58 protein-coding genes and 3 pseudogenes (1 of these 61 running past the window's edge) are annotated in these 54293 nt (G+C 67.1%); 33 read left to right on the top strand and 28 right to left on the bottom strand.

What is annotated here, in order from left to right; genetic code table 11:
- Both ASE61_RS08875 and ASE61_RS08870 read right to left on the bottom strand, forming a co-directional pair.
- On the bottom strand, window positions 1-169 hold the 5' end (the start) of the coding sequence (locus tag ASE61_RS08875) for an HpcH/HpaI aldolase family protein (protein WP_061966536.1). Its footprint begins 611 nt before the window's first position; only the first 169 of its 780 coding nucleotides appear in the window; the start codon lies at window positions 167-169; its stop codon lies beyond the left edge, outside the window.
- Window positions 170-318: 149 nt separating this feature from the next.
- A complete protein-coding gene (locus tag ASE61_RS08870; RefSeq protein WP_061966535.1) occupies window positions 319-642 on the bottom strand; it encodes a DUF1476 domain-containing protein in 324 nt (107 codons plus the stop codon).
- 315 nt (window positions 643-957) lie between these two features.
- Between ASE61_RS08870 and purC the strand changes: the two genes are divergently transcribed.
- From purC to purQ, 4 genes are all read left to right on the top strand, one after another.
- Window positions 958-1752 (top strand): phosphoribosylaminoimidazolesuccinocarboxamide synthase, encoded by a 795-nt coding sequence (gene purC / locus ASE61_RS08865; RefSeq protein WP_061966534.1) that lies wholly within the window; start codon window positions 958-960, stop codon window positions 1750-1752.
- Window positions 1753-1793: 41 nt separating this feature from the next.
- Entirely contained in the window at window positions 1794-2381 is a 588-nt protein-coding gene (locus ASE61_RS08860) for a hypothetical protein (RefSeq protein ID WP_061966533.1), read from the top strand.
- Window positions 2382-2465: 84 nt separating this feature from the next.
- Entirely contained in the window at window positions 2466-2708 is a 243-nt protein-coding gene (gene purS / locus ASE61_RS08855) for a phosphoribosylformylglycinamidine synthase subunit PurS (RefSeq protein ID WP_061966532.1), read from the top strand.
- A gap of 3 nt (window positions 2709-2711) precedes the next feature.
- Entirely contained in the window at window positions 2712-3407 is a 696-nt protein-coding gene (gene purQ / locus ASE61_RS08850; RefSeq protein WP_061966531.1) for a phosphoribosylformylglycinamidine synthase subunit PurQ, read from the top strand.
- A 130-nt stretch (window positions 3408-3537) separates the two neighbouring features.
- On the opposite strand, the gene ASE61_RS08845 is transcribed toward purQ, so the two are convergent.
- The 4 genes from ASE61_RS08845 to ASE61_RS08830 form a co-directional block, all read right to left on the bottom strand.
- Window positions 3538-4131 carry a DsbE family thiol:disulfide interchange protein gene (locus tag ASE61_RS08845; RefSeq protein ID WP_061966530.1) on the bottom strand — a complete coding sequence of 198 codons (594 nt, stop codon included), beginning with the start codon at window positions 4129-4131 and terminating at the stop codon, window positions 3538-3540.
- Window positions 4128-4313 (bottom strand): heme exporter protein CcmD, encoded by a 186-nt coding sequence (gene ccmD / locus ASE61_RS08840; RefSeq protein ID WP_061966529.1) that lies wholly within the window; start codon window positions 4311-4313, stop codon window positions 4128-4130. The genes ASE61_RS08845 and ccmD overlap by 4 nt, the downstream gene beginning before the upstream one ends.
- Complete coding sequence (locus ASE61_RS08835; protein WP_061966528.1) at window positions 4310-5071, bottom strand: heme ABC transporter permease; 762 nt, start codon at window positions 5069-5071, stop codon at window positions 4310-4312. Before ASE61_RS08835 ends, ccmD begins: the two co-directional genes overlap by 4 nt.
- Window positions 5072-5180: 109 nt before the next feature.
- Window positions 5181-5420: a hypothetical protein gene (locus tag ASE61_RS08830; RefSeq protein ID WP_061966527.1), complete on the bottom strand. Its 240-nt coding sequence runs from the start codon at window positions 5418-5420 to the stop codon at window positions 5181-5183.
- A 201-nt stretch (window positions 5421-5621) separates the two neighbouring features.
- Here ASE61_RS08830 and ASE61_RS08825 point away from each other — a divergent pair, with 201 nt between their 5' ends.
- The gene (locus ASE61_RS08825; protein ID WP_061966526.1) at window positions 5622-5849 is read left to right on the top strand and encodes a hypothetical protein; all 228 of its coding nucleotides are present in this window, start codon (window positions 5622-5624) and stop codon (window positions 5847-5849) included.
- Window positions 5850-5854: 5 nt separating this feature from the next.
- Here the strand turns inward: ASE61_RS08825 and ccmB are convergent, their stop codons facing one another.
- Together ccmB and ccmA are read right to left on the bottom strand one after the other, a co-directional pair.
- Window positions 5855-6523 (bottom strand): heme exporter protein CcmB, encoded by a 669-nt coding sequence (ccmB, locus tag ASE61_RS08820; RefSeq protein WP_061966525.1) that lies wholly within the window; start codon window positions 6521-6523, stop codon window positions 5855-5857.
- Complete coding sequence (ccmA, locus tag ASE61_RS08815) at window positions 6520-7143, bottom strand: heme ABC exporter ATP-binding protein CcmA (protein ID WP_061966524.1); 624 nt, start codon at window positions 7141-7143, stop codon at window positions 6520-6522. The genes ccmB and ccmA overlap by 4 nt, the downstream gene beginning before the upstream one ends.
- A gap of 235 nt (window positions 7144-7378) precedes the next feature.
- On the opposite strand from ccmA, the gene acnA reads away from it, so the two are divergent.
- The 9 genes from acnA to ASE61_RS08770 all read left to right on the top strand — a co-directional run bounded on the left by acnA (window position 7379) and on the right by ASE61_RS08770 (window position 17299).
- Window positions 7379-10078, top strand: coding sequence for an aconitate hydratase AcnA (gene acnA, locus ASE61_RS08810; RefSeq protein ID WP_061966523.1), 2700 nt, complete (start codon window positions 7379-7381; stop codon window positions 10076-10078).
- Between the two features lie 205 nt (window positions 10079-10283).
- Window positions 10284-10565 carry an acyl carrier protein gene (locus tag ASE61_RS08805; protein WP_047580420.1) on the top strand — a complete coding sequence of 94 codons (282 nt, stop codon included), beginning with the start codon at window positions 10284-10286 and terminating at the stop codon, window positions 10563-10565.
- 128 nt (window positions 10566-10693) lie between these two features.
- On the top strand, window positions 10694-11158 hold the full coding sequence (locus ASE61_RS08800) for a 3-hydroxyacyl-ACP dehydratase FabZ family protein (RefSeq protein WP_061966522.1): 465 nt from the start codon (window positions 10694-10696) through the stop codon (window positions 11156-11158).
- Window positions 11155-12288 carry a beta-ketoacyl-ACP synthase gene (locus tag ASE61_RS08795; protein WP_061966521.1) on the top strand — a complete coding sequence of 378 codons (1134 nt, stop codon included), beginning with the start codon at window positions 11155-11157 and terminating at the stop codon, window positions 12286-12288. The genes ASE61_RS08800 and ASE61_RS08795 overlap by 4 nt, the downstream gene beginning before the upstream one ends.
- 11 nt (window positions 12289-12299) lie before the next feature.
- Complete coding sequence (locus ASE61_RS08790) at window positions 12300-13580, top strand: beta-ketoacyl-ACP synthase (RefSeq protein ID WP_061966520.1); 1281 nt, start codon at window positions 12300-12302, stop codon at window positions 13578-13580.
- A complete protein-coding gene (locus ASE61_RS08785; RefSeq protein WP_061966519.1) occupies window positions 13577-14323 on the top strand; it encodes an SDR family oxidoreductase in 747 nt (248 codons plus the stop codon). Before ASE61_RS08790 ends, ASE61_RS08785 begins: the two co-directional genes overlap by 4 nt.
- Window positions 14324-14351: 28 nt before the next feature.
- Complete coding sequence (locus ASE61_RS08780) at window positions 14352-15374, top strand: zinc-binding dehydrogenase (RefSeq protein WP_061966518.1); 1023 nt, start codon at window positions 14352-14354, stop codon at window positions 15372-15374.
- A 108-nt stretch (window positions 15375-15482) separates the two neighbouring features.
- Window positions 15483-16463 (top strand): lipid A biosynthesis lauroyl acyltransferase, encoded by a 981-nt coding sequence (locus ASE61_RS08775; protein ID WP_413813530.1) that lies wholly within the window; start codon window positions 15483-15485, stop codon window positions 16461-16463.
- 68 nt (window positions 16464-16531) lie between these two features.
- Entirely contained in the window at window positions 16532-17299 is a 768-nt protein-coding gene (locus ASE61_RS08770) for a DUF1223 domain-containing protein (protein ID WP_061966517.1), read from the top strand.
- Window positions 17300-17317: 18 nt separating this feature from the next.
- Here ASE61_RS08770 and ASE61_RS08765 read toward each other — a convergent pair whose 3' ends face one another.
- The 3 genes from ASE61_RS08765 to ASE61_RS08755 are packed head-to-tail and all read right to left on the bottom strand — an operon-like array spanning window position 17318 to window position 19354.
- Window positions 17318-17923 carry a TPM domain-containing protein gene (locus ASE61_RS08765; protein WP_061966516.1) on the bottom strand — a complete coding sequence of 202 codons (606 nt, stop codon included), beginning with the start codon at window positions 17921-17923 and terminating at the stop codon, window positions 17318-17320.
- Window positions 17923-18753, bottom strand: a complete 831-nt coding sequence (locus tag ASE61_RS08760) for a TPM domain-containing protein (protein WP_413813531.1) — start codon at window positions 18751-18753, stop codon at window positions 17923-17925. The genes ASE61_RS08765 and ASE61_RS08760 overlap by 1 nt, the downstream gene beginning before the upstream one ends.
- 49 nt (window positions 18754-18802) lie before the next feature.
- Window positions 18803-19354 carry a LemA family protein gene (locus ASE61_RS08755; protein WP_244492769.1) on the bottom strand — a complete coding sequence of 184 codons (552 nt, stop codon included), beginning with the start codon at window positions 19352-19354 and terminating at the stop codon, window positions 18803-18805.
- A gap of 175 nt (window positions 19355-19529) precedes the next feature.
- Here ASE61_RS08755 and ggt point away from each other — a divergent pair, with 175 nt between their 5' ends.
- Window positions 19530-21266 (top strand): gamma-glutamyltransferase, encoded by a 1737-nt coding sequence (gene ggt / locus ASE61_RS08750; protein ID WP_061966513.1) that lies wholly within the window; start codon window positions 19530-19532, stop codon window positions 21264-21266.
- Window positions 21267-21272: 6 nt separating this feature from the next.
- On the opposite strand, the gene ASE61_RS08745 is transcribed toward ggt, so the two are convergent.
- The 4 genes from ASE61_RS08745 to ASE61_RS08730 all read right to left on the bottom strand — a co-directional run bounded on the left by ASE61_RS08745 (window position 21273) and on the right by ASE61_RS08730 (window position 24117).
- Window positions 21273-21752, bottom strand: a complete 480-nt coding sequence (locus tag ASE61_RS08745) for a hypothetical protein (RefSeq protein WP_061966512.1) — start codon at window positions 21750-21752, stop codon at window positions 21273-21275.
- A gap of 3 nt (window positions 21753-21755) precedes the next feature.
- Window positions 21756-22982, bottom strand: a complete 1227-nt coding sequence (rlmN, locus tag ASE61_RS08740) for a 23S rRNA (adenine(2503)-C(2))-methyltransferase RlmN (protein WP_061966545.1) — start codon at window positions 22980-22982, stop codon at window positions 21756-21758.
- A gap of 102 nt (window positions 22983-23084) precedes the next feature.
- Window positions 23085-23507, bottom strand: a complete 423-nt coding sequence (locus ASE61_RS08735) for a GFA family protein (RefSeq protein WP_061966511.1) — start codon at window positions 23505-23507, stop codon at window positions 23085-23087.
- A 13-nt stretch (window positions 23508-23520) separates the two neighbouring features.
- Window positions 23521-24117, bottom strand: a complete 597-nt coding sequence (locus tag ASE61_RS08730; protein WP_061966510.1) for a hypothetical protein — start codon at window positions 24115-24117, stop codon at window positions 23521-23523.
- 183 nt (window positions 24118-24300) lie between these two features.
- Here ASE61_RS08730 and ASE61_RS08725 point away from each other — a divergent pair, with 183 nt between their 5' ends.
- The gene (locus ASE61_RS08725; protein WP_061966509.1) at window positions 24301-25275 is read left to right on the top strand and encodes an NADPH:quinone oxidoreductase family protein; all 975 of its coding nucleotides are present in this window, start codon (window positions 24301-24303) and stop codon (window positions 25273-25275) included.
- 7 nt (window positions 25276-25282) lie between these two features.
- On the opposite strand, the gene ASE61_RS08720 is transcribed toward ASE61_RS08725, so the two are convergent.
- Window positions 25283-25657 carry a YkvA family protein gene (locus ASE61_RS08720; RefSeq protein WP_061966508.1) on the bottom strand — a complete coding sequence of 125 codons (375 nt, stop codon included), beginning with the start codon at window positions 25655-25657 and terminating at the stop codon, window positions 25283-25285.
- A gap of 178 nt (window positions 25658-25835) precedes the next feature.
- On the opposite strand from ASE61_RS08720, the gene ASE61_RS08715 reads away from it, so the two are divergent.
- Entirely contained in the window at window positions 25836-26621 is a 786-nt protein-coding gene (locus ASE61_RS08715; protein WP_061966507.1) for an SDR family NAD(P)-dependent oxidoreductase, read from the top strand.
- Window positions 26622-26624: 3 nt separating this feature from the next.
- Here the strand turns inward: ASE61_RS08715 and ASE61_RS08710 are convergent, their stop codons facing one another.
- From ASE61_RS08710 to ftsY, 4 genes are all read right to left on the bottom strand, one after another.
- Window positions 26625-27338, bottom strand: coding sequence for an RES family NAD+ phosphorylase (locus tag ASE61_RS08710; protein ID WP_061966506.1), 714 nt, complete (start codon window positions 27336-27338; stop codon window positions 26625-26627).
- Window positions 27335-27748 carry an MbcA/ParS/Xre antitoxin family protein gene (locus tag ASE61_RS08705; protein WP_061966505.1) on the bottom strand — a complete coding sequence of 138 codons (414 nt, stop codon included), beginning with the start codon at window positions 27746-27748 and terminating at the stop codon, window positions 27335-27337. The genes ASE61_RS08710 and ASE61_RS08705 overlap by 4 nt, the downstream gene beginning before the upstream one ends.
- A gap of 69 nt (window positions 27749-27817) precedes the next feature.
- Entirely contained in the window at window positions 27818-28456 is a 639-nt protein-coding gene (locus tag ASE61_RS08700; RefSeq protein ID WP_061966504.1) for a septation protein A, read from the bottom strand.
- Window positions 28453-29721 carry a signal recognition particle-docking protein FtsY gene (ftsY, locus tag ASE61_RS08695; RefSeq protein ID WP_061966503.1) on the bottom strand — a complete coding sequence of 423 codons (1269 nt, stop codon included), beginning with the start codon at window positions 29719-29721 and terminating at the stop codon, window positions 28453-28455. Before ftsY ends, ASE61_RS08700 begins: the two co-directional genes overlap by 4 nt.
- A gap of 70 nt (window positions 29722-29791) precedes the next feature.
- Here ftsY and ASE61_RS08690 point away from each other — a divergent pair, with 70 nt between their 5' ends.
- The 3 genes from ASE61_RS08690 (at window position 29792) to ASE61_RS08680 (ending at window position 32436) form a co-directional block, all read left to right on the top strand.
- The gene (locus ASE61_RS08690; protein ID WP_061966502.1) at window positions 29792-30541 is read left to right on the top strand and encodes an RluA family pseudouridine synthase; all 750 of its coding nucleotides are present in this window, start codon (window positions 29792-29794) and stop codon (window positions 30539-30541) included.
- Window positions 30542-30640: 99 nt separating this feature from the next.
- Complete coding sequence (locus tag ASE61_RS08685) at window positions 30641-31276, top strand: DUF6875 domain-containing protein (RefSeq protein ID WP_061966501.1); 636 nt, start codon at window positions 30641-30643, stop codon at window positions 31274-31276.
- Window positions 31277-31290: 14 nt separating this feature from the next.
- Window positions 31291-32436 (top strand): GNAT family N-acetyltransferase, encoded by a 1146-nt coding sequence (locus ASE61_RS08680; protein ID WP_162260085.1) that lies wholly within the window; start codon window positions 31291-31293, stop codon window positions 32434-32436.
- Between the two features lie 8 nt (window positions 32437-32444).
- Here ASE61_RS08680 and ASE61_RS08675 read toward each other — a convergent pair whose 3' ends face one another.
- The 4 genes from ASE61_RS08675 to ASE61_RS08660 form a co-directional block, all read right to left on the bottom strand.
- Window positions 32445-32741: a 4a-hydroxytetrahydrobiopterin dehydratase gene (locus ASE61_RS08675; RefSeq protein ID WP_061966499.1), complete on the bottom strand. Its 297-nt coding sequence runs from the start codon at window positions 32739-32741 to the stop codon at window positions 32445-32447.
- Window positions 32738-33310, bottom strand: coding sequence for an RNA 2',3'-cyclic phosphodiesterase (gene thpR, locus ASE61_RS08670; protein ID WP_061966498.1), 573 nt, complete (start codon window positions 33308-33310; stop codon window positions 32738-32740). The genes ASE61_RS08675 and thpR overlap by 4 nt, the downstream gene beginning before the upstream one ends.
- A 222-nt stretch (window positions 33311-33532) precedes the next feature.
- Complete coding sequence (locus tag ASE61_RS08665; protein WP_061966497.1) at window positions 33533-34588, bottom strand: aldo/keto reductase; 1056 nt, start codon at window positions 34586-34588, stop codon at window positions 33533-33535.
- Between the two features lie 80 nt (window positions 34589-34668).
- Complete coding sequence (locus tag ASE61_RS08660; RefSeq protein WP_156407027.1) at window positions 34669-35277, bottom strand: arylesterase; 609 nt, start codon at window positions 35275-35277, stop codon at window positions 34669-34671.
- Between the two features lie 180 nt (window positions 35278-35457).
- On the opposite strand from ASE61_RS08660, the gene ASE61_RS08655 reads away from it, so the two are divergent.
- The 4 genes from ASE61_RS08655 to ASE61_RS08640 all read left to right on the top strand — a co-directional run bounded on the left by ASE61_RS08655 (window position 35458) and on the right by ASE61_RS08640 (window position 40393).
- Entirely contained in the window at window positions 35458-36159 is a 702-nt protein-coding gene (locus ASE61_RS08655; RefSeq protein WP_061966496.1) for an ABC transporter ATP-binding protein, read from the top strand.
- Window positions 36160-36161: 2 nt separating this feature from the next.
- Entirely contained in the window at window positions 36162-38747 is a 2586-nt protein-coding gene (locus tag ASE61_RS08650) for an ABC transporter permease (protein ID WP_061966495.1), read from the top strand.
- 219 nt (window positions 38748-38966) lie between these two features.
- Window positions 38967-39749, top strand: coding sequence for a Bax inhibitor-1/YccA family protein (locus ASE61_RS08645; RefSeq protein WP_061966494.1), 783 nt, complete (start codon window positions 38967-38969; stop codon window positions 39747-39749).
- Window positions 39750-39856: 107 nt separating this feature from the next.
- Window positions 39857-40393 carry a GNAT family N-acetyltransferase gene (locus ASE61_RS08640; protein ID WP_061966493.1) on the top strand — a complete coding sequence of 179 codons (537 nt, stop codon included), beginning with the start codon at window positions 39857-39859 and terminating at the stop codon, window positions 40391-40393.
- Between the two features lie 20 nt (window positions 40394-40413).
- Here ASE61_RS08640 and ASE61_RS08635 read toward each other — a convergent pair whose 3' ends face one another.
- Window positions 40414-40782, bottom strand: coding sequence for a DUF2794 domain-containing protein (locus ASE61_RS08635; protein ID WP_061966492.1), 369 nt, complete (start codon window positions 40780-40782; stop codon window positions 40414-40416).
- Between the two features lie 347 nt (window positions 40783-41129).
- Window positions 41130-41678: a peroxidase-related enzyme gene (locus tag ASE61_RS08630; protein WP_061966491.1), complete on the bottom strand. Its 549-nt coding sequence runs from the start codon at window positions 41676-41678 to the stop codon at window positions 41130-41132.
- Window positions 41679-41859: 181 nt separating this feature from the next.
- Between ASE61_RS08630 and ASE61_RS08625 the strand changes: the two genes are divergently transcribed.
- Complete coding sequence (locus ASE61_RS08625) at window positions 41860-46692, top strand: NAD-glutamate dehydrogenase (RefSeq protein WP_156407026.1); 4833 nt, start codon at window positions 41860-41862, stop codon at window positions 46690-46692.
- A 109-nt stretch (window positions 46693-46801) separates the two neighbouring features.
- Window positions 46802-46999 (top strand): Trm112 family protein, encoded by a 198-nt coding sequence (locus ASE61_RS08620; protein ID WP_061966490.1) that lies wholly within the window; start codon window positions 46802-46804, stop codon window positions 46997-46999.
- A gap of 32 nt (window positions 47000-47031) precedes the next feature.
- Here ASE61_RS08620 and ASE61_RS08615 read toward each other — a convergent pair whose 3' ends face one another.
- A complete protein-coding gene (locus tag ASE61_RS08615) occupies window positions 47032-48282 on the bottom strand; it encodes a ubiquinone biosynthesis hydroxylase (RefSeq protein ID WP_082617315.1) in 1251 nt (416 codons plus the stop codon).
- Between the two features lie 123 nt (window positions 48283-48405).
- Between ASE61_RS08615 and tesB the strand changes: the two genes are divergently transcribed.
- From tesB to ASE61_RS08600, 3 genes are all read left to right on the top strand, one after another.
- Entirely contained in the window at window positions 48406-49272 is an 867-nt protein-coding gene (gene tesB / locus ASE61_RS08610) for an acyl-CoA thioesterase II (protein WP_061966541.1), read from the top strand.
- A gap of 238 nt (window positions 49273-49510) precedes the next feature.
- Window positions 49511-49849 (top strand): P-II family nitrogen regulator, encoded by a 339-nt coding sequence (locus ASE61_RS08605; protein ID WP_061966489.1) that lies wholly within the window; start codon window positions 49511-49513, stop codon window positions 49847-49849.
- Window positions 49850-49877: 28 nt separating this feature from the next.
- Window positions 49878-51215 carry an ammonium transporter gene (locus ASE61_RS08600; RefSeq protein WP_061966540.1) on the top strand — a complete coding sequence of 446 codons (1338 nt, stop codon included), beginning with the start codon at window positions 49878-49880 and terminating at the stop codon, window positions 51213-51215.
- Window positions 51216-51277: 62 nt separating this feature from the next.
- Here the strand turns inward: ASE61_RS08600 and ASE61_RS08595 are convergent, their stop codons facing one another.
- Window positions 51278-51610: a hypothetical protein gene (locus tag ASE61_RS08595; protein WP_061966488.1), complete on the bottom strand. Its 333-nt coding sequence runs from the start codon at window positions 51608-51610 to the stop codon at window positions 51278-51280.
- Between the two features lie 147 nt (window positions 51611-51757).
- On the opposite strand from ASE61_RS08595, the pseudogene ASE61_RS26975 reads away from it, so the two are divergent.
- From ASE61_RS26975 to ASE61_RS27090, 4 genes and pseudogenes are all read left to right on the top strand, one after another.
- Window positions 51758-53311 (top strand): annotated as a pseudogene (locus ASE61_RS26975) (DNA translocase FtsK 4TM domain-containing protein); the annotation flags it as partial.
- 1 nt (window position 53312) lies between these two features.
- Window positions 53313-53710 (top strand): annotated as a pseudogene (locus ASE61_RS27100) (FtsK/SpoIIIE domain-containing protein); the annotation flags it as partial.
- A 1-nt stretch (window position 53711) separates the two neighbouring features.
- A pseudogene (locus ASE61_RS27095) lies at window positions 53712-53985 on the top strand (FtsK/SpoIIIE domain-containing protein); the annotation flags it as partial.
- A gap of 1 nt (window position 53986) precedes the next feature.
- Window positions 53987-54293 (top strand): FtsK/SpoIIIE domain-containing protein (locus ASE61_RS27090; protein WP_274532853.1); only part of this gene is annotated, 307 nt, incomplete at both ends.

Raw genomic sequence — 54293 nt, 5'->3', positions numbered from 1 at the left:
CGGCCAGCGTGATCGGCCCGTGCTGCATGTCGAGCGTGATCGTATCGAAATCCTCCTGCGCGAGCGTCGCCGAGACGGAGGGGTCCGGCAGGCCGCACCAGGCCGAGACGATGCTGTCCCCTTTGGCGAAGCGATCGGCAAGGGAGGACAGGACGGTGGGCTTGGCCATGGTGCGTTCATCCGGTTCGAAGCCGCGCTTCGGACGTCGCGGCCATCGACGCAAGGTTGACCAGTGCGGAGCCGGAAAAGCAAACGGGCGCCCATGCGCCCGTTTCAGAGACGTCCTGCGTCAACCGGGATGCGCCCGGCAGGTGTAACTTACCGACCGGCCTGGATGTCGTCGGCCGCCTTGATCAAGAGCTCGGTCATCACGGTGCGGATCTCGGTATCCGCGACGGTGATCCCGGCGAGCGCGAAGTCGTTCTTGACCTTGCGCACCACGTCCTCGTCGCCGGCCTCCTCGAAATCGGCCACGACGACCGACTTGGCATAGGCTTCGGCATCCGCGCCGCTCTTGGCGAGCTTCTCGGCAGCCCAGAGCCCGAGCAGCTTGTTGCGCCGGGCGGTCGCCTTGAAGCGCAGCTCCTCGTCATGGGCGAACTTGTTCTCGTAGGCGTCCTTGCGCTGGTCGAAGGTCGTCATGCGGCGTCCATGTCCTCGTCTGGGGAAATACCGTTCAATCATATAGGTCGCCGGTCGAGCGAGGGCCAGCCTCGATCCGTGTCTTCAGCGGTCTTTAAGCGTCCGCAGGCACGCAAATGCCGGTTTGTTGCGTTTGCGGCGCGGAGGCTCCATATAGCAGGCGCGGGGCCACCTCCGGTGTTTCCGCACGCAACCGGCACCGTTGCCGCCGCTGGATTCGCACCCGACGAGTCCGACAGGCCGACGGCGCCGGCAAGAACAGAACAGGGGCCAGATCCCGCCGCGACCCCATCGCGTCCAGAGAAGGGCCGACCTTTGGATTTCCTCAAGCCACGGTACATACCCATGAATCGCCGCCGTCGCATTTACGAAGGCAAGGCGAAGGTCCTCTATGAAGGACCCGAGCCCGGTACGCTGATCCAGCATTTCAAGGATGACGCCACCGCCTTCAATGCCAAGAAGCATGAAGTGATCGACGGCAAGGGCGTGCTCAACAACCGCATCTCCGAGCACATCTTCTCGAATCTCAACGATATCGGCGTGCCCACGCATTTCATCCGCCGGCTGAACATGCGCGAGCAGCTCATCCGCGAGGTCGAGATCATCCCGCTCGAGGTCGTCGTGCGCAACATCGCCGCCGGTTCGCTGGCGACGCGCCTCGGGCTCGAGGAAGGCACGCAGCTGCCGCGCTCGATCATCGAGTTCTACTACAAGAACGACGCGCTCAGCGACCCGATGGTCTCGGAAGAGCACATCACCGCCTTCGGCTGGGCGACGCCGCAGGAGATCGACGACATCATGGCGCTCGCCATCCGCGTCAACGACTTCCTCTCCGGCCTGTTCTTGGGCGCCGGCATCCGCCTCGTCGACTTCAAGATGGAGACGGGCCGCCTCTGGGAAGGCGAGATGATGCGCATCGTCGTCGCCGACGAGATCAGCCCCGATTCCTGCCGGCTCTGGGACATCAAGTCCAAGGACAAGATGGACAAGGACCGCTTCCGCCGCGACATGGGCGGCCTGATCGAGGCCTATTCCGAGGTCGCCCGCCGCCTCGGCATTCTCGGCGAGAACGAGAACCCCGGTCCGGCCGGCCCGCGCCTGGTGCAGTGAGCGCCATCGCACAGCCACGATTGCGAATGAAACGGGAGCGCATGCGCTCCCGTTTTCATGTCGTGGCTCTTGCCTTCGCCGGCAGCCTCCTGCTTGGCGCCTGCTCGCATCATTTCGGGCCGGGCATCGCCGATTTGCCGGCCTCGCAGGGCTGGGAGCCCCTGCCGATCGGCTCCTGGGTGCTGAACGACGGGCTCGAAGCCCGCTCGATGGTGTTCTGCCCGCGCGAGAGCTGCACGCGGCAAGGCTTCGCCGCGGTGATCGCCATCGGAGGCGACCAGGCCCGCGACATGGAAAAGGCCCTCTCGGAAAGCCCGGCGAGCCTCGGGCAGGCCTTCGCCCGCTTGGCGGCAGCAAAGGCGGCCGAGCGCCGCAAGGCGCAGCGCAAGCAGAAGAAGAAGCCGGACGCGAAACCGGAAGCCCGCAGCGCGACCGATGTCGCCCGCATCGATTCGACCGAAGCCAAGGGCGTTCTCGTCACGATCCGCTCGCTCGACAGGACGGATCGCCAGGCGGTGACCGCGATCATCTATGGCCGCGAAAGCGACCGTCTCGTCCTGGCCCTTGCGGTGAGCGAGACGGCCGAGGCCGCTCGTCGCGATGCCCAGGCCGCTTGGCGCAGCCGCTGATTCACGTGAAACCGCGGGAAACGGTTGAGCCCGCCCCGATTCGCCTCTAAAGCACCCCGATAAAGCCCGCGCCCGGAGAACCCCATGAAAGCCCGCGTCACCGTCACCCTGAAGAACGGCGTGCTCGATCCGCAGGGCAAGGCGATCGAGGGCGCGCTCAAGTCGCTCGACATCGCCGGCGTCGAGTCGGTGCGCCAGGGCAAGGTCTTCGACATCGAGCTCTCGGGCTCGGACAAGGCCGCAGCAGAAGCCGCCCTCAAGGCCGCCTGCGAAAAACTCCTCGCCAACACCGTGATCGAGAACTACCGCGTCGAGATCGGAGCCTGAGCGATGAAAGCCGCCGTCATCACCTTCCCCGGCTCCAACCGTGACGGCGACGTCGCCAAAGCGCTGAAGCAGGCCGGCGCCGAGGTCAATCATGTCTGGCACGGCGATACCGAACTGCCCGATGGGACCGACCTCGTCGTGCTGCCGGGCGGCTTCTCCTATGGCGACTATCTGCGCACCGGCGCCATCGCCGGCCGCGCCCATATCATGGACGCGACCCGCGCCCATGCCGCCCGCGGCGGCTATGTGCTGGGGATCTGCAACGGCTTCCAGATCGCCTGCGAAGCGGGGCTCCTGCCCGGCATCCTCGTGCGCAACGCCCATCTGAAATTCGTCTGCAAGCGCCAGCACCTCAGGGTCGAGCGCAACGACACGCCCTATACCAGCGCCTATGCCAAGGGCCAGGCGATCGATGTCTGCATCGCCCATGGCGAAGGCAACTACATCGCCGATGCCGAGACGCTCGCGCGCCTCGAAGGCGAGGGCCTCGTCGCCTTCCGCTATGCGGATGAGCAGGGCAACGTGACCCCGGCAGCGAACCCGAACGGCTCGCTCAACAACATCGCCGGCATCTACTCGCCCGGCTTCAACGTGCTCGGCCTGATGCCGCACCCGGAAAACCTGATCGATTCGCTGGTCGGCGGCACGGATGGGCGCGGCCTGTTCCAGAGCCTCGTCGGCAGCCGCAAAGCGGCCTGAAGAAAGCGGCGTGCGGGAACACGCACGTCATTCTCAGGCGAAGCGAAGCGCAGACCCGAGAATCTCTGTCAGGATAAATCGCCCTTTTCGGCATGAGATGCCCGGGCCAAGCCCGAGCTTGACGCACTGATCAGCGCGCCTTCAGCGCCCGCTGCAACAGCCGGCTCGCCGCCGCCTGGTCGAGCGGGCCGACATGCTTTTCCAGGATATGGCCGTCCGGCCCGATGACGAAGGTCTCGGGCACGCCGTAGACGCCCCATTCGATCGCGCCGCGCCCGGCCCGGTCTGCGCCGACCGCCGAGAACGGATTGCCGAGCGCGCCGAGGAAACGGCGCGCATTCTCGGCTTCGTCCTTGTAGTTCATTCCGACCAGCGCGACCTTGCCCTGCTTCACCGCATCGGTTTCGGCGAGGCCCATCAATACGGGATGCTCGACCCGGCAGGGCGCGCACCAGCTCGCCCAGACATTGACCAGCGTCGCCTTTCCCTCTGCGAGATCGGCATTGCCGAAGGCTGGCACGGGCTTGCCGTCCCGTTGGAGCCCCTCCAACGGCGCGAGCGCGATCGTCGGTGCGATGCGTCCGATCAGGGCGGAGGGCACCTTGCTCTTGTCGCCGGTGAACAGCCCGATGCCGAAGACGACGGCCAGAAGCCCGAAAATGATCAGCGGCGCGAGGAAGACCAGCGGCGAACGCCGCGGCGGCGCAGTTTCGATCTGGCTCATACCGCCTCCCGGCCCGAACGGCGGCCGGCGCCGCGACGCTCCAGCGCATCGAGCGCCCGCTTCTGGGCGGCGTGGTCGCGCAGGATCGCCAGCGTCAGCCCGGCGAGAACGAGCGCGGCCGCGCCATAGGACGCCAGGATGAAGCCGGCATGCGGCCCAATTCCGTCGAGAAAACCGCTCATGCCGGCACTCCCTGCGCCGCCAGCCGGTCGAGCCGCTCGGCCTCAAGGATCGTCAGCGTCCGCACGCGCCGGCGCATGATTTCGGCGCGCATCGCGACCATGTGCAGCGACAGCGCCATCAGCGTGAAGCCGACCGCCAGGATCAGGAGCGGCCAGAGCATCGCGGGATGGATCGTCGGCCCGCCCATGCGCAGCACCGAGGCCGGCTGGTGCAGCGTGTTCCACCAGTCGACGGAGAACTTGATGATCGGCACGTTGACGAAGCCGATCAGCGTCAGGATGGCGACAGCCCGCGCCGCCCGCGAAGGCTCGTCCAGCACCCGCCAGAGCGCGATCAGGCCGAGATAGATCAGCAACAGCACGAGCATCGATGTCAGCCGCGCATCCCAGACCCAGTAGGTGCCCCACATCGGCTTGCCCCAGAGCGCGCCGGTAACCAAGCAGACCAGCGCGAAGCAGGCCCCGATCGGCGCCGCCGCCTTCTGCGCGACATCGGCGAGGGGATGGCGCCAGACCAGCGTGCCGAGCGCCGAGAGCGCCATCATCGAATAGAACATCATCGCGAGCCAGGCGGCCGGCACATGGATGAACATGATGCGAATGGTCTCGCCCTGCTGGTAATCGGCAGGCGCCTTGAACCAAGCGAGATACAGGCCCGCGACGATCAGCAGCGTTGCGATGGCGGCAAGCCACGGCAGCACCACGGCCGAGAAACGCATGAAGCGCGTCGGATTGGCGAGGTCGATCAGGCTGGCCATGATGCCGGCGATGTCAATTGCGGGGGCTTGAGCGCCATGAGCGCAGCTTTAGCAATCTCGACGGGTTCCAAGCAATGCATGCTTGAGGGATGCGACAATCACGCTTCGGCTAGGCATCCTCGTCTGCCGAGGCATCCGCGCCGCCCTTGTCGACGATACCGAACTGCTTGGACCGGATGCCTTCGCCGGCCAGATCGAACCCCTCGGCCGCCAGACCCCGCCGCAGAAGCTCGCGCACGGCCGCCGCCCGACTCGGCATGCGCTTGTCGAATCGCCAGTTTTCCAGGGCCCGCAACTCGTCCTGGTTGAGCATGATCTGGAGGCGTTCGCCCCGTTCTTCGGATGGCATTTTGTTGCAACCACATCAAAATGAGTAAGTGACGATAACAGCGCCTGGGACTGGGATGCAAGAGCCTGCGCCGGTGCCGTCATCAGCGGCAGTTCCTGCAATTTATTATCTTGCTAAACTATTGAATTAATTCGCTTATTTATCGAATCCGCATTGCTTTCGGCAGCACGCCGCGCTAGCTTGCCTGCAGGAGGATCGACCATGTTGATCAAGCTGTCGGAGGACATGCAGCGCGCCGTCGAGACGAAGGTGCGCAGCAAAATCGACGAGGTGCTCGTCCTTGACGTCAACGCCACCGCCGAGGAAATCCGCCGCGCGTTTGTCGAGCGGAACGTCGCACTTGAGGATATCGCGGTATCCGTCGCCAAATTCGCGACCCAATGCGGCTACCCGATCGAGTTTGCGCCGCAGGCACCCCAGCGCGACTGAGCCGCCTATTCGGCCGATCTTAGAGCTGCCGCCGCAGCCACCGTGCCCACCACGATCGCCCCCAGCGAGATCGCGCACAGGATCAGGAACGGCGTCAGGAAGGGCACGGTGCCCCCCACAGCCGCATTGGCGGCGGAGACGCCGAAGATCAGGACCGGCACCGTCAAGGGCGCGACCAGCACAGGCACGATCAGCCCGCCTCGCCTGAGGCTCGCGGCAAGTGCCGCTCCGCCCGCCCCGATGAAACTCAAGGCCGGCGTGCCGACCAGCAGTGTTGCGACGAGCGGCAACACACCCTCGCCCGGCAACGCCACCAACAGACCGAGCAATGGTGAGACCAGCGCCAGAGGCAGGCCCGTCGTCAGCCAATGCGCCAGCCCCTTGGCCAGCACGGCGAGTTCGAGCGGCAGGGCGGAAGCCCGGATCAGGTCGAGCGAACCGTCCTCCTCGTCGCTCTGGAACAGCCGATCGAGCCCGATGAGGACAGACAAAAGCGCCCCCAGCCAAAGGATCGCCGGGCCGATGCGCGAGAGCAGGTTGAGATCGGGCCCGAGCGCGAACGGCACAAGCACGACCATTGTCAGGAAGAAGACGAGCGCCAGCTCGCCACCACCGCCGGCCCGGCTCGCAACGGCAAGATCGCGCTTCAGGATCGCCAGGAAAGCGCGCCTCATGGCCCGATCCTGACTTCGCGCGCACCCTCGATCCCGAGCGGACCATGGGTGGCCGCCAGGATCGCACCGCCCTCGGCGAGATGATCGCGCATCAGCCCGGCGACCATCGCCTGCGAAGCCGTGTCGAGCGCCGAAAGCGGCTCGTCGAGCAACCAATAGGGCCGGCGCGACACCAGAAGCCGCGCCAGCGCGACGCGCCGCCGCTGCCCGGCCGAGAGATAGCCGGCCGGCAATTCCGCCGCATGGCCCAGCCCAACCACCGCCAAGGCTTCGTCCGGCGTCGCCGCGGCGTCACCGAGCACATCCTGTGCGAAGGCGAGATTCTCGCGCGCCGTCAGCGCCGTCTTGAGCCCGTCGCGATGGCCGACGAGATGCGAAAGCTCGGCGAGATCGGCCTCATCCTCCGAGCCGGTCAATCGGATACGGCCGCCATCAGGCCTCAGCCGCCCGCAAAGCATGGCGATCAGGCTCGACTTGCCGGCGCCGTTGCGGCCGGTCAGCGCGATCGCCTCGCCGGGGCGAAGCACAAAGCTCAAGCCTTCGAAGATCAATCGGCCGCCGCGGCGGCAGGCGAGATCTTCGGCGTGAAGGCTGGTCGGTGGGAAGGAGGCGGGTTTCAAGCCAGCGCTGCCGCAGATGCGTTCGAGCTCATTTCGTTCATCTAGCGCGCTTCTTGGAATTGCTCTATAGAACCCGCGGCTACGCCGCACGCCGATCCGGCGCGGGGCTCGGGCACTCCCGAGGCGGCGCGCGCGTCATGCGCATTAGGCCTTCGAACGGCATCGTCCGCAAGGGCAGTATCCCTTGAAGACATGTCGGTCGCGACCGCAACCCCTTGATCAGGATCAAGCCCGAATGGCCTCGCTCGACTCATTCAAAGCCCGCAAGACGCTCACCGCCGGCGGCAAGACCTACACCTATTACTCCCTGCCCGATGCCGAGAAGAACGGCCTCGCCGGCATCTCGAAGCTGCCCTTCTCGATGAAGGTGCTGCTCGAGAACCTGCTGCGCTTCGAGGACGGCCGCTCGGTCACCAAGGCCGATATCGAAGGCTTCGTCGCCTGGCTCGACGACAAGGGCACCGCCGGCAAGGAAATCGGCTTTCGCCCGGCCCGCGTGCTGATGCAGGACTTCACCGGCGTTCCCGCCGTGGTCGACCTCGCCGCGATGCGCGACGGCGTCAAGGCGCTCGGCGGCGACGCCCAGAAGATCAACCCGCTCGTTCCCGTCGATCTCGTCATCGACCACTCGGTCATCGTCGACGAGTTCGGCACGCCGAAGGCCCTCGCGCAGAACGTCGAGCTCGAATACGAGCGCAACGCCGAGCGCTACAAGTTTCTCAAGTGGGGCCAGGGCGCCTTCGACAATTTCCGCGTCGTCCCGCCCGGCACCGGCATCTGCCACCAGGTCAATCTCGAATACCTCGCCCAGACCGTCTGGACGAGGGCTGAGACGATCGACGGCGCCGAGGTCGAGGTCGCCTATCCCGACACGGTCGTCGGCACCGACTCGCACACCACCATGGTCAACGGCCTGGCTGTCCTCGGCTGGGGCGTCGGCGGCATCGAGGCCGAGGCCGCCATGCTCGGCCAGCCGCAGTCGATGCTGCTGCCGGAAGTCATCGGCTTCAAGCTGACCGGCTCGCTCAAGGAAGGCATCACCGCGACCGACCTCGTGCTCACCGTCACGCAGATGCTGCGCAAGAAGGGCGTCGTCGGCAAGTTCGTCGAGTTCTTCGGCCCCGGCCTCTACAACCTGACGCTGGCCGACCGCGCCACCATCGCCAACATGGGCCCGGAATACGGCGCGACCTGCGGCTTCTTCCCGGTCGATGCCGAGACGCTGGATTATCTCACCACCACCGGCCGCAAGTCCGACCGCATCGCCCTGGTCGAGGCCTACAGCAAGGCGCAAGGCCTCTTTGCGACCCGCGAGACGCCGGATCCGGTCTTCACCGACACGTTGGAGCTTGATCTCTCCTCGGTCCAGCCCTCGATGGCCGGCCCGAAGCGTCCGGAAGGCCGCGTCGATCTCTCCGGCGTCAAGGCCGGCTTCGCTGCCGCGATGGACACCGAGTACAAGAAGGGCGCCGAGCTTTCGCGCCGCGTCGAGGTCGAGGGCGAGGATTTCGATCTCGGCCATGGTGACGTCGTCATCGCGGCGATCACCTCCTGCACCAACACCTCGAACCCCTCGGTGCTGATGGCGGCGGGCCTGCTCGCCCGCAACGCGGTCGCCAAGGGCCTCAAGGTCAAGCCCTGGGTGAAGACCTCGCTGGCGCCCGGTTCGCAGGTCGTCGCCGAATATCTCGCCAAGTCGGGCCTGCAGAGCGATCTCGACAAGCTCGGCTTCAACCTGGTCGGCTTCGGCTGCACCACCTGCATCGGCAATTCCGGCCCGCTGCCGGCACCGATCTCGAAGACGATCAACGAGAAGGGCCTGATCGCGGGCGCCGTCATTTCCGGCAACCGCAACTTCGAAGGCCGCGTCTCGCCGGACGTGCAGGCGAACTACCTGGCCTCGCCGCCGCTGGTCGTCGCCTATGCGCTCGCCGGCTCGGTCCAGATGGACCTGACGACGCAGCCGATCGGCACGGGCTCGGACGGCAAGGACGTCTACCTGAAGGACATCTGGCCCTCCAACAAGGAGATCCAGAGCTTCATCCAGCAGAACGTCACCCGCGCCATCTTCGAGGCCAAGTATGCCGACGTCTTCAAGGGCGATCAGCACTGGCAGGCGGTGAATGCACCGACCTCGGAGACCTATGCCTGGGACGACGATTCGACCTATGTGCAGAACCCGCCCTATTTCCAGGGGATGCACCGGAAGCCGGACGCGATCACCGACATCAAGGGCGCGCGCATCCTCGGCCTCTTCGGCGACAAGATCACCACCGACCACATCTCGCCGGCCGGTTCGATCAAGGCGGCCTCGCCGGCCGGCGCCTATCTCACCGAGCATGGCGTTGCGGTCGCCGACTTCAACCAGTACGGCACGCGCCGCGGCAACCATGAGGTGATGATGCGGGGCACCTTCGCCAATATCCGCATCCGCAACCACATGCTCGGCCCGAACGGCCGCGAGGGCGGCTACACCATCCATTATCCGACCAAGGAAGAGCTGCCGATCTACGACGCGGCGATGAAGTACCAGGCGGAGAAGGTGCCGCTGGTGATCTTCGCCGGCGTCGAATACGGCAACGGCTCCTCGCGCGACTGGGCGGCCAAGGGCACCAACCTGCTCGGCGTCAAGGCCGTGATCGCCCAGAGCTTCGAGCGCATCCACCGCTCGAACCTGGTCGGCATGGGCGTCGTTCCCTTCACCCTGCAGGAGGGCACGAGCTGGGCCTCGCTCGACCTGAAGGGCGACGAGATGGTCACCATCCACGGCCTCGCCAACGTCAAGCCGCGCCAGATGATGGAAGCCGAGATCACCTATGCCGACGGCTCGGTGAAGAAGGTGCCGATCCTCTGCCGCATCGATACGCTGGACGAGATCGACTACTACAAGAATGCCGGCATCCTGCATTACGTGCTGCGCGGCCTCGCCGCGTAAGTCGGAAACGCAGCAACGAGACAGGTCATGGCCGGCGCAAGCCGGCCATGATGCATGGGGGACGCCTCCTGGTTGTCCTCGCGCCCGCCGCAGTGTAAGGGGGCGGTTCAGTCATCCTCGGTGGCGACTTGGGGCAGGCGCAGGGCGATATCCCGCGCTCGGATGTCGTCCGCCATCACCGATACCAGACGGGAGCACCCGCAGCATGTCCGCCACGTTCGAGACGGTCGCCGGCATCATTTCCGAAACCTGCGATATTCCGCGGGAGAAGATCACGCCGCAGAGCCACGCGATCGAAGATCTCGGCATCGATTCGCTGGCCTTCCTCGACATCGCCTTCGCGATCGACAAGGCCTTCGGCATCAAGCTCCCGCTCGAGCAGTGGACGCAGGAAGTCAACGAGGGCAAGGCTCCGGCCGAGCAGTATTTCGTGCTCGAGAATCTCTGCAAGCGCATCGACGACCTCGTCGCCGCCAAGAAGGCGTGACGCCTGCGCCGAACCGCCGGACTTGAGCCGGCGCTTCGCTCCCGATAGAGCATAGGGGCCGTCGCGCGGATCACCCGATCCGTGCCGCGGCCTTGCGCCGTTCTGGCGCTCATCAGGCCAAGGATCGCATGCGCCTCGAATATTTCGACATGATCGACAGGGTCGTGACCTTCGATCCGTCGCAGAAGCGCATCGTGACGCGCTCCACCGTCCCCGCCGAGAGCCCGGTCTTCGAGGGTCATTTCCCCGGTCACCCGCTGGTGCCCGGCGTGCTCTTGACCGAGACCATGGCGCAGGCCTCGGGCTATCTCCTGCTCGGCCTCAACGGCCTCTCGCAGATGCCGTTCCTGATGACGGTCGACAAGGCGCGCTTCCGCACCTTCGTCGAGCCCCGTACCGAGCTGGAGACCAGCGCCGAGCTGGTGATCGAAGGTTCCGGCTACGCCGCGACCAAGGTGAAGCTGACCAGCGCAGGCAAGCCGATATGCGATGCCGAGCTGCGCTTCCGCCTGATGCCTTTCCCCGCCGATATGCGCGCGCTGATGCTCAGCCGCATCGAGACAATCGGCCTGACGCCGGAGCCTGCCCCATGAACCGCCGCGATGTGGTGATCACCGGCATCGGCATCGTCTCCAGCCTCGGCGAGGGCATCGAGACGCATGCCGCCGCGCTCGCGGCAGGCGGCCCGCCGGTCATCGATACCGAAGGCTTCAAGCCCTATCCGGTCCATCCGCTTGCTGCACTGGAGCTGGACAGGCAGATCCCGAAGAAATCCGACCAGCGCCAGATGGAGCCCTGGCAGCGGCTCGGCGTCTACGCGGCCGGCCTCGCTCTCGATTCCGCCGGACTGAAGGACGACACCGAGGCGAAGAGTGCCCTGCAGGTCATCGTCGCCGCCGGCGGCGGCGAGCGCGACCATGCCGTCGATGCGACCATCCTGGAAGGGTTGCGCGGTGCGGGCGAGCCGGGCGCCTTCCTCAACGAGCGCCTGATGAGCGATCTCCGGCCGACGCTCTTCCTGGCCCAGCTCTCCAACCTGCTCGCCGGCAATATCGGCATCGTCCACGGCATCACCGGTCCGTCCCGCACCTTCATGGGCGAGGAGCAGGCCGGCGTCGACGCGATCCGCACGGCCCATGCCCGCATCGCGTCGGGCCAGTCCGACCTGATGCTGGTCGGCGGCGCCTACAATGCCGAGCGCCGCGACATGCTGCTGCTCTTCGAGCTCGGCGGTTATCTGCACCGCGACGACTTCAAGCCGGTCTTCGAGCGCGAAAGCGCGCCAGGCCTGATCACCGGCAGCGCCGGCGCCTTCCTCGTTCTCGAATCGGCCGAGCGCGCCGCAGCGCGGAGCGCCAGGGCCTATGCGAAACTGAGCCATGCCGGCGCCGCCCGCAGCCGCCGTGCCGCCGGCACCGTCGAGACCGCCCTGAACGGCTTGCTGGCCGGCTTCGGCCCGATTGCCGGCGATGCGCTGGCCATCTCCGCCGCCACCGGCTGCGCCGGGATCACGGGCGAGGAAGCCGCGGCCATCGCCGCAGCCGCTCCAGCCGCGAAGCGCATCGCGGCCGGCGATCTGGTCGGACACGGCGTCGAGGCGGCCTTCCCGGTTTCGGTGGCGCTCGCCGCGATCGCGCTGTCAGTCGGGCAGGCCGGGGAGGCGATCGTCACCGGCGCCGGCCATTGGCGCGGCGAAGGCGCCGCGCATCTCGTTCAAGCGTGAGGGTTGAAGCCATGACCACGCATCGCGACGCCAAGGGCCGTCCGCTCGTCGCCGTCACCGGGCTGGGTGTCGTCACCTCGCTCGGCCAGGGCAAGGACACCAACTGGCAGGCTCTGACATCAGGAAAATCCGGCATTCACCGCATCGATCGCTTCCCGACCGAGGGGCTGAAGACCAGCATCGGCGGCACCGTGGATTTCCTGTTCGACGGCCCGTTCACAGCCCCCCAGCTCTCCGAGAAGCTCGCGACGCTGGCGGCCGAGGAAGCCGTCGGCCAGAGCGGCATCGGCACGGAAGGCGATTTCCCCGGCGAGCTCTTCATGGCGGTGCCGCCGGTCGAGATGGAGTGGCCGCAGAAGCAGGAGATGGCCCGGGCCACCTCGGGCGAAGCCGATTATGACGGCCTCCTGCGCACCGCCGCGACCGGCCAGTTCCGGGCGATGCACGAGCTCTTCGTCTTCGGCGGCGTCGCCGACCATATTGCCGACCGTTTCGGCACCAGGGGTTCGCCGATCTCGCTCTCGACCGCCTGCTCCTCGGGCGCGACCGCGATCCAGATGGGCGTCGAGGCGATCCGCCGGGGCGATACCCAGGCCGCCCTCTGCATCGGCACCGACGGCTCGATCCATGCCGAGGCGCTGATCCGCTTCTCGCTGCTCTCGGCGCTGTCGACCCAGAACGACCCGCCGGAAGGCGCTGCCAAGCCTTTCTCCAAGGGCCGCGACGGCTTCGTCATGGGCGAGGGCGCAGGCGCCCTGGTGCTGGAGGATTACGACCATGCGCTGGCGCGCGGCGCGACCATCCTCGGCATCGTCGCCGGCTGCGGCGAGCGTGGCGACGGCTTCCACCGCACCCGCTCGAGCCCGGACGGCAAGCCTGCGATCCTCGCCATGCAGGACGCGCTGGCCGATGCCGGGCTGACGCCCGACGATGTCGACTACATCAACGCCCACGGCACCTCGACGCCCGAGAACGACAAGATGGAGGCGATGAGCTGCGCCGCCGTCTTCGGCGAGCGCATGGCGAGCCTGCCGATCTCCTCGAACAAGTCGATGATCGGCCATACGCTGACGGCGGCCGGTGCGGTCGAGGCGGTGATCTCCTTCATGACCATCGCCAACGGCACGATCCCGCCGACGATCAACTACGTGAACCCGGACCCGGCCATCGCGCTCGACGTCGTGCCGAACGAGGCCCGCAAGGCGAAGGTGAGGACGATCATCTCGAACTCCTTCGGCTTCGGCGGCCAGAACACCTGCCTCGTGCTGACGGCGCCTCCGGAGGCTGCATGACAAAAATCCTCGTCACTGGCGGCGCCAAGGGCGTCGGCGCGGCGATCGTGCGTGCGCTGGCCGCGGCCGGCCATGATGTCGATTTCACCTTCCGCTCCTCTGCCGACCAGGCGAAGGCGCTGGCAGAGGAGATTGCTGCGAGCCATCCCGGCCGCAGCATCGTCGCGCTGCCGCTCGACCTCTCCGACAAGGAAGCACTCGACGCCTTCTGCGAGGCGCGCGAGGGCGAGAGCTATTTCGGCCTCGTCCACAATGCCGGCCAGCCCTACGATTCGCTTGCCGCGATGATGGTGCAGGACAAGGCCGAAGCCGCGATGCAGGTCAATTTCTGGGCCTTCACCCGCCTCGCCAAGAGCCTGATGCGTACCATGATCCGTGCCCGCACCGGGCGCATCGTCGCGATCGGCTCGGTCGCGGCCTTGCGCGGCAATCCCGGCAATGCGGCTTACGCAGCCTCCAAGGGCGCGCTGATCTCCTATGCCAAGACGCTCGCGATCGAGACCGGCAAGCGCGGCGTCACCGTCAACGTGATCGCGCCGGGCTTCGTCGATACCGACATGATGGCGCCCTACGCCGCCTATCGCGACAAGATGCAGGCGCAGATCCCGGCCGGCCGCTTCGCCAAACCCGAAGAAGTCGCCGGCCTCGCCGCCTTCCTGATGAGCGAGCCCGCCGCCTATATCACCGGCACCGTGCTGCCGATCGACGGCGGCGTGACGGCGCAGCTCGGCGTACACCGCTGACAAGATTGTTCCGAAAGGTCGAAAACCGATGCGTTCCCTCCAGCTCCACGGCGATCGCGACCTGCGCCTGGAAGAGATCGAGCCGCCGCCGCCGCCCGCTCCGGGCGAGGTGCAGATCCGCATCAAGGCGGTGGGCCTGAACTATCTCGACCTCTGGGGCTTCCGCGGCATGGCCTTCGCCAAGCGCAAGATGCCGCAGGCGGCAGGCGTCGAGGCAGCCGGAGAGATCGTCTGCGTCGGCGAGGGCGTGACCGGCTTCGCGCCCGGTGACACAGTCACCGCCTATGGCGCCGATACCTGCGGCCAGTGCAAGGCCTGCCGCGAAGGCCGCGACAATCTCTGCGAGAACGTCGCCGGCATCATGGGCTTCCATATCGACGGCTTCGCCCGCGAATTGCTGAACCGTCCCGCCCGCCTCACCATCAAGGCGCCGAAGGGCGTCTCCTTCGAGGACGCCGCCTGCGCGCCGATCGGCTTCGGCACGGTCCAGCACATGCTCTTCGACAATGCCAGGCTGGAACCCGGCGAGTCGGTTCTCGTCCATGCCGGCGGCTCCGGCATCGGCACCGCCGCGATCCTGATGGCCAAGGCGATCGGCTGCACCGTCTACACCACGGTCGGCGACGACGAGAAGGGCGCCAAGGCCAAGGCGCTCGGCGCCGATCACGTCATCAACTACCGCGAGGACCGCTTCGAAGGCGTCGTGCGCAAGCTCACCGGCCGCAAGGGCGTCGATGTCGTGTTCGAGCACGTTGGAGCCGACACCTGGAACGGCTCGCTGCTCTGCCTGAAGCGCGGCGGCCGGCTCGTCACCTGCGGTGCGACCTCAGGCCCCTCGGCATCGATCAACCTGATGCAGCTCTTCCAGCAGCAATACCGCATCACCGGCTCCTTCGGCTGCCGCATCGAGAACATCGCCCAGTCGCTGGAGAAGATGGCCGGCGGCATGAAGCCGGTGATCGACTCGGTCTTCCCGCTCGCCGAATTCGAGAAGGGCCTTGCCCGGATCGAGGGCCGCAAGGTCTTCGGCAAGGTCGTCATCGCCTTCTGACCGGGACCTGTTTCCCGCCAAGGACTTGACGCGGGCGGCTTCCTGCCCCAGATCGCCTTTTTAGGCCCGGTCTTGCTCTCGGCACGGGCGTTTCACGCAGGACCGACCTTGAGACGATTGAAGGCTATCGCCGCGCGCGCCGGCGCCGCGGTGATGATCGGCGTGATCCGCGCCCTGTTCGGCTTCCTGCGCCTGCTCGGGCCCGAGCGCGCCAGCGATCTCGGCGGCTGGCTTCTGCGCAGCGCAAGCCCGCTGATCCCAGTCAACCGCGTCGCACTCGCCAATATCCGCGCAGCCTTCCCCGAGAAGGACGAGGCCGAGGTCAGGCGCATCGCGCGCGGCGCCTGGGAGAATCTCGGCCGCGTCGCCGGCGAATACGCCCATCTGAAGACGCTCTTCGATTACGACTACCACAATCCCGACAAGCCCTCGCGCGTCGAGGTCAAGGGCATCGAGCACTTCATCACGCTCAAGGACGACGAGAAGCCGGGCCTGATCTTCTCGACCCATCTCGCCAACTGGGAGCTGCCGGCGATCTGCGCCCAGGCCTACGACCTCGAAACCACCGCCGTCTTCCGGGCTCCCAACGACCCGGCGATCGCCGCCGTCGTCCACGAGATCCGTTCGGGCGCGATGGGTGGGCTTGCCGCCGCGAAGCAGGGCGCCGCCTTTGCCATGCAGGGCGTGCTGGAGAATGGCGGCCATCTGGGCATGCTGATCGACCAGCATTTCACCCGTGGCGTGGTTGTTCCGTTCTTCGGCCGCCCGGCCCTGACCAACCCGATCATGGGCAAATTCGCCAAGCGCTTCGAATGCCCCGTCCATGGCGTGCGCGTCATCCGCCTGCCGAACCACCGTTTCCGGCTGGAGCTGACCCCGCCGCTCGACCTGCCGCGCGACGCCAATGGCGAGATCGACGTGCAGGGCGCGATGGCGATGATGACGGCCGTCGTCGAGGGCTGGGTGCGCGAATATCCCGAGCAATGGCTCTGGATGCACCGCCGCTGGCGGCCCAACATGATCTCGGCTGCCGCGCGCGAGGCCTTCGATCACGCTCACGCGACCGTGCCGGTTTTCAAGGCAACGTGATTTCCCTCGTGACGGGATTGCGGGCTTTGGTAACCTCCGGAAAAGAAGTCGTCCGCAGAGTCCTGATCATGTCCCCTCGCCCGCGCCATCTCGCAGCGACCGTTGCAGCCCTTGCCCTCGGCATGGCGGCGGCCCAGGCGCAGACGCCCGCGAAGCCTCCCAAGGCGGTGATCGAGCTTTTCACCAGCCAGGGCTGCTCATCCTGCCCGCCGGCCGATGCGCTCGTCGTCGAGCTGGCCAGGGACCCCGAGCTGATCGCGCTCACCCTGCCGGTGACCTATTGGGACTATCTCGGCTGGAAGGACACGCTCGGCAAGGATTCCTTCGCCAAGCGCCAGAAGTTCTACGCCAAGGCCCGTGGCGACGGGCAGGTCTACACCCCGCAGGTCGTCATCAACGGCGCTGCCCATGCCATCGGCTCGGAGCGGGCCGAGATCGAAAAGGCTGTGAGCCAGTTCGCGGCGACAGGGTTCGCTGCCCGGATCGCCCTGAAGGAAGAGAACGGCGCGCTCCAGATCCAGGTCGCTCCGATCGGAGGCGAGAGCGAGGCCACAGCCGGCATCTGGGTGTTGCCGACCACGCATCAGGCTGCCGTGCCGATTGCGCGCGGTGAGAACCAGGGCCGCACGCTGTCCTACGCCAATGTCGTGCGTGGCATGGTCCGCGTCGGCGACTGGACCGGCAAGGAGACGACCGTCACCGCGCCGCTCTCGGCGACCGAGGCACCCGAGGCCGACGGCTATGTCGTCATCGTCCAGGCCGAGCGCCTCAGCAAGTACGGCCATATGATGCCCGGCGCGATCCTCGGTGCCGCCAAGGGGCCGGCGGAGCGCTGAGCTTCTGCGCGCTGCGATCTAAAGCAGGATCACCTTGTTCGAGAGCTCGTCCGTATCGCCGGGCACGGGTGGCACATGCTGCCCCAATACCGTCCCGACCGAGCCGACAGCCGCGATCAGCCCTTCGGTCAATCGATCCTCCCGCGCCGCCGCGAGCAGGGGTTCGATGATGCCGCGCCAGGTATCCTTCTCAACCAGCCCGTCGATGCCGGTATCGGCGAGGATCTCCGCATAGCGCTCCTGCAAGGCGATATAGAGCAGCACGCCGGTGCGCCCCTTCGTCCGGGTCAGGCCACGCGCCGTGAACTCCCGTAGCGCCACATCATGCGCGCGCCCGCGCTTGACGAAGCCGGGCACGAAGCGCCCGCCGCGGCCATACCAGAGCAGGCTCGCCAGCAGGCCGACGGCGCAGAGCAACTGGATCAGGAAAATCCGCTGCGCGCTCATCACCGTCAGCGACAGGAGCGGCCACGGCACGACCAGCGCCAGCGTCAACGCCAGCATCACCGGGATATTGCGATAGCTGGACGCCGCCCGGTCGATCACTACGACGATCTCGCCGGCCGTCTGCAATTCGGCCCGGCGCACGGCCTCCGCGATCGCGTCCCTGTCGGCTGCGTCCATCACCAGTCTCCCGAAGCCCCGCCGCCGCCAGACGAGCCGCCGCCGCCCGAGCTCCAGCCGCCTCCGCCGCCGCTCCAGCCCGAGCTGGACCCCGAACCGGTGCTCCAGCCCGTGCTCTGTGGCAGCGTCACCCACTGCCCGTTGCGCAGACGGTGCCGGCGCGCGCCGCCCTGCCGGCTCAGGCCACGCAGGAAGGCGACGATGAACAGGAAGATCAGGATCATCGCGATGACCACCGCGATATCCTCGCCCAGCGTGCTCTCGTCCGAGCGCACCTCGGCGCGGCGCTGCCATTCCTCGGCATCTCCAGCGAGAATGGTCAGGATGGCGTCGACCCCGGCCTCGATTCCCCCGGCGAAATCACCGGTCTTGAATTTCGGCGCGATCGCCATGGTGATGATGACCTTCGAGAGCGCATCGGTCAGGGCCCCTTCCAGCCCGTAGCCGACCTCGATGCGGACCTTGCGTTCCTTCGGCGCGACGATCAGCAGCGCGCCGTTGTTCTTCGCCTTTTCCCCGAGCTGCCAGTGCCGGAAGAGGCCGTTGGCGAAATCCTCGATGGTGATGTCCTGCAGCGAGGGCACGGTCGCGACGACGACCTGGTCGGAGGTCTTGTCCTCATGCGCCTTGAGCTTGTCCTCGATTCGCTGCCGGACGTCCGGTGCCAGCAGGTTGGCGCCATCGACGACCCGCCCCGTCAGGGCGGGGTAGGTCGGCTCCGCGGCGAGCGCGAGGCTGCTCCAGAGCAGAAGCAGCAGGGCTGCAACGGCGCGCGCCGCCGTCATTCCCGGGCCGACCCGAGAATCCCTGGCAGGAGATGCCCGGGTCAGGCCCGGGCATGACGGTCTTGTCGACATCACGCCGGCCCGATCACCGCTCTCAGAACTTCACCGCGGGCGGCCGCTCCGCGCCGGCGGTCGCCGTGAAGGTCTCCATCGGCTTGGCGCCCCAGAACAGCTTCGCCCAGATCACGCCCGGGAAGGTGCGGATTTCGGTGTTGAAGGCCTGCACCGCCTGGATGTAGTCGCGCCGCGCCACCGCGACGCGGTTCTCGGTGCCTTCGAGCTGCGACTGCAAGGCCAGGAAGTTCTGGTTGGACTTCAGCTCGGGATAGCGCTCGACCGTGACGAGCAGCCGCCCGAGCGCGCCGGTGAGCTGGTTCTGCGCGTCCTGGTATTCCTTGAACTTCACGGGGTCGTTGATGGTCGAGGCATCGACCTTGACCTGGCTCGCCTTGGCGCGGGCCTCGACCACGGCGGTCAGCACCTCGCGCTCCTGCGCGGCATAACCCTTTACGGTCTCGACGAGATTCGGGATCAGGTCGGCGCGGCGCTGATACTGGTTCTGCACCTCCGACCAGGCGGCTTTCGCCTTTTCCTCCAGCGTCGGCACGTTGTTGTAGCCGCAGCCGGCGAGCACGAGGCCGAACATGCCGAGGACAAGCCAGGCGAGCGGGCGGCGAAGATGGGTCGCGAAAGACATGCCGAAAACCCCTTTTGGCAACGTCAGAACAATCGATTCGGACCTTACCCGCCAGCGCCCGCCCATCCAAGCTGTCAGGTCGCGGCGAATGGCCTATCCTGCGATTCCTCACCGGAGCTTCGCCATGCGCCTGTCTCTTTTCCTCTCCCTGCCCCCCGCCTTGCTGGCCGCCCAGATCGCCGTCGCCCAGCCACAGGCGCCCGCTCCCGAAGCCGCGACCGGGCGCACCGTCAAGACGTTGGGAACGGCCCAGCGCTTCATGGCCGCCGCCGCCAATCCGTTGGCCGCGACGGCCGGGCGCGACATCCTGCGCGCCGGCGGCAGCGCCACCGACGCCGCCATTGCCATCCAGCTCGTCCTCAATCTGGTCGAGCCGCAGAGCTCCGGCATCGGCGGCGGCGCCTTCTTCGTCCATTGGGACGAGGCCGGCCGCAAGGTGACGACGCTGGATGGCCGCGAGACCGCGCCGGCCGCCGCCAAGCCTGATCGCTTCATGAGGGACGGCAAGCCGATGCCGTTCCGCGAGGCCGTGGTCGGTGGCCGCTCGGTCGGCGTGCCCGGAACGCTGAAGCTGCTGGAAGAAGCCCATCGCCGCTGGGGCAAGCTGCCTTGGCCCGATGTCGTCGCACCCGCGCTGAAGCTGGCGGATGAAGGGTTTACGATCTCGCCGCGTCTCAACGGCCTGCTGGCCGGAGAAAAGGATCTGCCGAAGAACGCCTTGGCCGCCGCCTATTTCTACGAGCCGGACGGAAAGCCCAAGGCGGTCGGCACCGTCTTGAAGAATCCCGCCTTCGCCGCGACGCTGCGTGCCGTGGCGGCGCAAGGTGCGGAGACCTTCTACAAGGGGGCGATCGCCGCGGACATCGTCGCGACGGTCACCGACCATCCGACCAATCCCGGCGACATGACGCTGGCCGATCTCGCTGGCTACAAGGTCGAGGAACGCGAGGCCGTCTGTGGTACCTACCGGATCTGGCGCCTCTGCGGCATGGGCCCGCCCAGTTCTGGCGCCGTCGCGCTCCAGCAGATGCTCGGCATCCTCGAAGGGCAGGACCTGCGCCGCATGGGGCCAGGCGCCGAGGCTGCCCACTGGTTCAGCGAGGCCGGCCGGCTCGCCTTCGCCGACCGCGCGCTCTATCTCGCCGACCCCGCCTTCCTCAGCGTGCCCGTGCGCGGGCTGATCGACCGCGACTATATCCGCTCGCGCGCCGGTCTCGTCAGCCCGGATCGCTCCATGGGGCGCGCCAAGCCCGGCGATCCCCCGAACAAGCGCGCGCAATTGCTCGCCCCTTCCGACGGGATCGAGAACGGCACCAGCCATATCTCGGTCGTCGACGCCGACGGCAACGCCGTCGCCATGACCACCACAATCGAGGACGGGTTCGGCTCGCGCCTGATGACCAAGGGCGGCTTCCTGCTCAACAACGAATTGACCGATTTCAATTTCGCGCCGGAGGAGGATGGCAAGCCCGTCGCCAACCGCGTCGAGCCCGGCAAACGCCCGCGTTCGTCGATGGCGCCGACGCTGGTCTTCGATGCCTTCGGCAGGCTCTATGCCGTGGTCGGCTCGCCCGGCGGCAGCCAGATCATCGGCTATGTCGGAAAAACGCTGGTTGCCCTGCTCGACTGGAAGATGGATCCGCAGCAAGCCGTCGATTTCGGCAATTTCGGCAGCCGCAACGGCCCGACAGAGCTGGAGAAGGGCACCGAAGCGGAAGCCTGGAAGGCCGCACTCGAAGCAAAGGGCCACGAGGTTCGCCTGCTGGAGATGACCTCGGGCACGCAGGCCATCGTCAAGACGCCGGAAGGTTTTCTGGGCGGTGCCGATGGCCGCCGCGAAGGCGTCGCGATCGGGGATTGAGCAGAGCTAGGCTTGCGCCGGGCGCTCGCCACCAGCGCCACGCCCGGCGATCAGCCAGTAGACGAAGCCCGTCGCCGCACCGACCAGGAAGAGCCCGGAGATGATCTGGATCTCGGCCGTGCTCGGTGCGCGCGACAGCCTGAGCATGGCAAACGGCAGCAGCGCGGCGAGCAGGCCGGTAAAGCCGCTCTGGAGCAGGCCGCTGCGCAGGCGAAACAGTTCCGAACCGACGGCGACCAGCACGACCGGCGCGACGATGATCGCAAGCCCCAGCCGGGCGATCAGGGCGAAGGCCGCCTGCGCGGCCGGCGCCGGATCGACGCCGCTTTCGGCGAGCCCGAACAGGATGTCGACGAGCCGCTCGATACCGCCGCCGATCAGCATCGCCACGGCCGGCGAAGCGAAGCTCGCCACGCCCAGGAAGAACACGCCTGCCCCCATTGCAACGAGGCAGGCGAACGGAATCAGAACAATCCAGCGCAGCAAGGCTTATTCCGCCGCCACGGCCGGCGCGTCGGCCTGCGCCTCGTCCAGCATCAATCGGGCGCGGGCGGAGAGCTTCTCGGTCTCGCTCTTGAGCTGGCCGCAGGCGGCGAGGATGTCGCGCCCGCGCGGCGTGCGCACCGGCGAGGCATAGCCGGCGCGGAAGACGATCTCGGAGAAGCGTTCGATCCGGTCCCAGTCGGAGCACTCGTATTTCGTGCCGGGCCAGGGATTGAACGGGATCAGGTTGATCTTGGCCGGAATGCCCTTGAGCAGGCGGACGAGCTCACGCGCCTCGGCGTCGGAATCGTTCACGCCCTTGAGCATGACGTACTCGAAGGTGATCCGCTTCGCGTTCGACAGGCCGGGATAATTCCGGCAGGCCTCGAGCAGGTCCTTGATCGGGTATTTCTTGTTGAGCGGCACCAGCTCGTTGCGCAGGTCGTCGCGCACCGCATGCAGCGAGATCGCCAGCATCGTGCCCATCTCCTCGCCGAGCGGGCCGATCTGCGGCACCACGCCCGAGGTCGAGACGGTGATGCGCCGGCGCCCGATCGACAGGCCCTGATCGTCGGTGATCACACCGATCGCGTCGCGCACGCCGTCGAAATTATAGAGCGGCTCGCCCATGCCCATGAAGACGATGTTCGAGACGAAGCGCCCGCCATCATTCGGCACGAAGGCGCCGTCCGGTGCTTTCCGGTTCGGGAAATCGCCGAGACGGTCGCGCGCCACCATCACCTGCGCGACGATCTCCTCGGTGGTGAGGTTGCGCACCAGGCGTTGCGTGCCGGTATGGCAGAAGGTGCAGGTCAGCGTGCAGCCGACCTGGCTGGAGACGCAGAGCGTGCCGCGATCGACCTCCGGGATATAGACGCATTCGATCTCGGCGCCGCGGTCATGCGGGCCGGTCGAGGGCATGCGCATCAGCCATTTGCGGGTGCCGTCGGTCGAGACCTGCTCGGCCGTGACGCTCGGCAGATCGAGCGAGAAATGCGCGGCGAGTTCGCTGCGCAGACCCTTGCCGATCGTCGTCATCGCGTCGAAGTCGCGTACGCCGTAATGGTAGATCCAGTTCCAGAGCTGGCCGACGCGCATGCGCCGCTCCTTCTCGGGCACGCCGATCTCGGCCAGCGCCTCGGTCAGGCCGGCGCGGGTGCGCCCGACCAGCGAGGGGCGTCGCAAAACGGGTTCGGCCGCCGGAGCGGCGGTAGCGGGAACGGATGCGGTCATCGGAGCTCTGTCGTCGCCCATCGGGGAAGGCGCGGGATTTCGCGGCTCCCTAGCACAAATCGCAGAAAATCGGAAATTGCGCGATTCGAAGGCGGTATCCGCCTAATGCGCATGCCCCTCGAATTGCGGGAGGTCGTCGGTGATCTCGTACCAGGGCGCCTTCGAACCGACGAAGATGTGATGGTCGGGGCGAATACCCGGCGCATCGTCGAGCGTGCCCAGGGCGACATGGACATAAGCCCCGTCGCGAACCACCGAAAACAGCAGCGAGCCGCAGCGGCTGCAATGCGCGTTGTGATTGTCGGCTTCCCCGACGATCAGCAGGGCATCGGCGCCAGCTGTGACAGCGAGCTTGGCACGCTCGATGCCGGCGAAGGGCTTGAAGGCCGATCCGGTCGTGCGCCGGCATTGCGCGCAATGGCAATTGGCGGCGTAGCGGAAGGCATCTGCAACCTCGAATCGAGCCTGCCCGCAATAGCAGCGGCCCTTCAGCCGGCGCTCCAATGCGGTTTCACCCGGGGTCACAGCCGGAAACGCCTTACTTGCAGGCGTCCTCGGCCCGCTTCACGATCTGGCTGATGCCGGCGAGCGAATATTTGTCGCTGGTCGGGTTGCCGCGCTTGGAGGTGCCCTTGACCTCGAGCCCGGCGCCGCGGCGCAGCGCATCGAGCATGCGCGGCTCCTCGGCCGGATTCTTCAGCCACATGTTCTGGCCCTTGGCGACCAGCGCGAAGCGCTCGCTGCCGATGATCGCTTGATGCTCGACCCCTTCCTTGAGGTCGAAATTCATGACGAAGCTGATCTCGTTGCGCACGCCCTCGCCCGGCCGGCTCGAAACGAAAAGCAGGCCTTCGACATCCTTGAGATTGGCAGGCATGCGGGCCTCGGCCTTGGACAGGGCGTAGCAGACCTTGGAGCGTCCCTGCTGGGACGAGAACGCCTGCCATTTGCCCGCGGTCTCGAGCAGCATGGCCTGGCCCTGGCCCGAGCTGGCCGCAGCAGCGGCAGGCTTCGGTTTGGCAGGCGCGGCCTGCGCCGGAAGGGCGGCAGCGCCGAAGACGCCAGCCATCAGGCAGAGCGCGAGGGCGGAGCGGGAAGGAGCGGCGTCGCGGATGCGGAGGAACGAGCTGATCATGGACCGCCATCAGTCACTAAAAATCTTAATACCGCGTTTACCACCTGTTGATCGGGCGGATCGCGCGGACGGCGGCATAGAGTGTCACGATCCTGGCGAAAATACGAATGGCGGCAGGCCGGTTCCGTGCCGCTTGCAGTCATGCCAGAATCGGGACCGGTAACGGCGAATGGCGGATCGACGATGAAAGCCCTGCTTTGCGAACATCACGGCCCCGCCGAAGGCCTGGCGATCCGCGATCTGCCCGATCCGGAACCAGGCCCCGGCGAGGTCGTCGTCGCCGTGAAGGCCGCCGCCCTCAACTTCTTCGACACGCTGATCATCCAGGGCCGCTACCAGACCAGGCCGGCCTTCCCCTTCTCGCCAGCGGCCGAATGCGCCGGCACCATCGCCGCCGTCGGCGAAGGCGTGACCGGCTGGCAAATTGGCGAACGCGTCGCCGCCTGGCTCGGCTACGGCGCTGCACGCGAAAAGGTCGCGGTCTCCGCCGATCAGATCATCCGCATTCCCGAGCGGCTCGACGATGCGCAGGCGGCCGGCCTTTTTGTCACCTATGGCACCGCGATGCACGGCCTGATCCAGCGCGCCGGCCTCAAGCCCGGCGAGCGGCTCGCCGTTCTCGGTGCTTCCGGTGGAGCGGGGCTCGCCGCGGTCGAGATCGGCGCTTTGCTCGGCGCCCATGTCATCGCCTGCGCCTCGTCGCCCGACAAGCTTGCGCTCGCCCGCGAGCACGGCGCGCAGGAGGAGATCGACTATGCGCAGGGCGACATCCGCGCCGAGTTGAAGAGGATCACCGAAGGCCGCGGCGTCGACGTGCTCTACGACACCGTCGGTGGCGAGCTGGCCGAGCCGGCCCTGCGTTCGATGGCCTGGGAAGGGCGCTATCTCGTCGTCGGCTTCGCCGGTGGCGAGATCCCGAAGATTCCGCTCAACCTGCTTTTGCTGAAAGGCTGCGACCTGCGCGGCGTATTCTGGGGGCAGTTCGTCGCACGCGAGTCGGCCGCCCATCGCCGCAACATGGAACGCCTGCTGGACTGGGCGGCGAACGGCCATATCCGCGCCCATGTCCATGCCAGGATCCCGCTCGAACGCTGGACCGAGGCCTATGCGCTGATCGCCGACCGCAAGGCGAAGGGCAAGATCGTGCTGACGCTGTGACGGAGCCTCAGAACTCCGCCAGCGCCTGCTTCGCCCGCTCGCGATGCTCGGGTGTGATCGAGCCGGCGACGGCCGCGATGGCAGCCGCGATCACCGCTGCGTCATCGGTGAAGCCGAGCAGCGGCATGATGTCGGGAATGGCATCGACCGGCAGCACGAAATAGCCGAGCGCGGCGAGCAGCGTCATCCGCACGCGTCGCGGCGTCGCCGGATCGCGCGCGCAGAACCACGCCGCCAGCAGATCCCCGGCAAACGGAATGCGCTTCGCGACGCGCTTCAGCCGGGCCATGAAATCGGACCCGAACTTCGCCTCGTCGCGCAGGCTCTTGCGGATCGCCTCGATCTCCTCGCGGCTGAAGCTTGCGCTGAACCCCTCGCTCATCCCTGTCTCGCTCCTTTGCGTCCGATGACGCTCATCATCGCGCGCTCCCTCGTGAGCCGCCATGTCGAAAGATGGCCCCGCCGCAATCCTGCACAAGAGGCCACCCGTAAAACCCGCTTGGAGCGGCACGAAACGCCCTCTAAACCGTCTTCAGAACACGATTGACGGGAAACGCGCCATGAAACTCGACTCCTCCCTTGCTGCCGTCGTCACCGGCGGCGCCTCCGGCCTCGGCGAGGCGACCGCGCGCATGCTGGCGAGCGAGGGCGTCAAGGTCGCGCTGCTCGACCTCAACGCCGAGCGCGGCGAAGCGATCGCCAAGGAGATCGGCGGCGTCTTCGCCCATTGCGACGTCACCAGCGAGGCTTCGGTCGACGAGGCGCTCGCCAAGGCCCGCGCCGCCCATGGCGTCGCCCGCATCATCGTCAACTGCGCCGGCATCGCGCCCGGCCGCCGCGTCGTCTCGAAGAAGCGCGACACCGGCGAACTGATCGCGCATGACCTCGCAACCTTCGAGAAGGCGGTCGCGATCAATCTGACCGGCACCTTCCGGATCATCGCCAAATCGGCGGTCGCGCTGGCCGGGCTCGATCCGGTCACGGCCGATGGCGGCCGCGGCGTCATCATCTGCACAGCTTCGGTCGCGGCCGAGGACGGCCAGATCGGCCAGGCCGCCTACGGCGCCTCCAAGGCCGGCGTTGTCGGCCTGACGCTGCCGGTCGCGCGCGATCTCGCCGGCGTCGGCATCCGCATCGTCACGATCATGCCCGGCCTGTTCGAAACCCCGATGTTCGCCGGCCTGCCCGACGACGCCAAGGCCTCGCTCGCGGTCTCCGTGCCGCATCCCTCGCGCCTCGGCCGCCCGGCGGAATATGCGGCGCTCGCCCGCAGCATCATCGAGAACGACATGCTGAACGGCACCGCGATCCGCCTGGACGGCGCGATCCGGCTGGCACCGAAATAGGCTTCAGACGATCCGGAAAACCTCGCCGGCGCTGCGGTCCCGGTAGAGGTCCACCCGCTCGCCGTTCCAATGATAGTCGAGATGCCGCCCCTGTACCGGGTGGCCCGCCCCGTCGGGATAGAACAACCCGGCGCATTCGCCGCCGGGGCAGCGCACGCTGGGATAGACGATGCCGGCCGAGCCGATCGCCCGCAGAGCGATGCCGAGCGCCTGGCTCGCGGTATAGTCGGCGGGATCGAGCACCGCAGCGGCTTCGGCCTCGAGCGGCCTGATATCGTGAAGCTCCGCGTCGACCTCAAGCACGATCTCGCGGAATTGCGAGGTCCAGCCCGAGGGTTGCGTCGTCGCCAGCATGAAGCGGGCATGGTGGTGGATCGTCTCCAGCAGCGCCACCTCGAAGCGGTCGCCGACATAGAGCACGCCGAAGCTGCCATCGCTGAAACGGCTCGGCCGGTCCGGGCTGACATGGGTGAAGGGCGCCATCAGCCAGCTCGCGCCCGGCCCGGAGACGCGCCGCTCGGCCGGCACCAGATCGAGATTGCCGATGGTCTCCATCAGGCGCGGATTGGTCTTCTGCTCGGCCGCGATCAGCAGCGGCCAGTCGGCGGGGTCGGCGATATCCTCGAACAGGTCGATCGGCGGGAAGATGCTGCGGATGATCCGGACCGCCCCGCGCCATTCGATCTCCGCGATCGGCAGGCTCGCCGGATCGATCACCAGGCGCCCCGCTCGGCATCGAGCAGGCGGCGCACCCGCATCAGGTCGGTCAGTTCGCCGCCGAGCATGACATCAACAGCCGATTTGCCGCCGAAATCGGCATTGGCCCGCTTGATCCAGTCATAGCCGCGCTGCGGCTCGGCGAAGATCAGGCGCAGCGCCTTGTGGATGCCCATCAGGTTCGAGAGCCTAGCCTTGCCGTCGCGCGAAATCCGGCCGATCTCGCCGGCTTTCCAGCGCCGATAGCTCCTGACCGGCAGGTCGATCAGGACCGCCGCTTCCTCGTCGGTGATCCGCCAGAGCCTGAACAGGTTGACTGCGGCGCGGAACATCGCCGCCGCCTCGTCATCCGTGATCGGATCGGGGACGAAATCGCGCTGGGCCGTCTCGATGCGCAGCAGGCCAGTCATGGCATTACTCTCCATTTGGCATAAAATGGAGATAATATTGCCAATTGGCAAGAGCCGCCAGAAATCCGGCTATTCCTCGGTCTTCGCCGGCTTGAGCTCGTGCTTCAGAATCAACGGCGTCTGCGCCAGGGCGAAGATCATGGTCAGCGGCATCACGCCCCAGACCTTGAAGGCGACCCAAAAATCCTGGGTCTGGGTGCGCCAGACCACCTCGTTGATGGCCGCCAGCACAAAGAAGAACACGCCCCAGCGGAAGGTCAGCTTGCGCCAGCCCTCGGCATCGAGCTGCAGCACCGTCTCGAGCACCAGCGAAAGCAGCGAGCGCCCGAAGAACAGCCCGCCGAGCAGCACCGAGCCGAACAGCGCGTTGACGATGGTCGGCTTGACCTTGATGAAGAAGGCGTCGTCCAGCGCCAGCGTCAAACCGCCGAAGACGGTGACGACGATCGCGTTCACGATCGCCATGCGCGGCAGATAGCCCATCAGCACCCGCGACAGCACCAGCGCCACAAGCGAAGCGGCGATGAAGATGCCGGTCGCGACGAAGATGCGCCGGTCCTCAGCCACGTGGAACAGCCGGTCACCGTAGGAATTGGCGAAGAAGAAGATCGCCAGCGGTCCGAATTCCAGCGCCAGCTTGAGCAACGGGTTGACCGCCTTGCCCTTACCCGCCGCCTCGACTGGAACCTGCTGAGTCGTTTCGCTCACGCCGCTTCTCCCAATCCCGCCACGGCCCGCGCGAAATCGCGCGCCGAGAACGGCTCCAGGTCATCGACGCTTTCGCCGACGCCGATGAAATGCACGGGCAGGCCGAACTGCGCCGCCAGCGCCACCAGGATGCCGCCGCGCGCCGTGCCGTCGAGCTTGGTCATGACCAGCCCGGTCACGCCCGCCGTCTCGCGGAAGGCCTCGACCTGTGAAATCGCGTTCTGGCCGACGGTGGCGTCGAGCACGAGCAGGGCCGCATGCGGGGCGTTCGGGTCCTGCTTGCGAATGACGCGCACGACCTTGGCGAGCTCGTCCATCAGCCCTTGCTTGTTCTGCAAACGGCCGGCGGTGTCGATCAGCAGCACATCGGTGCCATTGGCCTTGGCCTTCTGCAGCGCCTCGAAGGCGAGGCCCGAGGCATCGGCACCCTGCTGGCCGTAGACGACCTCGGCCCCGGTGCGCTCGCCCCAGACCCGCAACTGCTCGATCGCCGCGGCGCGGAAGGTGTCGCCGGCCGCGAGCATCACGGATTTGCCCTCAGTGCGGAATTTCGCGGCGAGCTTGCCGATCGTCGTGGTCTTGCCGGAGCCATTGACCCCGACCATCAGCAGCACGAACGGCTTTTTCGTGGCGTCGATCACCAGGGGCTGGGCGACGGGCAGGAGGATCGTCTCGACCTCGCGCGCCAGGATCGCCTTCACCTCGGACGGCTCGATCTGCTTGTCGTAGCGCCCGTCGCCGACCGCTTTGGCGATCTTGGCTGAGGTCGCAAGGCCGAGATCGGCCTGGATCAGGATGTCTTCCAGGTCCTCCAGCGTGCCGGCATCGAGCTTTCGCTTGGTGAAGAGCTCGGTAATCCCCGTCGTCAGTGCCGAGGAGGTCCGCGACAGCCCCTCGGTCAATCGCCGCCACCAGCTCCGCTTCGGCTGCGGCGCAGGGACGGGAGCGGGCTCGGGAGCAACGATCGGCTCGGGCTGCGGAGCGACGGCAACGACAGGTTCCGGCTCGGGCTCCGCCGGAGGTGCAGCCTCCTCAACCGGAGCAGGCGGCGCAACCGGTTCAGGGGTCACCGCCTCGACGACGACCGCTTCCGTCTCGACAGCCGGGGCAGGAGCGATCTCTTCGACTTCCGGCTTCAGCTCCTCAACCGTCTCGACAACCTGCTCGGTCGCCGTCTCGGGCGCGGGCGCCGGTGTGGCCGCTTCCTCGTCGCGTCCGAACAGCCTCGAAAAGAAGCCGCGTTTCTTCGGTTCGGTCTCGCTCATCGTCGTCCTGTCTTCGGTTCGGCGGGCATCTTTGGTTGCGCCGCCGGGCCGGGTTGGGTAGCGCAATGCCATGGCAGCGCCGGACCGACCAGAAAATTCGCAATCACCCGGACAGATCGACGACGAGCTGCCGGTGCCGCTGCTCTATCGCGACGCCATGATGCTCGTCATCGACAAGCCTGCCGGCCTGCCCTCGCATCGCGGCCCGCAGGCCAAGCGCCGCGTCATCCCGGTCCTGACCGATTATCTCGATGCCCTGCGCTTCGGCCTGCCACGCAAGCCGGAAGCCGCGCATCGGCTCGACAAGGACACCTCCGGCTGCCTCGTGCTCGGCCGCCATCCCCGCGCCATGGCCGAGCTCAACCAGATGTTTCGCGACGGGCGCATCGACAAGACCTATTGGGCGGTCGTGCAGGGCAACCCTCCGCAGGACGAAGGATTGATCGACCTTCCGCTCGCCAAGCGCTCGCCCGAGCGCGGCTGGTGGATGAAGGTCGATCCCGCCGGCCTGCCCTCGCAGACCCGCTATCGCGTGCTCGGCCGGGGCGAGAGCGAGCATGGCCCACTCGCCTGGCTGGCTCTGGAGCCTCTGACCGGCCGCACGCACCAGTTGCGCGTCCATTGCCAGGCCTCGGGCTGGCCGATGCTCGGCGACGAGATTTATGGCGATGCCCCGCGCGAAGGCGGGCCGGGCCTCCAGCTTCATGCCCGCGCGATCACCGTGCCACTCTACAAGAAGCGCGATCCGATCACGGTCGAGGCGCCGCCGCCGCCGCATATGCTGGCGGCGCTCACGGCTTGCGGCTGGAACAGGGTTTAGAACGCGTCAACGCAGCGCTGGCGACATGCCGGCAGCGATCAATCCTTCGCTAATCCGGAGCTGCTATGCCACGGCTGCACCTTCTCCCGTCATGCAGCCATGACCGATAGCGCCAGCGCCGATCCGCAGCTCCTGACCTTGCCCGAAGCCCGCGCCCGCTGCGCGGACGGCGCCGCACCGCCGCTGGCCGTACTCGTCGGCTGGGTCGAGACTTACCTGATGAGCAGCCATGCCGATCTCGGCCGGACAGGCGCGGTCTGCCCCTTCACCCGCCAGGCTGCGAAGCTCGACATGGTGCGCCTCGGCGTCTCCACCGCGACGGCAACCGATGAGAATGCAGCCTTCGCGGCCGTGAACCGCAGCTTCGCCGATCTCGACGCGATTCCCGCGCAAGCGACCCTCCAGCATTTCCGCACCGTGATCCTCGGCTTCCCCGGCTGCGCCGATGCAGCCGGCACGGCGATGCTGCAACGGGTCCAGAAGCGGCTGAAATTCGCATCCCTGCGCCGCTTCCGCATGATCGGCCTGATGCACCCGGACTCGGAGGCGCCGGGCCTGTGGAACCCGCAGTTCCGCCCCTTGCGCGCGCCCTTCCCCGTCGTCGCCGTCCGCCATATGGTCGAGCAGGACGCGCCCTTCGCGGCGCGCCATCCGCTCCTGATGCTGCCCTATCTCACCCGCTTCCGCTTGGCGGGCGCGAAACGCCTCATCGCGCATCTGCGCACGGGGCCATGAACGCGGCGTTGCCCTTGGCCACCCGGCCGGACGACGCCGTGACGCTCGATCTGGTCGAGGATGTCGCGGGCTTCCTGGCGCTGCGCCGCGATTGGGAAGCACTGTTCGAACGCTCGGCTGCGCCATCGCAGCTCTTCCAGAGCCATGTCTTCCTGCGCCATTGGGCGACGCATTACCTCAGCCCCGATACCCGGCTCAGCATCGTCATAGCCCGCCGGGCCGGTGAACTGGTGATGGTCTGGCCGCTGATCCGCCAGAGGCGCTACGGTCTCGACACCTTGCGCGTCATGGGCGTGCCGGTCGCCCAGTTCGGCGACGTGCTCGTCGGCGATGGCGAGGACGCCCTGCTGAAAGCCGGCTGGGCCTTCATCCAAACCCTGCGCGCCGATCTCTTCGAAGCCCGCAAGCTGCGCGCCGATTCGCACCTTGCGCTGAGCCGCCTGCTCGATGGCGCGGCCCATGGCGACCGGCAGGAGGCGCCCTTCGCGGACCTCACCCGCCGCGTCGGCGAATCCGGCCCAAGTCTCGCCTATACCGCACGGGAACGCTCGAACCACCGCCGGCGCCTGCGCCGCCTGGAGGAACGCGGCCCGCTCGCCTACGCCATGCCGCCACCGGGCCCCCACGCGGCCCGGCTCGCGGCTACGGCGATCGCGATGAAGCGGGCGACCCTGGCACGGCGCGGCATCGTCGCGCCGGTCATCAACGATTCCCGCTTCGGCGCATTCTTCACCGACCTGGCCGAGGACGCCTCCGGCGAGGCCACGCTGCAGATCATGTGCATCCTCAGCGATGGCGCGCCGATCGGCATCGACCTCTCCTTCGACTGCAAGGGCCACAGCTTCGCCCATGTCCTCGCGACCGATCCGGATCATGAGCACGACGGCATCGGCAAGATCCTGATCCACCACAGCTTCGCCGGCGCCCGCGCCCGTGGCAGCACGGTCTTCGACCTCCTGGCTCCGGCCGAGCCCTACAAGCGCGAACACGCCGATGGCTGCGTCGCGATCAGCGACCGGCTCCGGCCGCTATCATTGAAGGGGCGGCTGGCCTGCCATTTCGGCATCCAGCACTGGCGACCGATGTTGAAGAGCGTGGTGAAGCGCCTGCCGGCAGGCCTCTCGCGCCATGTCATGCCCGCACCGCGGCAAGGCAGCTAGGCAGCGACCTAATCCGAGATCGCGTCGATGGCGCGGGCCAGCTTGACGTCGAGCTCGGTCAGGCCGCCGGCATCATGGGTTGCGAGCGTGATATCCACGGTCCGGTAGACATTCGCCCATTCCGGATGATGGTTCATCGCCTCGGCCAGCAGCGCGACGCGCGTCATCCAGCCGAAAGCCTCGCTGAAATCGCGGAAGACGAAGCGCTTGGCAATGGCCTCGCGCCCCTGCACCAGCTTCCAGCCGGTCAAGGTCGCCAGCGCTTCGGCCTGCGCCTCGGGGCTCAATCGTTTCGGCCGCGTCATCGGCGCATCTCCCGCGGCAGGCGATTCGGGTAGGACGGACCGAGCGGATAGGCCGCCTCCAGCACATAGGGCCCGCCGCCGATCGAATCGCGCGATGACATCAGCGCCACCCGGCGCGCGGTGAAGACGAAGGGCCTGACGATCGGGTGCTGGCCGAGATGATGCGCGACCTCGCCGGGCGAGGTGTCGCGCAGCCGTGCCAGCGTGACATGGGGCACGAACTTGCGCGCCTCCGCCGGCAGGCCGAGGCGGCGCATCTGCCGCTCGAGATCGCCCTGGAGGTCGCTCAGCGCCTTGCTCGGCTGCACCCGCGCGAACAGCGCGCGCGGCTTGTCGCCGCCGAAGCTGCCGAGCGCATCGAGCGTGACCTCGAAGGGATAGGCCGTGAGATCGGAGAGCATGTAGTCGACATCATTCGCCATGCGCCGGTCGACATCGCCCAGGAAGCGCAGGGTGATGTGATAATCGGCCGGCTCGATCCAGCGCGCACCCGACAATCCGCCGCGATGCAATGTCAGGCCGGTCGCGACTTCGGCGGGGATTTCCAGAGCGATGAACAGCCTCGGCATGAGCGAATCCCTGCCAAGTGATTGTGACTCTGGCGAGACGGTAGAGCAGGAAGCCGGCTTAGGGGAATTGTTTTTGCGCCCTCATCCCCACTCCCGCGCGGTCATCCCGGACAAGCCGCGATAGCGGCGCCGATCCGGGATCCATGCCGGAACCGTTCCGGAATGGATCCCGGGCCTCCCTTCGGTCGCTCGGGATGACCGTGTGTGGACTGGAAACGAAACCTACGGGCAGGGATTGCCGACGAGCTGATGGATCGCGTCGATCTTTGCCTCAACCTCCGGCGAGAGCGTCACGTCGATCGAGGCGATGTCGGTCCTGAGCTGCTCCATCGAGGTCGCGCCGATGATGTTGGCGGTCACGAAGGAACGGCTGTTGACGAAGGCGAGCGCCATCTGCGCCGGGTCGAGCCCGGCTTCGCGGGCGAGCGCGATATAGCGCTTGATCGCCTCCTCCGCTCCGGCCGTCTGGTAGCGCTGGCCGCGGTCGAACAGCGTCGTGCGGGTTCCCGCCGGACGGGCGCCGTCGAGATATTTGCCGGTGAGAAAGCCCTGCGCCAGCGGCGAATAGGCGAGCAGGCCGACATCCTCGCGCAGCGCCACTTCGGCGAGCGCCGTCTCGAAGGTGCGGTTGAGCAGGCTGTAGGCGTTCTGGATGGACTGCACCCGCGGCGTGCCCCGGATTTCCGAATCGCCAACGAAGCGCATCGTGCCCCAGGCGCTCTCGTTGGAGAGGCCGAGATGGCGGATCTTGCCGGCCTTGATCACCTCCGCGAAGGCATCGAGCTGCTCGGCGATCGGCGTTTCGTCGGCCGGCTGCTCGAAGGCTGCCTTGGAGAATCGCGTCGGATTCGAGCCCCAGGGCATCGGCCGCTCCGGGAAATGGATCTGGTAGAGGTCGATATAATCCGTCTGCAGCCGCTGCAGGCTCTTGTCGACCGCTTCGAAGATCTGCTTGCGCGTCACCCGCGTCGGGCTCTTGTCGTCGCGGAACCAGGTATTGCCGCCGCGTCCGCAGATCTTCGACGCCAGGATGATCTTGTCGCGCTTGCCGCGCGCCTTGAACCAGCTGCCGACGATCCGCTCGGTCGAGCCTTGCGTCTCCGGCTTCGGCGGGATCGAGTACAGCTCGGCGGTGTCGAAGAAATTGACGCCCTGCTCGACGGCATAGTCCATCTGGGCATGGCCTTCGGCCTCGGTGTTCTGCTCTCCCCAGGTCATGGTTCCCAGGCAGATCACCGAGACCTTGAGATCGGTGCGTCCAAGGCGGCGGTATTCCATGGCGAAGCAACTCCGGGAGCGGGGCCGGCGGGCGGCGATGCGGAAACGGAAATACGCCGCGCGGAGAACCCGCGGGCGGATCAGGACCTGGGCGGCAGGCTGGCGATGAAACGCTCGACCGTCGGCAGGATGGTCCGGACGATGACGGCGACGCCCTCGGCCGTGGGATGCAGCCCATCCGCCTGGTTCAAAGCGCGGTCTCCCGCGATGCCTTCCAGGAAGAACGGGTAAAGCACCAGCCCGTGCGTCTTCGCAAGCTCGGGATAGATCGCATCGAAGCGTTTCGCATAATCTTCGCCGAGATTGCGCGGCGCATACATGCCGGCGAGCAGCACCGGGATCTTCCGCTCGGTCAGGCGCACGATCATCGCCTCGAGGTTTTTCCGGGTGAGCGCAGGGTCGATGCCGCGCAAGGCATCGTTGGCGCCGAGTTCGAGGATGACGCCGTCGGTGCCGTCGGGCACCGACCAGTCGAGCCGTTCGAGCCCGCCCTGCGTCGTGTCGCCGGAGACGCCGGCGTTCACGATTTCGACAGCGAGACCCTTCTGGCGCAACGCCTGCTCCAGAACGGTGGGGAAGGCTGCGCTGCCCGGCAGGTTGTACCCCGCCGACAGCGAATCGCCGAAGGCGACGAGCTTCAGCGATCGCGCCGCGCTCGCGTTGGAGGGAGGAGTCTGCGCGCCGGCCATGTCAGGAGACCCGATGAAAAGCAGCAGGAACGCGACCAAAAACGTCGCAGCCGATTGGACAAGCGCGAAGCTGAGCCCATATGGCCGCAGACCGTACCGTGCCGAGAACCTGCCCCGTTCGGGGCGCGATTCCGTGCGAACGGGGATGGCGATGGGTCGTGAAATCAGGATCATGGCGTGATGAGCGAGAAGGCCGCTTCGGCAATCGAGTTGCAGGATGTCCACCTGAGTTTGGGGCGCGGCGCCGCCCGCGTCCATATCCTCAAGGGCGTCTCGGTGTCACTGGCGGATGGTGAGGCGACCGGCCTCGTCGGCCCCTCCGGCTCCGGCAAGTCGACGCTGCTGATGACCATGGCCGGTCTGGAGCGCCCCGATTCCGGCCTCGTCAAGGTCGCCGGCCAGGATCTCGGCGCCCTCGACGAGGACGGGCTCGCGATCTTCCGCGGCCGGCATATCGGCATCGTCTTCCAGTCGTTCCATCTCGTCCCGACGATGACGGCGCGCGAAAATGTCGCCCTGCCGCTGGAGCTCGCCGGCCATACGGACGCCTTCTCCCGCGCCGAAGCGGAACTGCGCAATGTGGGTCTGGGCCATCGCATGGACCATTATCCAGCCCAATTGTCCGGCGGCGAGCAGCAGCGCGTCGCGATCGCACGTGCCGTCGCGCCTGACCCGGCGATCCTCGTCGCCGATGAGCCCACCGGCAATCTCGACGAATCGACCGGCCGTGCGATCGTCGACCTGATCTTTGCCCTGAAGCGCGAGCGCGGCGCGACGCTGGTGCTCGTCACCCACGATCTCTCACTCGCCGCGCTTTGCGAGCGCACGGTCCGTCTGCGTTCCGGCGTGATCGAGGCCGAGCCCGAGACGGTGGTCGCCTGACGATGCACGCTCCCGTCAAGCCGCCGCAAAGCCCGGCCTATCGAACCCCAGGCATCGGCCTCGTCCTGCGCCTCGCTATCCGCGACCTGCGCGCTGGCCTGCGCGGCTTCGGCATCTTCATCGCCTGCCTTGCGCTCGGCGTCATGACCATCGCTGCCGTCGCATCCGCCTCGCGCGGCCTGACTGAGGGCCTCGCCCGCGAAGGCCGTCGCATCCTCGGCGGCGATGCCGCCTTCAGCCTGATCCACCGCGAGGCGACGCCGCCCGAACTCGCTTTCCTGACTGCGCGCGGCACCGTTTCCAGCATCGCCACCATGCGCGGCATGGCCAATGCAGGCGAGAAGGGCGCGGCTCTCGTCGAGATCAAGGCGGTCGACGCCGCCTATCCCAGCATCGGTACGGTCGAGACCGACCCACAGACGCCGCTGTCCGGCCTGCTCGACCAGCGCGACGGCGTCTACGGCGCGGTCGCCGATCCCGTCCTGTTTGGACGGCTCGACCTCAAGCCTGGCGACATCGTCACGGTCGGCGGCGCGAAAATCCAGCTGCGTGCCAATCTCGTTTCCGAGCCCGACAAGATCGCGGCCGGCGTCGGCTTCGGCCCACGCCTCCTGATGTCGCAGGAGGCGCTGAAGGCGACCGGCCTGATCCAGCCCGGCAGCCTGATCCGCTGGACCTATCGCCTCCAGCTCCCGCAAGCCGCGACAAGCGACGCCGACCTTGAGAAGCTGATCGCCGATACCGGCGCGCAGCAGCGCGACGCCGGCTGGGAAATCCGCTCCCGCGCCAATGCCGCGCCGAGCTTCCAGCGCAATCTCGAGCGCTTCACCCAGTTCCTGACGCTGGTCGGCCTCACGGCCCTGCTGGTCGGCGGCGTCGGTGTCGCCAATGCGGTGCGCCGCTTCGTCGAGGCCAAGAAGCTCGATTTCGCCACGATGAAGGCCGTCGGAGCCACCGGCGGACGCGTCGTCGCGATCCACCTCACCGAGGTCATGCTCGTCGCCGCGATCGGCACAGCGATCGGCCTTGTGCTCGGCGCCGCCGCGCCCTTCGGCCTCGGCGCCGTCGTCCAGAGCATCCTGCCGGTGCCGTTCGAGCCGACGCTGGCGCCGGGCGAGCTCGCCATCGCCGCGCTGTACGGCCTGCTGACCGCCTTCGTCTTCGCGATCATCCCGCTCGGCCGCGCCCATGACATTTCCGTCTCGGCCCTGTTCCGCGACAAGGTCGAGCCCGATCCGCGCCGCCCCCGCGCGATCTACCTCCTGCTTTGCGGGCTCGCGCTCGCAGGCCTCGCCGGCGTCGCCATCGGCTTCGCCTATGATCGCCGGATCGCGCTGATCTATATCGGTGTGATGTTCGGCGTCTTCCTGCTGCTGCGCGCCGTCTCGTTCGGCCTGATGGCAATCGCCCGCCGCATCCCGCGGCCGCGCCGCCCGGCGCTCCGCATGGCCCTCGCCAACAGCCACCGGCCGGGCGCTCTGACGCCCGCGCTCGTGCTCTCGCTCGGCCTCGGCGTCGCGCTGCTCTCGGCGCTGTCCTTCATCGATGTCAGCCTGACCCGGCAGCTCACCGGTGCCCTGCCCGACAAGGCGCCGAGCTTCTTCTTCCTCGACGTGCCCAGCCGCGATTCCGAGCGCTTCGACGCCTTCCTCGCGGCGGAACGGCCGGGAGCGAAGACCGAGCGCGTGCCGATGATGCGCGGCCGCATCGTCTCCGTGAACGAGACCCGCGCCGAGGATATCAAGGCGAGCGAGCAATCCGCCTGGGTGCTCGATGGCGACCGCGGCATCACCTATGCCGCCACCCTTCCGGAAGGCTCGCGCGTCTCCGCCGGCGAATGGTGGCCGGCCGATTATCGCGGGGAGCCATTGGTCTCCTTCGACGCCCAGAACGCTGCCGGCATCGGCCTGAAGATCGGCGACAAGCTCACCGTCAACGTGCTCGGCCGCAACATCACCGCCCGCGTCGCCAATTTCCGCACGGTCGACTGGCGCTCCTTCGGCATCAATTTCGTCATGGTGTTCTCGCCCAACACCTTCGCGGGCGCACCGCACACCAATCTCGCCACCGTCGCGTCGAGCCCCGACGGCAAGGGCGCGACCGATGCCGTGCTGATGCGCCGCCTCGCGCTCGACTTCCCGGCGGTGACGGCGGTGCGGGTCAAGGACGCGCTCGAAGCGGTCAACACCATCGTCGCTCAGCTCGCCATGGCGATCCGCGGCGCCTCCGGCCTCGCCATTGCCGCCAGCCTGCTGGTTCTGGGTGGCGCACTCGCCGCCGGACAGCGGGCGCGGCTCTATGACGCGATGATCCTGAAAACGCTGGGCGCTACCCGCCGCTTCATACTTTCGTCGTACGCCCTTGAATACGCCGCCATCGGCCTCGTCGCGGCCGTCTTCGGCGTTGTCGCGGGTACTGCGGCGGGCTGGGGCATCGTCACGCAAGTGATGCGAATCGAATTCGTCAGTGACCCGACCGGTGCAATACTCTCTGCGACTGCCGCTGTCGGGGTTACCGTCCTGTTCGGTCTGGTCGGTACGATAAAAATACTGACGAAAGCGCCGGCTTCTCATCTCAGAAATTTATGATGACTATCTGAGGCCGGGCCTCGATAGACATTAAAATCCTGTAATTCTGCATGAGTGCGGCACCGAACTTCTATTACCCGCCGGGCCTTAACCATGGCGGGGTCTTGTAAGGAAAGCGAAAGCCCCTCATATTCCCGTCATCGCGACGATCGATCGCGAGGACGGCTGGCGCCTGCGCGCTTGCCGTCGTCCGAAACACCGTCAGGGGAAACTCGCTTAATGAGCAACTTCGACCGCAATGCTCCAGTCTGGGGTGCCGGCCGCGCACAGCAGACCAGCGCCGTCGAGATGGATCAGGGCCTGCGCTCGTTCATGCTCGGCGTCTACAACAACATGGTGATCGGCCTTGCGATCTCGGCGCTGTTCGCGCTGGGCATCAACAAGATGGCCGTGACCGATCAGGCCAACGCCGTCGCCAAGATCGGCAACACCTACCTCACCTCCTTCGGCCAGCTGCTTTATGGCACGCCGTTGATGTGGGTGGTCGCGCTGGCGCCGCTGGCCTTCATCTTCTTCTTCTCGTTCCGCGCCGACAAGATGTCGGCCTCGTCCGCCCGGACGATGTTCTTCGCCTTCGCAGCGGTGATGGGCGTCTCGCTCTCGACGATCCTGATCCGCTACACCGGCGCGTCGGTGGTGCAGGTCTTCTTCATCACCGCGGCGGCCTTCGGTGGCCTCAGCCTCTACGGCTACACCACCTCGAAGTCGCTCTCCGGCATGGGCTCGTTCCTGGTCATGGGCCTGATCGGCCTGATCCTGGCCTCGATCGTGAACATCTTCCTGGCCTCGGGCGCTCTGGGCTTCGTCATCTCGCTGGTCGGCGTCGGCATCTTCGCCGGCCTGACCGCCTGGGACACCCAGCGCCTGAAGGAGATGTATCTCTACTCCGAGCTCGGCCCGGAGGAAGCTGCGAAGCTCTCGGTGAACGGCGCGCTGTCGCTCTACCTGAACTTCATCAACATGTTCCAGTTCCTGCTCGCGCTGATCGGCAACCGCGAGTGAGAATGACAGGCTCCTGAACGGGAGTGCACGAGCCCCGGCCCCACGGCCGGGGCTTTTTCTTTGGGCGGGCCTTCCCTTCTGGCACGCAGATTGCTCATGCTTTGGGCATGACGCCGCCTTCGATCCGCCCGGCCGCAACGGCCGACATCCCCGCCATCGCCGCGATCTACACCCACGCGGTGCTGCACGGCACCGCCTCCTGGGAGCTGGAGCCGCCGGGCGAGGCCGAGATGCAGCGGCGCTACGAGGCGATCCTGGCCGGCGGCTACCCCTATCTCGTCGCGGAGCGGGAGGGTGCCATCCTCGGCTATGCCTATGCCGGCGCCTACCGGCCGCGACCGGCCTATCGCGCCACCGTCGAGAACTCGATCTATGTTGCACCGACGGCGCAGGGGCTTGGCATCGGCAGCCTGCTGCTCGACGCCCTGATGCAGGCCTGCGCCGCGCGCGGCTTCCGCCAGATGATCGCGGTGATCGGGGACGGCACCGGCGCCTCGATCGGCTCGCGCCGCCTGCATGAGCGCGCCGGCTTTCGCCTGATCGGCGTTGCCGAGAAGGTCGGCTTCAAGCACGGCCGCTGGCTCGACCAGATGCTGATGCAGAAGGAACTGGGCGAGGGCGGCCGCACGCCGCCGGGCATCTGAACCCGGCGCGGGCAGGCCTGTCAGCTCACCACGCTGAGCTTGTTGTCGAGCACCTTGAGCACGCGCGAGAGTTCCGAGCCGCGCTTCAGGATCAGCCCGGTCGCCGCGACAACCGAATAGGCGCCCTGCCGCCGCGCCAGCGCCGGATCCTTGACGATCCGGTAGAGCGGCATCTCCGACGAGCGCCGGAACACCGAGAACTGTGCCTTGTCCTTCAGGAAATCGATGGCGTAGTCGCGCCATTCGCCGGCCGCGACCATGCGGCCATAGAGGTTGAGCAATTCGCTGAGTTCGCGCCGGTCGAAGGTCACGGGCGCCGGGCGCGCCGGCACCGGGAAATTGACGACCGCACCGGCGGCTTGCGATTGCGGCGTTTCGCTTTCGCTCATGGCGCCTCCCTGTCCGGGGCCTCACCAAATCATTCCGGGATGATGCGCCCACAGTCCTGCGCTGGCAAGGGATGCCGGCGCAGCAATCACATTCGCGCGCGAGTCGAGCCCTCACGGCGATTGCCCCATTTTCGCCGCGAACGCGTCAAGCGAGCGCCAAGTTGCGCCGTTCAACTCTCCTCGTTGCCTCGACGGCCCGGTTTCGCTGATCACCGGTTTGTCAGCCCCCCAGCCCCCCGGAGTTCGGGCGGAGCCGGGCCACCGAGTCGGGGCCAACTAGCGGCTGGCATTGCGCCGGCCGTTTTTCTTTTGTGGCAATGCTCGCGGCCGGCGCGCCGGAACCCGGCTCACCGCACCTGCCGGTGATACTCGGCGTTGGGCCGCATATCGACCGCCGAGGCCATCCGGTTCGACATGTTGTAGAAGGACGCGACGGCGCCGATATCCCAGATATCGCGCGCGTTGAAACCCGCCTTGCGCAGGCCTTCGCGATCCTCTTCCCCGACGAGATGCGGGGTTTCCGTCAGCTTGACCGAGAAATCGAGCATGGCGCGGTGCCGCACCGAGAGATCCGCTGCCCGGTAGTTCATCACCAGCAATTCGCCCAGCACGGGATCGCCCGAGAGCTGGCGCACCGCCGCACCGTGGGCGGTGAGGCAATAATAGCAACGGTTCACGCTGGAGACCGCCACCGCGATCATCTCCCGCTCCAGCTTCGACAGGCCGGAAGGCGCCAGCATCAGGTCGTTGTAGAAGGCGGCGAAGGCCGTGAGCTTGGCATCGTCATGCGCATAGGAGGTCAGCACGTTCGGCACGAAACCGAGCTTCTCCTGGCATTTCGCGAAATAGGCCTGGTTCTCGGCCGAGAGCGCACCGGGCTTCAGATCCAGAGCCATCACGCTCGGGGGCGAATCCTGGCGCGCCGGCTCTTCTCCCACCTTGGGTTTGTCATGCTTTGTTGCCATGGTGTGTCCTGTCGAGTCGGGGGAGCGTCAGTTTGCCGCTTTTTCAGGCACGGCAAGTTGAAAGGCTCCGCAGCCTATGTCATCGCTGCGGCAAAACAACTGGGGTTGGGATATGGGCAAACGGGTGACGAACGCGACTGCGAGTGCAATCGCAGCGATCGAGGCCGCAACCACCGGACTGAAGAGTTCGATGCCCGCCGAGTTCCCCCGCCTGCTCTTTGGCCGTTCCGTCGCCGAGGATCTCGAGGCCCTGCCGGCCGAAATGCTGGCTCACACTGCGGCCGCGGCCTTCGAGCACCTCGCCCAGCCGCGCAAGCCCGAGACGATCAACCTGCGTTTCCGTGACGAAGAATTCGGCGAGGGCGAGCGCAGGAACCAGCTCACCGTTCTCGAAGTCGTCAACGACAACAAGCCGTTCCTGCTCGATTCGACGCTGGCCGAACTGCAGGAGCAGGGCCACGAGCCGCGCCTCGTTGCTCATCCGATCCTCGCGGTCGCCCGCGACGCCAAGGGCAAGTTCGCCTCGCTCGCCGGCGAAGCCGCCGGCCGCGCGCCCGAAGGCACGCGCCGGGAGAGCCTGCTCCATATCCACGTCCCGCGCATCGACACGCCGGAGGCGCGCGAAAAGCTGCGCATCGGGCTCGAGCGCGTCTATGCCGATGTCGCGCTGGCGGTCGACGATTGGGCCGCGATGCGCGGCCGCATCACCGAGGTGATCCAGGCCTACCGCGCCAATCCGCCGCCGCTGCCGGAGGACGAGATCAACGAGGCGCTGCAATTCCTCGAATGGATCGCCGGCGACAATTTCACCCTGCTTGGCATCCGCGCCTATCGCTTCCCCGGCGGCGACGTCGCCGCCGACCCGATCGAGGGCTCGGGGCTCGGCATTCTCCGCGACCCGACGGTCAAGGTCCTGCGCAAGGGCCGCGAACTGGTCACGGTGACACCCGAGCTGCGCTCTTTCCTGGCCAAGCCGCAGGCGCTGATCATCACCAAGGCCAACGTCAAGAGCCTGGTCCATCGCCGCGTTCATCTCGACTATGTCGGCGTCAAGCTGTTCACACCGGATGGAAGGCTCGACGGCGAGCTGCGCATCGTCGGCCTGCTGACCTCGAACGCCTATACCGGCTCGGCCCGGGCTATTCCTTATCTGCGGCTGAAGGTCGCGCGCGTCGCCAAGAATATCGGCTTCGACCCGGCGAGCTATTCCGGCCGGGCGCTGATGAACGTGCTCGACGCCTATCCGCGCGACGAGCTCTTCCAGATCGACGTGGCGACGCTGGAGCAGTTCGCCCTCGACATCCTTCAGCTCACCGAGCGGCCGCGCATCCGCGCGCTCGCCCGCGTCGACGAGTTCGACCGCTTCGTCTCGATCCTCGTCTTCATCCCGAAGGACCGCTACGACACCACGGTGCGCCAGCGTGTCGGTGATTTCCTGGCGCGGGTCTATGGCGGGCGCCTCTCCGCCGCCTATCCCGCCTATCCCGAGGGGCCGCTCTCGCGCACCCACTACATCATCGGCCGGGACGAGGGCAAAACCCCGCGCGTCGAACGCGCCACGCTGGAATCCGGCATCAGCGCCATCGTCCGCACCTGGAGCGATGGGCTGAAGGACGTGCTCGACCAGGAGAAAGCCGGCCCGGCCGCCCGTGCGCTGGCCGAGCGCTATGCCGCGGCCTTCGGCGCCGCCTATCGCGAGCGCTTCTCGGCGGCTGACGCGCTCGTCGATATCGAGATGCTCCAGCAGCTCACGCCGGAGCGGAGCCGCGCCGTCAATCTCTACCGGCGCGAGGGCGACGACGCCAAGCGCGCCAATCTCAAGGTGTTCTCGCGCGGCGCGCCGATTTCGCTCTCCGCCCGCGTGCCGGTGCTGGAAAACATGGGCTTCCGCGTCGTCAACGAGCGGACCTACAACGTCATGCCGCAAGGCAATGGCGACACTGTCCGCATCTGGCTGCACGACATGACGCTGGAGCGCGCCGACGACGGCGAGATCGATATCGAGCATCTCGATCCGACCATCGAGGCGGCGCTGATGGCGCAGTTCCGCGGTCTCGCCGAATCCGATCGCTTCGACCAGCTCGTGCTCGCCGCCGGCCTCGCCTGGCGGGAAGCGGCCCTGCTGCGCGCCTTCGGCCGCTATCTGCGCCAGGCCGGCGCGCCCTATGCCCAGGGCTATATCGCCGACGCCCTGACCAGCCATCCCGACATCGCCTCGGGGCTCGTCGCCTATTTCGCCGCGAAGTTCGACCCGCGCATCGCGGCAAGCGAGCGCGAGCAGCGCATGGCCCAGAAGCATGCCGAGATCGAAGAGGCACTCGACGCCGTCACCAGCCTCGACGACGACCGCATCCTGCGTCGCCTCGTCAATCTGGTCGATGCTGCGCTACGCACCAACTTCTTCCAGATCGGCCCCGACGGCCAGCCGCGCCAGACCATCACCTTCAAGTTCGACTGTGCCAGGGTCGACGGCCTGCCGCTGCCACGCCCGCTCTACGAGATCTTCGTCTATTCGCCACGCGTCGAGGGCATCCATATGCGCTTCGGCAAGGTCGCCCGCGGCGGCCTGCGCTGGTCCGACCGGCCGCAGGATTTCCGCACCGAGGTGCTCGGCCTGGTCAAGGCGCAGCAGGTCAAGAACGCGGTGATCGTGCCGGTCGGCGCCAAGGGCGGCTTCTTCCCGAAGCAGCTTCCGCCGGCCTCCGACCGCGCCGCCTGGCTCGCCGAGGGCACCGAGAGCTACCGCATCTTCATCCGCAACCTGCTGGAACTCACCGACAATCTCGACGGCGAGACCATCGTGCCGCCGCCGGATACGGTGCGTCATGACGGCGACGATCCTTACCTCGTCGTCGCCGCCGACAAGGGCACGGCGACCTTCTCCGACACCGCCAACGCGATCTCGCTGGAGAAGCATCACTGGCTCGGCGACGCCTTCGCCTCCGGCGGCTCGCAGGGCTATGACCACAAGGGCATGGGCATCACGGCCCGCGGCGGCTGGGAAGCGGTGAAGCGCCATTTCCGCGAGGTCGATGTCGACATCCAGACCACGCCCTTCACCGTCGCCGGCGTCGGCGACATGTCGGGCGACGTCTTCGGCAACGGCATGCTGCTCTCACCGGCGATCAAGCTGGTCGCGGCCTTCGACCACCGCGACATCTTCCTCGATCCCGACCCGGACACGGCGAAGTCCCTGGCTGAGCGCCAGCGCCTGTTCAAGCTGCCGCGCTCGTCCTGGGCCGATTACGACAAGAGCCTGATCTCGAAGGGCGGCGGCGTGTTCTCGCGCCAGGCCAAGAGCATCCCGCTTTCCCCGGAAGTGCGGGCGCTGCTCGATCTTGACAAGAAGGAGGTTTCGCCGCCCGAGCTGATGACGGCGATCCTTAAAAGCCGCGTCGACCTGCTCTGGTTCGGTGGCATCGGCACCTATATCCGCGCCTCCGACGAGACCGACGCCCAGGTCGGCGACCGCGCCAATGATCCGATCCGCATCACCGGCAACGATCTCAGGACGCGGGTCGTCGGCGAGGGCGCCAATCTCGGCGTCACCCAGCGTGGCCGCATCGAGGCGGCCCGCAAGGGCATCAGGATCAACACCGACGCGATCGACAACTCCGCCGGCGTCAACACCTCCGACGTCGAGGTCAACATCAAGATCGCGCTCGCCGGCCCGGTGAAGGACGGTCGCCTGAAGGAAGACAAGCGCAACGAATTGCTGGCCGCGATGACCGACGAGGTCGGCGACCTCGTCCTGCGCAACAACTACCTGCAGACGCTGGCGCTTTCGCTGACGGAGGCGCAAGGATCGGCCGCAACGCCGGGCCTGCGCTTCCTGATGCAGACGCTGGAGAAGGATGGCCGGCTCGACCGCGCGGTCGAGTACCTGCCGAGCGATGCCCAGCTCGCCGAGCGCGAGAAGCGCAGCGAAGGCCTGACCCGGCCGGAACTCGCGGTGCTGCTCGCCTATGCCAAGCTTTCAGTGCACGACGCGCTGCTCGAATCCTCGGTGCCGGACGATCCCTATCTCGCGACCGAACTCGTGCGCTATTTCCCGAAGGCGCTGCGCGAGGCCTATCCGGATGCGATCGCCAGCCACAAGCTGCGCCGCGAGATCGTGGCGACGCAGCTCGCCAACGCCATCGTCAACCGTGGCGGCCCGGCGCTCGTGCCGGTGCTGGCAGCACTGACCCGCTCGGACGCGCCGGCCATCGCCGCGGCCTACGCGATCGCGCGCGATTCCTTCGATCTCATCGCGCTCAACGGCGAGATCGATGCGCTCGACGCGAAGATCCCCGGCAAGACCCAGCTCGGCCTCTACGGCGCCGCGCAGGAACTCGTCACCAACCGGATGGGCTGGTTCCTGCGGCGCGGCGTCGCCAAACCCGGCACGATCGAGCAGACCATCGCGCGTTACGCCAAGGGCGTGAGGGAACTGTCGGAGGAACTCGGCAGCCTGCTGCCGGAGGCCGCTTCGCAGGCAAGGCTCGCGCGCATCGCGGTGCTCTCCTCGGAAGGGGTGCCGGAAACGTTGGCCGCTCGCGTTGCCAGCCTGCCGGCGCTGGCCGAGGCGACCGACATCGTCGATATCGCCGAGCGCAGCAAGCGCAGGATCGGCGAGGTCGCCCGCATCCATTTCGGCATCGATGCGCAATTCGGCCTGTCGAGTCTCAAGGCGGCGGCGGCCGCCGTGCCGGCGACGGACGACTATGAGCGCCTTGCTCGCGAACGGGCGATCGAGACGCTGGACGACGCCCATTCCAGCCTGACGCAGGAGGTTTCGGCCTCGGCCAAGGGCCAGGGCACGCTGGAAAGCTGGCTGGCGGAGCGCGGCGAGGATGCGGAACGCACCCGCACCACGATCAACGCGATCACCAGCTCCGGTCTCACCTTGCCGAAACTGATGGTGGCAGCCGGCATGCTGGCCGACCTGCCGCGCAAGCATTAGATTGCCGAGTGCGCTACGCGCGAAGCGATCTAGGCTGAGTGTCATGACATCGGACCGGAAGGCGGCATCCGCTTTTCGGTCCGATGCACTTTTTTGAACGGAAAGACCGATGACCGGCGAAGCCGACACGACCACCCGCATCGACCCGAAGCTGCTTGAAATCCTGGTCTGCCCGCTGACCAAGGCGACGCTGGAATACGATGCTGCGAAGCAGGAGCTGATCAGCCGCCCTGCCAAGCTGGCCTATCCGATCCGCGACGGCATCCCGATCATGCTGCCGGAAGAAGCACGCCAGCTGGAAGATTGAGGCTCACGCCGTTCCCCGGCAGCGCATGACGGTCAAAGCGCCTCGCCCCGCAGCAGCCGCGGCGTCGCTCCGGCGACGCCCGCAGCCTCGCGGATGAAGAAGCGCTTCAGCCCCGGCATCCGGTCGACCAGACCAAGCCCGAGATCGCGTGCCAGCCTGACCGGCGTCGCATCGTTCGAGAACAGACGATTCAACCCGTCGGTCACCGCGCCCATCGCCACGGTGTCGAAGCGGCGCGCCTTCTCGTAATCTTCGAGCACGTCGGCCGAGCCGGGGTCGAGACCCAGCCGGGCCGCGTCGACGATGGCCTCGGCCAAAGCCGCGACGTCCTTCAGGCCCAGATTGAGCCCCTGTCCGGCGATCGGGTGGATCAGATGCGCGGCATCGCCCAGCAGGGCCAGCCGCTCGCCGACGAAACGCCGGGCCACGCCGAAGCCGAGTGGATGCGCGCTCACCGCGCTTTCAAGGGCGATCTCGCCGAGTTCAAGCCCGAAACGCCGCTCGATCTCGGCCAGCATGTCCTGGGCGTCGAGCGAAAGCAGCGGTCCGACATTCTCCTTCCGCTCGGTCCAGACGATCGAGGAGCGATGCCCGAGCCTGCCGCCATCGGCCAGCGGCAGGATCGCGAAAGGCCCCGACGGCAGGAAATGCTCGACGGCCCGTGCCTGATGAGGCCGCTCGTGGCCGATCGTCGCGACAATGCCGGACTGGCCGTAATCCCAGCCGACCCAGCCGATGCCAGCCTGTTCGCGCAGCTTGGAGCGAGCGCCATCGGCCGCGACGAGCAAGGCTGCCTCGCAGCGGGTTTTGTCTCCGAAAGCGATCTCGACCGCCGTATCATCAGCGGTGAACCGGCGCACGCCAACACTGCGGAGCTCGACACCGGCCCCCTCGCAAGCTGCCTTCAAGGCCGCGACCAGCGCTGCATTCTCGACCATATGGGCAAAGGGCTGGCCGGGCTCGACCTCGCCATCGAAGGTCAGGAAGACCGGTCGGACGGCGTCCTCGGTCCGGCTGTCCGAGACGATCATCTCCAGCATTGGCTGGGCGGTATGGGCGATCGTCTCCCAGATGCCGAGCGTCTCCAGCATCGCCCGCCCGCCGGCCGCGACCGCATAGGCGCGGTTATCGGCGCGCGGTGCAGCCGCCAGAGCCGGATCGGCCAGGATCACCGCGAAATCCTCGCCCAACCCCTGCTTCAGCGCCAGAGCCAGCGCCAGCCCGGCGATGCCGCCGCCCGCGATGACGATGCGCATGGCGCTGTTGCCCTGTTCGATAGCCATGCCGTCCTTCTCTCCGCGTCGACTTGACGCCACGGGATGCCTCGGTGCTGATGCCAGGCGAAACCGGCTGTCCCTGTGCGGGCCGCCGGCCGCTCCGTCAACCTGACCGCGATGCCGCCGACCATGTCCCAGATCAGCGCCTCCCTGACGGCGATTCTCGACCTCGAACCGCTCGAGCGCAACCTGTTCCGCGGTCGCAGCCCGAAATCGACCTGGCCGCGCGTCTTCGGCGGGCAGGTGATCGCACAATCGCTCTATGCCGCCTGCAAGACGGTCGAGGGTCGGCAGCCGCATTCGCTGCATGCCTATTTCCTGCTGGCGGGCGACCCCGAAGTGCCGATCGTCTACGAGGTCGATCGCCTGCGCGACGGCCGTTCCTTCACCACGCGGCGCGTGCTCGCCATCCAGAAGGGCGAGGCGATCTTTGCGATGTCGGCCTCCTTCCATGTCGATGAGCCCGGCTACGAGCACCAGATGCCGATGCCGAAGGTGCCGATGCCGGAAGAGCTGCCGGATCGCGAGGAGATGGCGAAACTGTTCAATTCGCCACAGCCCAATCCGCTCCAGACCTTCTACCAGCGCAAGCGGCCGATCGAGATCCGCCCGGTCGAGCTCGAACGCTATCGCGGCAGCGTCAACCTGGAGCCGAAGTTCAACGTCTGGATCCGGGCGATCGAGCCACTGCCCGACGAGCCGGCCTTCCACCAGAGCGTGCTCGCCTACGCCTCCGACCTGCTCCTGCTCGATTCCAGCCTGATCGCCCATGGCGCGACGGTGTTCGATCAGAAGATCCAGGCCGCGAGTCTCGACCACGCCCTGTGGTTCCATCGCCCGTTCCGGGCCGACGACTGGCTGCTCTATTCGCAGGACAGCCCCTCGACGTCCGGCGCGCGTGGCTTCTCGCGCGGTCTCATCTTCGATCGGCAGGGCCGCCTGGTGGCGTCAGTGGCGCAGGAAGGCCTCGTCCGACCCCGGCCTGATCTCGGCTGACCCGATTTCAGGCAGCTGCGCAGAAACCAGACGATTGCCTTATTATTAGGCAGACCCGACGGTTCTTCCCGCTTCTCCTGCATGATTTCGCCTCTGGATGCGGCTTTGCCGCTCCGGGAGCACGTTGGCACGTCCCTTGAATTGCATGTTGCGACGCAACTGCGGTCCCGCAGGCGCGAGAGGTGCAACGAGATCGCCGGGGCTGACGACCGGGCGGCGCAAACGGGAAGCCCAGCACATGAAAATCGTGATGGCGATCATCAAGCCGTTCAAGCTGGAGGAGGTGCGCGACGGGCTCACCGCCGTCGGCGTTCACGGCCTGACCGTGACCGAGGTGAAAGGCTACGGCCGCCAGAAGGGTCACACCGAAATCTACCGCGGCGCCGAATACGCGGTGAGCTTCCTGCCGAAGATCAAGATCGAGGTCGCCGTCTCCGACGATCTCGTCGACCGGGTGATCGAGACGATCACCACCGCGGCCCGCACCGGCCAGATCGGTGACGGCAAGATCTTCGTCTCCTCGATCGAGAAGGCCGTGCGCATCCGCACCGGAGAGACCGATGCCGACGCGCTCTGAGCCCCGCCCCCTCAAGGAGTTTTCGACGATGATTCTCAGGACCTCGCTGCGGGCCGGATCGGCTGGTCTCGCTCTCGCCGCACTCTCGGTCAGCACCGCGCTGGCACAGGCGCCGGCTGCCGCTGCCGTTCCCAACAAGGGCGACACCGCCTGGATGCTGGTCTCGACGCTGCTCGTGCTGTTCATGACGCTGCCTGGCCTCGCGCTGTTCTACGGCGGCCTCGCCCGCTCGAAGAACATGCTCTCGGTGATGAGCCAGGTCACGGCCACCGCCGCCGTGATGTGCATCGTCTGGGTCGTCTATGGCTACAGCCTCGCCTTCACCGGCGGCGGCTCGCTAACCAGCTTCATCGGCTCCTTCTCCAAGGCCTTCCTGGCCGGCGTCACCAACGAGACGACCTCGGACACCTTCACCAAGGGCGTGGTGATCCCCGAATATGTCTTCATCTGCTTCCAGATGACCTTCGCCATGATCACGCCCGCGCTGATCGTCGGCGGCTTCGTCGAGCGCATGAAGTTCTCGGCGCTGCTGCTCTTCGTCGTGCTGTGGGCGACCTTCGTCTATTTCCCGATGGCGCACATGGTCTGGTTCTCGGAAGGGTATCTCTTCACCCTCGGCGCGCTCGACTTCGCCGGCGGCACGGTCGTCCACATCAATGCCGGCATCGCCGCCCTCGTCGGCGCGCTGGTGATCGGCAAGCGCATCGGCTACGGCAAGGAACTGATGTCGCCGCACTCGCTGACGATGACCTTCATCGGCACCGCCGTGCTCTGGGTCGGCTGGTTCGGCTTCAATGCCGGCTCGAACCTCGAGGCCACCGCCGGCGCGGCGCTCGCCATGATCAACACCTTCACGGCGACCGCCGCAGCGGCGCTGGGCTGGCTCTTCATCGAATGGATCGTCAAGGGCAAGCCCTCGCTGCTTGGCATGCTCTCCGGGATCGTTGCCGGCCTGGTCGCGGTCACCCCGGCTGCCGGCCTCGTCGGCCCGATGGGCGCGATCGTGCTCGGCGCGATCGCAGGCGTGGTCTGCTTCTTCTTCTGCACCACGGTGAAGAACGCGCTCGGCTACGATGATTCGCTCGATGTCTTCGGCGTTCACGGCGTCGGCGGCATCATCGGCTCGATCGGCACCGGCATCTTCGTCGCCCCGGCGCTGGGTGGCGTCGGCGTCGCCGATTACGCGATGGGCGCCCAGGTCTGGAAGCAGTTCGTCGCCGTCGCCGTCGCCGTCATCTGGTGCGGCGTCGGCTCCTTCGTCCTGTTCAAGATCATCGATGCGGTGGTCGGACTGCGCGTCACCTCGGACCAGGAACGCGAGGGCCTCGACATCGCCGAGCATGGCGAGCGCGCCTACAACATGTGATCCTCCCACCGCTTCGGCGGTACCTCGACCCCGGCGGGCAACCGCCGGGGTTTTTCTTGGCGTCAACCCGGCTCGTTCACGACGATCTCCAGGACCTGTACGCCGTCGGGCAGTTCGATCAGGAATTCGGCGTCACGCGCCAGGTGATGAATGCGGCGTGGATCGGGGCCGGCGAAGGGCGACATCGCCTCGATGCTCTCCCAATAGGAAATCGTGACGAATTCGCTCTCGGTCTCGCGATCCTCCCGGAACATCTGCGCGCCTAGTGCCTTTTCCAGCAAGGGCGCCACGCCCTCGCTCCTCAGATAGACCGCGTAGGCATCGGCCTTGGCGCGCGTCGTGCGGCCGCGCCAGATCCGGGCGATCCGGGCTTGAATGGTCTTCGATACGGTCATGGAACACCTCCTTTCCGTCTCGAACTCAAGGCAGCGCACCGCGATCCGTTCCATCCGCTCCCGACAATCGGCGGCAGGAACCGGCGAGCGCGGTTCAAGGTTAAGCGGGTCTTAACCTCGGCTTCCTAACCTTCCGCTGATGGCCGAATGGTGCGGCCCGACAGTCCGGACAAGACCCGAAACCGCATGCGCACGATCCGCCGCTCCCAATCGCTCATGGACCGCCTGCCTGACCCGGTGCGCGAGTTCCTGTCGCGCCGCGCCTCGGAGCTGACCGGAATGGGCGTTCTCGCCCTGATGATCGCCATCTCCACGGCGCTGGCGAGCTGGTCGGTCGACGACCCCAGTCTCAACAACGCCACCAGCGGCGCCATCCGTAACTGGCTCGGCCGCCCCGGCGCCATGGTCGCCGATCTCCTGATGCAGCTCATCGGCCTCGGCGTCATCGCCCTGCTGTTTCCGCCGGTGATCTGGGCGCTCCGGCTCGTCCGCTTCCACATCTTCGATCGTGGCGCGCTGAAGCTCGGCCTCTGGGTCATCGGCGTCGCTGCGACTGCCGCCGTCGCCAGCGCCCTGCCCGCGACCCCGCGCTGGCCGCTGCCCACCGGCATGGGCGGCGTGATCGGCGACGGCCTGCTCTTCGGCACGCGCAATATCGCGGGCATCGCCGGCGGAGCCGTCGGCAGCCTCGTCGGCTTCCTCTATGCCGGCATCGCCATTCTCGCCGTCACCGCCGCCGCCGGCTTCGGCTTCGTCACGGACGAGGACCCGGTTCTCGACAGCGACGAGGCCGAGGACAACTGGTCCGACAGCGACGAGCGCCGCGACGACGAGCCGGGCATCGCCGTCATCCTGATCGGCTGGCTCGCCCATGGCGCGATGGCGCTGCGGGCCGCGATCCTGCGCCGCCTGCCGCAGCCGCCCGAGCCGGCCGTCGATACCGGCCTGGTTCCGACCCGTGACAACGGCCGCGTTCGCCGCGAGCCACAATTCGGCGAGGCGCCGGCCGGGCGCCGCGGCCTGCCCGATTTCGATCCCGAGCCCCTGCCCGGTGCCCGCCCCACCACGCCCGGCCGGGCGACCGACGATTACGACGCGCCTTTCGATCTCGACGACGAGCCGCAGGATCTGCGCGATCTCAACGCTCCGCGCGTGGCCATGCCGCGCGCCGCGCCGAAGCCCGGCAAGCGCATGCAGCGCGAGGCCCAGCCCTCCCTGCTCGACCGCGACTCATTCGAATTGCCGCCGCTGACCTATCTGGCCGAGCCGAAGAAGGTCGCGGCGAACGCGGTCTCGACCGATGCGCTGGAGCAGAACGCCACGCTGCTCGAAGGTGTGCTCGAGGATTTCGGCGTGCGCGGCGAAATCTCGCAGGTGCGCCCCGGTCCGGTGGTGACGCTCTACGAGCTTGAGCCGGCTCCGGGCACGAAATCCTCCCGCGTGATCTCTCTCGCTGACGACATCGCGCGTTCGATGAGCGCGGTATCGGCGCGTGTGGCGGTGGTTCAGGGCAAGAACGCGATCGGCATCGAACTGCCCAATACCCGTCGCGAGACCGTCTTCCTGCGTGAGCTCCTCGCCAGCCAGGATTTCGAGGCGACCAAGCACAAGCTCGCGCTCTGCCTCGGCAAGACCATCGGCGGCGAGCCGGTGATCGCCGATCTCGCCCGCATGCCGCATCTGCTCGTCGCCGGCACCACANAAGCACAAGCTCGCGCTCTGCCTCGGCAAGACCATCGGCGGCGAGCCGGTGATCGCCGATCTCGCCCGCATGCCGCATCTGCTCGTCGCCGGCACCACAGGCTCGGGCAAGTCGGTCGCGATCAACACCATGATCCTGTCGATCCTCTACCGGCTGAAGCCGGAGGAGTGCCGCCTGATCATGGTCGACCCCAAGATGCTCGAACTCTCCGTCTATGACGGCATCCCGCATCTGCTCACCCCCGTCGTCACCGACCCGAAGAAGGCGGTCGTCGCCCTCAAATGGGCGGTGCGCGAGATGGAGGAGCGCTACAAGAAGATGTCGAAGCTCTCGGTGCGCAACATCGACGGCTTCAATGCCCGGGTCGGCGAGGCCAAGGCGGCCGGCGAGGTCATCACNGGAGGAGCGCTACAAGAAGATGTCGAAGCTCTCGGTGCGCAACATCGACGGCTTCAATGCCCGGGTCGGCGAGGCCAAGGCGGCCGGCGAGGTCATCACGCGGACCGTCCAGACCGGCTTCGACAAGCACAGTGGCGAGGCGATCTACGAGGAGGAGGTCATGGACCTCGAGCCTCTGCCCTATATCGTCGTCATCGTCGACGAGATGGCCGACCTGATGATGGTCGCCGGCAAGGAGATCGAGGGCACGATCCAGCGCCTCGCCCAGATGGCGNGCCCTATATCGTCGTCATCGTCGACGAGATGGCCGACCTGATGATGGTCGCCGGCAAGGAGATCGAGGGCACGATCCAGCGCCTCGCCCAGATGGCGCGTGCCGCCGGCATCCATGTCGTGCTGGCGACACAGCGCCCCTCGGTCGACGTCATCACCGGCACGATCAAGGCGAACTTCCCGACCCGCATCTCCTTCCAGGTCACGAGCAAGATCGACTCGCGCACGATCCTCGGCGAAATGGGCGCCGAGCAGCTGCTCGGCCAGGGCGACATGCTCTACATGGCCGGCGGCGGGCGCATCACCCGC

It is taken from the genome of Allobosea sp. Root670 (assembly GCF_001429415.1).
GTDB classification, from domain to species: domain Bacteria; phylum Pseudomonadota; class Alphaproteobacteria; order Rhizobiales; family Beijerinckiaceae; genus Allobosea; species Allobosea robiniae.
Note: the sequence above shows the minus strand (reverse complement) of the source record. Positions and strands in the feature narration are given on the sequence as shown.

Bases quoted from the DNA above. Each gene is read 5' to 3' on its own strand.
- ASE61_RS08870 (WP_061966535.1), bottom strand. From the start codon at position 642: ATGACGACCTTCGACCAGCGCAAGGACGCCTACGAGAACAAGTTCGCC.
- ASE61_RS08860 (WP_061966533.1), top strand. From the start codon at position 1,794: ATGCGCTCCCGTTTTCATGTCGTGGCTCTTGCCTTCGCCGGCAGCCTC.
- purS (WP_061966532.1), top strand. From the start codon at position 2,466: ATGAAAGCCCGCGTCACCGTCACCCTGAAGAACGGCGTGCTCGATCCG.
- purQ (WP_061966531.1), top strand. From the start codon at position 2,712: ATGAAAGCCGCCGTCATCACCTTCCCCGGCTCCAACCGTGACGGCGAC.
- ASE61_RS08845 (WP_061966530.1), bottom strand. From the start codon at position 4,131: ATGAGCCAGATCGAAACTGCGCCGCCGCGGCGTTCGCCGCTGGTCTTC.
- ccmD (WP_061966529.1), bottom strand. From the start codon at position 4,313: ATGAGCGGTTTTCTCGACGGAATTGGGCCGCATGCCGGCTTCATCCTG.
- ASE61_RS08835 (WP_061966528.1), bottom strand. From the start codon at position 5,071: ATGGCCAGCCTGATCGACCTCGCCAATCCGACGCGCTTCATGCGTTTC.
- ASE61_RS08830 (WP_061966527.1), bottom strand. From the start codon at position 5,420: ATGCCATCCGAAGAACGGGGCGAACGCCTCCAGATCATGCTCAACCAG.
- ASE61_RS08825 (WP_061966526.1), top strand. From the start codon at position 5,622: ATGTTGATCAAGCTGTCGGAGGACATGCAGCGCGCCGTCGAGACGAAG.
- ccmB (WP_061966525.1), bottom strand. From the start codon at position 6,523: ATGAGGCGCGCTTTCCTGGCGATCCTGAAGCGCGATCTTGCCGTTGCG.
- acnA (WP_061966523.1), top strand. From the start codon at position 7,379: ATGGCCTCGCTCGACTCATTCAAAGCCCGCAAGACGCTCACCGCCGGC.
- ASE61_RS08805 (WP_047580420.1), top strand. From the start codon at position 10,284: ATGTCCGCCACGTTCGAGACGGTCGCCGGCATCATTTCCGAAACCTGC.
- ASE61_RS08800 (WP_061966522.1), top strand. From the start codon at position 10,694: ATGCGCCTCGAATATTTCGACATGATCGACAGGGTCGTGACCTTCGAT.
- ASE61_RS08795 (WP_061966521.1), top strand. From the start codon at position 11,155: ATGAACCGCCGCGATGTGGTGATCACCGGCATCGGCATCGTCTCCAGC.
- ASE61_RS08790 (WP_061966520.1), top strand. From the start codon at position 12,300: ATGACCACGCATCGCGACGCCAAGGGCCGTCCGCTCGTCGCCGTCACC.
- ASE61_RS08785 (WP_061966519.1), top strand. From the start codon at position 13,577: ATGACAAAAATCCTCGTCACTGGCGGCGCCAAGGGCGTCGGCGCGGCG.
- ASE61_RS08780 (WP_061966518.1), top strand. From the start codon at position 14,352: ATGCGTTCCCTCCAGCTCCACGGCGATCGCGACCTGCGCCTGGAAGAG.
- ASE61_RS08770 (WP_061966517.1), top strand. From the start codon at position 16,532: ATGTCCCCTCGCCCGCGCCATCTCGCAGCGACCGTTGCAGCCCTTGCC.
- ASE61_RS08765 (WP_061966516.1), bottom strand. From the start codon at position 17,923: ATGGACGCAGCCGACAGGGACGCGATCGCGGAGGCCGTGCGCCGGGCC.
- ASE61_RS08755 (WP_244492769.1), bottom strand. From the start codon at position 19,354: ATGTTCGGCCTCGTGCTCGCCGGCTGCGGCTACAACAACGTGCCGACG.
- ggt (WP_061966513.1), top strand. From the start codon at position 19,530: ATGCGCCTGTCTCTTTTCCTCTCCCTGCCCCCCGCCTTGCTGGCCGCC.
- rlmN (WP_061966545.1), bottom strand. From the start codon at position 22,982: ATGACCGCATCCGTTCCCGCTACCGCCGCTCCGGCGGCCGAACCCGTT.
- ASE61_RS08730 (WP_061966510.1), bottom strand. From the start codon at position 24,117: ATGATCAGCTCGTTCCTCCGCATCCGCGACGCCGCTCCTTCCCGCTCC.
- ASE61_RS08725 (WP_061966509.1), top strand. From the start codon at position 24,301: ATGAAAGCCCTGCTTTGCGAACATCACGGCCCCGCCGAAGGCCTGGCG.
- ASE61_RS08720 (WP_061966508.1), bottom strand. From the start codon at position 25,657: ATGAGCGAGGGGTTCAGCGCAAGCTTCAGCCGCGAGGAGATCGAGGCG.
- ASE61_RS08715 (WP_061966507.1), top strand. From the start codon at position 25,836: ATGAAACTCGACTCCTCCCTTGCTGCCGTCGTCACCGGCGGCGCCTCC.
- ASE61_RS08705 (WP_061966505.1), bottom strand. From the start codon at position 27,748: ATGACTGGCCTGCTGCGCATCGAGACGGCCCAGCGCGATTTCGTCCCC.
- ftsY (WP_061966503.1), bottom strand. From the start codon at position 29,721: ATGAGCGAGACCGAACCGAAGAAACGCGGCTTCTTTTCGAGGCTGTTC.
- ASE61_RS08690 (WP_061966502.1), top strand. From the start codon at position 29,792: ATGGCAGCGCCGGACCGACCAGAAAATTCGCAATCACCCGGACAGATC.
- ASE61_RS08685 (WP_061966501.1), top strand. From the start codon at position 30,641: ATGACCGATAGCGCCAGCGCCGATCCGCAGCTCCTGACCTTGCCCGAA.
- ASE61_RS08675 (WP_061966499.1), bottom strand. From the start codon at position 32,741: ATGACGCGGCCGAAACGATTGAGCCCCGAGGCGCAGGCCGAAGCGCTG.
- thpR (WP_061966498.1), bottom strand. From the start codon at position 33,310: ATGCCGAGGCTGTTCATCGCTCTGGAAATCCCCGCCGAAGTCGCGACC.
- ASE61_RS08665 (WP_061966497.1), bottom strand. From the start codon at position 34,588: ATGGAATACCGCCGCCTTGGACGCACCGATCTCAAGGTCTCGGTGATC.
- ASE61_RS08660 (WP_156407027.1), bottom strand. From the start codon at position 35,277: ATGGCCGGCGCGCAGACTCCTCCCTCCAACGCGAGCGCGGCGCGATCG.
- ASE61_RS08655 (WP_061966496.1), top strand. From the start codon at position 35,458: ATGAGCGAGAAGGCCGCTTCGGCAATCGAGTTGCAGGATGTCCACCTG.
- ASE61_RS08650 (WP_061966495.1), top strand. From the start codon at position 36,162: ATGCACGCTCCCGTCAAGCCGCCGCAAAGCCCGGCCTATCGAACCCCA.
- ASE61_RS08645 (WP_061966494.1), top strand. From the start codon at position 38,967: ATGAGCAACTTCGACCGCAATGCTCCAGTCTGGGGTGCCGGCCGCGCA.
- ASE61_RS08640 (WP_061966493.1), top strand. From the start codon at position 39,857: ATGACGCCGCCTTCGATCCGCCCGGCCGCAACGGCCGACATCCCCGCC.
- ASE61_RS08635 (WP_061966492.1), bottom strand. From the start codon at position 40,782: ATGAGCGAAAGCGAAACGCCGCAATCGCAAGCCGCCGGTGCGGTCGTC.
- ASE61_RS08630 (WP_061966491.1), bottom strand. From the start codon at position 41,678: ATGGCTCTGGATCTGAAGCCCGGTGCGCTCTCGGCCGAGAACCAGGCC.
- ASE61_RS08625 (WP_156407026.1), top strand. From the start codon at position 41,860: ATGGGCAAACGGGTGACGAACGCGACTGCGAGTGCAATCGCAGCGATC.
- ASE61_RS08620 (WP_061966490.1), top strand. From the start codon at position 46,802: ATGACCGGCGAAGCCGACACGACCACCCGCATCGACCCGAAGCTGCTT.
- ASE61_RS08615 (WP_082617315.1), bottom strand. From the start codon at position 48,282: ATGGCTATCGAACAGGGCAACAGCGCCATGCGCATCGTCATCGCGGGC.
- tesB (WP_061966541.1), top strand. From the start codon at position 48,406: ATGTCCCAGATCAGCGCCTCCCTGACGGCGATTCTCGACCTCGAACCG.
- ASE61_RS08605 (WP_061966489.1), top strand. From the start codon at position 49,511: ATGAAAATCGTGATGGCGATCATCAAGCCGTTCAAGCTGGAGGAGGTG.
- ASE61_RS08600 (WP_061966540.1), top strand. From the start codon at position 49,878: ATGATTCTCAGGACCTCGCTGCGGGCCGGATCGGCTGGTCTCGCTCTC.
- ASE61_RS08595 (WP_061966488.1), bottom strand. From the start codon at position 51,610: ATGACCGTATCGAAGACCATTCAAGCCCGGATCGCCCGGATCTGGCGC.